33 protein-coding genes are annotated in these 40416 nt (G+C 57.8%); 12 read left to right on the top strand and 21 right to left on the bottom strand.

Going from position 1 to position 40416, the window contains the following annotated elements:
* Positions 1-165 precede the first annotated feature (165 nt).
* Entirely contained in the window at positions 166-2718 is a 2553-nt protein-coding gene (locus AFK24_RS00950; protein ID WP_065831462.1) for a PepSY domain-containing protein, read from the top strand.
* Positions 2719-2792: 74 nt separating this feature from the next.
* Here the strand turns inward: AFK24_RS00950 and AFK24_RS00945 are convergent, their stop codons facing one another.
* The 11 genes from AFK24_RS00945 to AFK24_RS00895 form a co-directional block, all read right to left on the bottom strand.
* On the bottom strand, positions 2793-3767 hold the full coding sequence (locus tag AFK24_RS00945) for a peptide ABC transporter ATP-binding protein (RefSeq protein WP_065831461.1): 975 nt from the start codon (positions 3765-3767) through the stop codon (positions 2793-2795).
* Entirely contained in the window at positions 3767-4735 is a 969-nt protein-coding gene (locus AFK24_RS00940) for an ABC transporter ATP-binding protein (RefSeq protein WP_020293116.1), read from the bottom strand. Before AFK24_RS00940 ends, AFK24_RS00945 begins: the two co-directional genes overlap by 1 nt.
* Before the next feature lie 10 nt (positions 4736-4745).
* Entirely contained in the window at positions 4746-5657 is a 912-nt protein-coding gene (locus tag AFK24_RS00935; protein ID WP_020293117.1) for an ABC transporter permease subunit, read from the bottom strand.
* A 10-nt stretch (positions 5658-5667) separates the two neighbouring features.
* On the bottom strand, positions 5668-6678 hold the full coding sequence (locus AFK24_RS00930) for an ABC transporter permease subunit (RefSeq protein WP_065831460.1): 1011 nt from the start codon (positions 6676-6678) through the stop codon (positions 5668-5670).
* 74 nt (positions 6679-6752) lie between these two features.
* Positions 6753-8348 (bottom strand): ABC transporter substrate-binding protein, encoded by a 1596-nt coding sequence (locus tag AFK24_RS00925; protein WP_065831459.1) that lies wholly within the window; start codon positions 8346-8348, stop codon positions 6753-6755.
* 74 nt (positions 8349-8422) lie between these two features.
* On the bottom strand, positions 8423-9802 hold the full coding sequence (locus AFK24_RS00920) for an OprD family porin (RefSeq protein WP_065831458.1): 1380 nt from the start codon (positions 9800-9802) through the stop codon (positions 8423-8425).
* Positions 9803-9964: 162 nt separating this feature from the next.
* Entirely contained in the window at positions 9965-11560 is a 1596-nt protein-coding gene (locus AFK24_RS00915; protein WP_065831457.1) for an ABC transporter substrate-binding protein, read from the bottom strand.
* A 323-nt stretch (positions 11561-11883) separates the two neighbouring features.
* Positions 11884-13512 (bottom strand): ABC transporter substrate-binding protein, encoded by a 1629-nt coding sequence (locus AFK24_RS00910; RefSeq protein WP_065831456.1) that lies wholly within the window; start codon positions 13510-13512, stop codon positions 11884-11886.
* 284 nt (positions 13513-13796) lie between these two features.
* Complete coding sequence (locus AFK24_RS00905; RefSeq protein WP_065831455.1) at positions 13797-15398, bottom strand: ABC transporter substrate-binding protein; 1602 nt, start codon at positions 15396-15398, stop codon at positions 13797-13799.
* Positions 15399-15519: 121 nt separating this feature from the next.
* Entirely contained in the window at positions 15520-17046 is a 1527-nt protein-coding gene (locus AFK24_RS00900) for an HET-C-related protein (protein WP_065831454.1), read from the bottom strand.
* Positions 17047-17270: 224 nt separating this feature from the next.
* Positions 17271-17984 (bottom strand): SIMPL domain-containing protein, encoded by a 714-nt coding sequence (locus AFK24_RS00895; protein ID WP_065831453.1) that lies wholly within the window; start codon positions 17982-17984, stop codon positions 17271-17273.
* A gap of 262 nt (positions 17985-18246) precedes the next feature.
* Here AFK24_RS00895 and AFK24_RS00890 point away from each other — a divergent pair, with 262 nt between their 5' ends.
* The 7 genes from AFK24_RS00890 (at position 18247) to garD (ending at position 27093) form a co-directional block, all read left to right on the top strand.
* Positions 18247-19509 carry an ATP-binding protein gene (locus AFK24_RS00890; protein WP_065831452.1) on the top strand — a complete coding sequence of 421 codons (1263 nt, stop codon included), beginning with the start codon at positions 18247-18249 and terminating at the stop codon, positions 19507-19509.
* Positions 19502-20062, top strand: a complete 561-nt coding sequence (locus AFK24_RS00885) for a response regulator transcription factor (protein ID WP_020293127.1) — start codon at positions 19502-19504, stop codon at positions 20060-20062. The genes AFK24_RS00890 and AFK24_RS00885 overlap by 8 nt, the downstream gene beginning before the upstream one ends.
* A gap of 90 nt (positions 20063-20152) precedes the next feature.
* Positions 20153-21889, top strand: coding sequence for an ABC transporter ATP-binding protein/permease (locus tag AFK24_RS00880; protein WP_065831451.1), 1737 nt, complete (start codon positions 20153-20155; stop codon positions 21887-21889).
* A 93-nt stretch (positions 21890-21982) separates the two neighbouring features.
* Positions 21983-22732 carry a FadR/GntR family transcriptional regulator gene (locus AFK24_RS00875; protein WP_020293129.1) on the top strand — a complete coding sequence of 250 codons (750 nt, stop codon included), beginning with the start codon at positions 21983-21985 and terminating at the stop codon, positions 22730-22732.
* Between the two features lie 302 nt (positions 22733-23034).
* The gene (gene kdgD / locus AFK24_RS00870; protein WP_065831450.1) at positions 23035-23946 is read left to right on the top strand and encodes a 5-dehydro-4-deoxyglucarate dehydratase; all 912 of its coding nucleotides are present in this window, start codon (positions 23035-23037) and stop codon (positions 23944-23946) included.
* Positions 23947-24155: 209 nt separating this feature from the next.
* Entirely contained in the window at positions 24156-25529 is a 1374-nt protein-coding gene (locus AFK24_RS00865) for an MFS transporter (protein WP_065831449.1), read from the top strand.
* A 10-nt stretch (positions 25530-25539) separates the two neighbouring features.
* Positions 25540-27093 carry a galactarate dehydratase gene (gene garD / locus AFK24_RS00860; protein ID WP_065831448.1) on the top strand — a complete coding sequence of 518 codons (1554 nt, stop codon included), beginning with the start codon at positions 25540-25542 and terminating at the stop codon, positions 27091-27093.
* 116 nt (positions 27094-27209) lie between these two features.
* Here the strand turns inward: garD and AFK24_RS00855 are convergent, their stop codons facing one another.
* Together AFK24_RS00855 and AFK24_RS00850 are read right to left on the bottom strand one after the other, a co-directional pair.
* Positions 27210-28193 carry a ketopantoate reductase family protein gene (locus AFK24_RS00855; protein ID WP_065831447.1) on the bottom strand — a complete coding sequence of 328 codons (984 nt, stop codon included), beginning with the start codon at positions 28191-28193 and terminating at the stop codon, positions 27210-27212.
* Between the two features lie 110 nt (positions 28194-28303).
* The gene (locus AFK24_RS00850; protein WP_065831446.1) at positions 28304-28945 is read right to left on the bottom strand and encodes a Yip1 family protein; all 642 of its coding nucleotides are present in this window, start codon (positions 28943-28945) and stop codon (positions 28304-28306) included.
* A 262-nt stretch (positions 28946-29207) separates the two neighbouring features.
* Between AFK24_RS00850 and AFK24_RS00845 the strand changes: the two genes are divergently transcribed.
* Positions 29208-30431: a zinc-dependent alcohol dehydrogenase gene (locus AFK24_RS00845; RefSeq protein ID WP_065831445.1), complete on the top strand. Its 1224-nt coding sequence runs from the start codon at positions 29208-29210 to the stop codon at positions 30429-30431.
* Between the two features lie 60 nt (positions 30432-30491).
* On the opposite strand, the gene AFK24_RS00840 is transcribed toward AFK24_RS00845, so the two are convergent.
* From AFK24_RS00840 to AFK24_RS00830, 3 genes are read right to left on the bottom strand one after another with little or no spacing between them, the layout of a single operon-like run.
* Positions 30492-31262 carry an alpha/beta hydrolase family protein gene (locus AFK24_RS00840; protein ID WP_065831444.1) on the bottom strand — a complete coding sequence of 257 codons (771 nt, stop codon included), beginning with the start codon at positions 31260-31262 and terminating at the stop codon, positions 30492-30494.
* On the bottom strand, positions 31246-32370 hold the full coding sequence (locus AFK24_RS00835; RefSeq protein ID WP_065831443.1) for a DUF3182 family protein: 1125 nt from the start codon (positions 32368-32370) through the stop codon (positions 31246-31248). The genes AFK24_RS00840 and AFK24_RS00835 overlap by 17 nt, the downstream gene beginning before the upstream one ends.
* Positions 32371-32410: 40 nt before the next feature.
* Positions 32411-32788 (bottom strand): Rho termination factor N-terminal domain-containing protein, encoded by a 378-nt coding sequence (locus tag AFK24_RS00830; protein ID WP_065831442.1) that lies wholly within the window; start codon positions 32786-32788, stop codon positions 32411-32413.
* A 369-nt stretch (positions 32789-33157) separates the two neighbouring features.
* Between AFK24_RS00830 and AFK24_RS00825 the strand changes: the two genes are divergently transcribed.
* Positions 33158-33634, top strand: coding sequence for a hemerythrin domain-containing protein (locus AFK24_RS00825; protein WP_065831441.1), 477 nt, complete (start codon positions 33158-33160; stop codon positions 33632-33634).
* Between the two features lie 143 nt (positions 33635-33777).
* On the opposite strand, the gene AFK24_RS00820 is transcribed toward AFK24_RS00825, so the two are convergent.
* The 3 genes from AFK24_RS00820 to AFK24_RS00810 form a co-directional block, all read right to left on the bottom strand.
* On the bottom strand, positions 33778-34155 hold the full coding sequence (locus tag AFK24_RS00820; protein ID WP_065831440.1) for a low affinity iron permease family protein: 378 nt from the start codon (positions 34153-34155) through the stop codon (positions 33778-33780).
* Between the two features lie 835 nt (positions 34156-34990).
* Positions 34991-35188: a hypothetical protein gene (locus AFK24_RS00815; protein WP_065831439.1), complete on the bottom strand. Its 198-nt coding sequence runs from the start codon at positions 35186-35188 to the stop codon at positions 34991-34993.
* A 172-nt stretch (positions 35189-35360) separates the two neighbouring features.
* Positions 35361-36380, bottom strand: a complete 1020-nt coding sequence (locus tag AFK24_RS00810) for an alpha/beta hydrolase (protein WP_065831438.1) — start codon at positions 36378-36380, stop codon at positions 35361-35363.
* 199 nt (positions 36381-36579) lie between these two features.
* On the opposite strand from AFK24_RS00810, the gene AFK24_RS00805 reads away from it, so the two are divergent.
* Positions 36580-37416, top strand: coding sequence for a DUF1206 domain-containing protein (locus AFK24_RS00805; RefSeq protein ID WP_065831437.1), 837 nt, complete (start codon positions 36580-36582; stop codon positions 37414-37416).
* A 12-nt stretch (positions 37417-37428) separates the two neighbouring features.
* Here AFK24_RS00805 and AFK24_RS00800 read toward each other — a convergent pair whose 3' ends face one another.
* Complete coding sequence (locus AFK24_RS00800) at positions 37429-38979, bottom strand: sensor domain-containing diguanylate cyclase (protein ID WP_065831436.1); 1551 nt, start codon at positions 38977-38979, stop codon at positions 37429-37431.
* Positions 38980-39305: 326 nt separating this feature from the next.
* Entirely contained in the window at positions 39306-39491 is a 186-nt protein-coding gene (locus AFK24_RS00795) for a hypothetical protein (protein ID WP_065831435.1), read from the bottom strand.
* Here AFK24_RS00795 and AFK24_RS00790 point away from each other — a divergent pair.
* The gene (locus AFK24_RS00790; protein ID WP_065831434.1) at positions 39490-40323 is read left to right on the top strand and encodes an inositol monophosphatase family protein; all 834 of its coding nucleotides are present in this window, start codon (positions 39490-39492) and stop codon (positions 40321-40323) included. The genes AFK24_RS00795 and AFK24_RS00790 overlap by 2 nt on opposite strands.
* Positions 40324-40416: the final 93 nt, after the last annotated feature.

Below are 40416 nucleotides of genomic sequence, written 5' to 3'. Positions count from 1 at the left end.
CAAGTCCCCTCCTACCGGATTTGCATTTCTGCTCCTTCGGGGGGACACCGGATTTGTATTTGATGCGCGGTCGGGGATTGGGTGGCAGTTAGCAAATGAGAACGTCTTCCGTTTGGCGCATACTGCGCGGCGCGACGGATGAATGAGAACGAGGTAGCACGGGTGTTGAAGAAAGTCCTGTTTCAAGTCCATTGGTTTTTCGGAATCACGGCCGGTCTGGTGCTGGCCCTGATGGGAATCACCGGGGCGATCTATTCCTTCGAGGATGAAATCCTTGAATGGACCAGTCCCGATGCCTTATACGTCGAACAGCGTGGCGAGCAGTTGCCGCCGGTTGAGCTGGTGCGCAAGCTTGAGTCCACCACCGGGCTGATCGTCGCGATCCTGCGGGTTGAAACCGTCGGCAATAAAGCCGCGCAAGTGTATTTCACCCCGGCACCGGGCGAGCGACGTGGGCCGATGCGCAACTTCGATCCGTACACCGGCGACCTCAAGCCTGACGCCACTGGCGCGGGCTTCTTCGATTTCGTCCTCAAGCTGCACCGCTTTCTCGCGCTGGGCGAATACGGCAAGCAAGTCACTGCCGCCTGCACGCTGATTCTGGTGTTTTTCTGCTTGTCCGGCCTTTACCTGCGCTGGCCGCGCAAAGCCCTGAACTGGCGGGTCTGGTTGACCCTGGACTGGGCGAAGAAAGGTCGCAGCTTCAACTGGGACCTGCACTCGGTGTTCGGCACCTGGTGCCTGGTGTTTTACCTGTTGTTCGCGATCACCGGCCTGACTTGGTCCTATGACTGGGTAAAAGACGGCATGACCCGCTTGCTCGGCGACGCGCCTGCGGGCGAGCAGCGCAAAGGTGGCGGCGGTGGCGGTGGCCGTCCGGGTGGTAAAGGCGCGCCACAAGGCCCGTTGCCGACCGTCGATTATGTTGCGGTGTGGAACAGCATCAAGACCGCGGCCGGCCCGGATCTGGCGGGCTACAACATTCGCCTGCCAAACGTCGCAGGCCAGCAGGCGACGATTTTCTATCTGCTCAAGGACTCGCCGCACCCGCGTGCGCTGAACACCATCACCCTTGATCCGGCCAACGGCAAGGTCAGCGAAGTTTCCCGTTACGCGGAAAAAAGCCTCGGCGGCCAATTGCTGATCAGCAACTATGCGCTGCACGTCGGCAGTTACTTCGGCATCGTCGGGCGGATCATCATGACCGCTGCGGCGCTGATGATGCCGCTGTTCTTTATTACCGGCTGGCTGCTGTATCTGGATCGCCGGCGCAAGAAGAAAGAAGTGCGTAATGCGCGCGGTGCTGTTTCAGCCGCTCCGGCTGCCACTGACGCGCCTGCGTGGTTGATCGGCTTTGCCAGCCAGAGCGGCTTTGCCGAACAACTGGCCTGGCAGACTGCGGGCCAATTGCAGGCCGCAGGCATGCCGGTCAAGGTGCAGCGTTTGGCGGATGTGACTGAACGGGATTTGAGCCAGAGCCAGAATGCTTTGTTTGTGGTCAGCACGTTTGGTGATGGCGAAGCGCCGGACAGCGCGCGGGGTTTCGAGCGCAAGTTGCTCGGCAGTCAATTGGCGCTGGGCAATCTGAATTACGCGGTGCTTGGCCTGGGCGACCGGCAATATCAGCACTTCTGCGCATTTGCCCGCCGTTTGCATGACTGGCTCGCCGAGCGCGGCGGCAACACGCTGTTCGCTTCGGTTGAAGTGGACAGCGCCGATCCCGCAGCCCTGCAGCAATGGCAGCAGCAGTTGGGCAACCTGACCGGCAGCACGCCGTCCACGTTGTGGCAGGCGCCCAGCTATGACAACTGGACACTCTGCCAGCGCGAACACCTCAACCCTGGCAGCACCGGCTCGAAAGTATTCTTGCTGGGCCTGACGCCACCGCCTTCGCTGACGTGGACAGCGGGCGATCTGGTGGAAATCCTGCCGCGCAACAGTCAGGCGGCGATCCAGCAATTTCTCGCCGGTCTGGGTATCGCGGGCGATACGTCGGTCAAGGTCGGCGGTCTGGACGAAAGCATCGAGATTGCCCTGGCGAGTCGCCAATTGCCGCAACATCGTGCGCATTTGGTGGGGCTGCACGCTCAGGCGTTGATTGATGCCTTGGTGCCACTGGCCATGCGCGAATATTCCATTGCCTCGATTGCGCAAGACGGCGTGCTGGAATTGATCGTGCGTCAGGAGCTGCATCCGGATGGCAGCCTTGGTTTGGGTTCCGGCTGGCTGACCGAACATGTCGCGCTGGGTGAAGCTGTCAGCCTGCGGGTACGGCGTAACAGCAGCTTCCATCTGCCGGACGAGCCGTGCCCGGTGATTTTGCTGGGTAACGGCACTGGCCTGGCGGGGCTGCGCAGCTTGCTCAAAGGGCGCATTGCCCAAGGGCAGACGCGCAACTGGCTGCTGTTTGGCGAGCGCAATGCAGCGCATGACTTCCATTGCGGGGATCAGTTGCAAGCGTGGCTGGTATCCGGCGAGCTGACACGCCTGGATCTGGCGTTCTCCCGGGATCAGGCCGAGAAAGTCTATGTGCAGGATCGCTTGCTTGAGGCAGCGGATGAATTGCGTCTTTGGCTGGCGGACGGTGCGGCGATTTATATCTGCGGCAGCCTGGAAGGCATGGCGGCGGGCGTCGATGCGGCGTTGATCGAGATCCTCGGCGCGCAAGCGGTGGGGGATTTGATCGAGCAGGGGCGTTACAGGAGGGATGTTTACTAATAGGGAAATCCGTAGGAGCGGCTTTAGCCGCGAGAAAGCTCTCCCGGCTAAAGCCGGTCCTACGGGCTAGTGGTTTACGCCGCCACAAACTGCTCGGCGTAATGGCAGGCAACCTGGCGGTTATCTACCAGGCGCAAGGCCGGTTCGTCGGTGGCGCACAGCTCGGTCGCATACGGGCAGCGCTTGTGGAAGGCGCAGCCGGTGGGCGGGTTGAGTGGGTTGGGCAGCTCGCCGATGATCTTGATCTTGGGTTTCAGCGGATCAGGATGAATCGTCGGAGTCGCCGACAGCAGCGCCTGGGTGTACGGGTGCAGCGGCCGGTTGTAGATCTCTTCTTTCGGGCCCATTTCCGCAGGGCGGCCCAGATACATCACCAAAACCGTGTCGGCAACGTGACGCACCACTGACAGGTTGTGGGAGATGAACACGTAGGCCGTGTTGAATTCCTGCTGCAGATCCATGAACAGGTTCAGCACCTGCGCCTGAATCGACACGTCGAGCGCCGACGTCGGTTCGTCCGCCACCAATACTTTTGGCTGCAACATCATCGCCCGAGCCAGGGCGATACGCTGACGCTGACCACCGGAGAACATGTGCGGGTAGCGATGGTAATGCTCAGGGCGCAAGCCGACCTGAGCCATCATTGCCTGCACTTTGTCGCGACGCTCCTTGGCGGACAGATTGGTGTTGATCAGCAACGGCTCGCCCAGCTGATCGCCGATCTTCTGCCGAGGGTTCAACGACGCATACGGGCTTTGGAAAACCATCTGCACGTCTTTGCGCAATTGCTTGCGTTGTTCTTTGGTCGCGCCGGTGACTTCGTTGCCGGCGATTTTCAGTGAGCCGGATGAAGGCTCTTCAATCAGCGTCAGGGCGCGGGCCAGGGTCGACTTGCCGCAGCCGGATTCGCCGACCACAGCCAGCGTCTTGCCGGCCTCCAGCTCGAACGAAACGCCGTTGAGGGCGCGCACCAGCGCGTGACCCTTGAACAGGCCGCGGGACACTTCGTAGTGACGGGTAAGGTCACGGGCGGTTAAGACGACGCTCATTACGCCACCTCCTGATTCAGGGGATAGAAGCAACGGGCCAGGCTATGGGCTTTCGGGTCCAGGCCAGGGCGTTGGGTCCGGCAGTTGTCCTGCACATACGGGCAGCGCGGCGACAGCAGGCAGCCTTGCGGACGGTCGTAACGGCCGGGAACCATGCCTGGCAGAGTCGCCAGACGTTCGGCGCCCATGCTGTGTTCCGGAATCGCCGCCAGCAGTGCTTCGCTGTACGGATGCGCCGGTACATCGAACAAGCCGGGAACGTTGCCGACTTCCACCGCTTGACCGGCGTACATCACGCAGACGCGCTGGGCGGTTTCGGCGACGACTGCCAGGTCGTGGGTAATCAGCACCAGGGCCATGTCCTGCTCTTTTTGCAGGCTCAGCAACAGGTCCATGATCTGCGCCTGAATCGTCACGTCCAACGCAGTGGTCGGTTCGTCAGCGATCAGCAGTTTTGGTTCGCCGGCAATCGCCATGGCAATCGCCACGCGCTGGCTCATGCCGCCGGACAGTTGGTGCGGGTAGGCATTCAGGCGCGCGGCGGCACCGGGAATTTCCACCTTTTCCAGCAGTTCAAGGGCCCGCTGACGTGCGGCCTTGCCCGACATGTTCAAGTGTTGACGCAGAACTTCTTCGATCTGGAAACCCACGGTATAGCTGGGGTTCAGAGCGGTCATCGGGTCTTGGAACACCATCGCCATGTCTTTGCCGATGATCTTGCGACGCTGGCGTGAATTGAGCTGCAGCAGCTCCTTGCCGTCGAAGTTCAGGGAGTCGGCAGTGACCACGCCGGGGTGATCGATCAGGCCCATCAGCGCCATCATGGTCACGGATTTACCCGAACCCGATTCGCCAACAATGGCCAGGACTTCGCCTTTCTCGACGCTGATGGACAGGCCGTCGACAACCGGCACCGCCGTTGCGTCGCCGAAGCGGACGTTGAGATTCTTGATTTCTAGAAGTGACATACGAATCTCCTCAGGCGGCATTTTTGAGTTTCGGGTCCAGCGCATCGCGCAGTCCGTCGCCCATCAGGTTGATTGCCAGCACGCTGAGCAAAATGGTCAGGCCGGGCAGGCTTACCACCCACCAGGCGCGTTCGATGTAGTCCCGGGCCGAAGCGAGCATGGTGCCCCACTCAGGTGTCGGCGGTTGTACGCCCAGACCGAGGAAGCCCAGCGCCGCGGCATCGAGAATCGCCGAGGAGAAACTCAAGGTCGCCTGCACGATCAGCGGCGCCATGCAGTTGGGCAGCACGGTGATGAACATCAGGCGTGGCAGGGTTGCGCCAGCCAGACGTGCAGCGGTCACGTAGTCGCGATTCAGCTCGCCCATCACCGCCGCGCGGGTCAGACGAACATAAGAAGGCAGCGAGACGATGGCGATAGCGATCACGGTGTTGATCAGGCCAGGGCCGAGGATCGCGACGATGGCCACAGCCAGCAGCAGCGAGGGCAGGGCAAGCATGATGTCCATCAGGCGCATGATCGACGGGCCGAGAATGCGTGGGAAGAAACCCGCCAGCAGGCCCATGAAGATGCCCGGAATCAACGACATCACAACCGATGACAAACCGATCAGCAGCGACAGGCGCGAACCCTGGATCAGACGCGAAAGCAGATCGCGACCCAGTTCGTCGGTGCCCAGCAGGAACTGCCATTGGCCACCTTCGAGCCAGACCGGCGGGGTCAGCAGGAAGTCGCGGTATTGCTCGCTTGGATCATGGGGCGCGACCCACGGCGCGAACAGTGCGCAGAACACAATCAGGATCATGAACATCAGGCCGGCAACGGCGCCTTTGTTCTTGGCGAACGCTTGCCAGAATTCTTTGTACGGTGAGGGGTAGAGCAGGCTTTGATCGACTGCTACCGCTGGAGTAGTGGTGGTCATAGGAATGATCTCAGCGCTGGTGACGAATGCGTGGGTTGGCAAAGCCGTAGAGGATGTCCACCACGAAGTTGACCAGGATCACCAGGCAGGCGATCAACAGGATGCCGTTCTGCACGACGGGATAGTCCCGCGCGCCGATGGCTTCGATCAGCCACTTGCCGATACCCGGCCAGGAGAAGATCGTTTCGGTCAGTACCGCACCGGCCAGCAATGTGCCGACTTGCAGGCCGAACACCGTCAGCACCGGAATCAGCGCGTTACGCAGACCGTGCACGAATACCACGCGAGCGGGCGACAGGCCTTTGGCGCGAGCCGTACGCACGTAGTCTTCACGCAGCACTTCGAGCATCGAGGAGCGGGTCATCCGGGCAATAACGGCCAGCGGAATGGTCCCCAGCACGATGGCCGGCAGAATCAGGTGATGCAAGGCGTCGAGGAACGAGCCTTCTTCATCGCTGAGCAAGGTGTCGATCAGCATGAAGCCGGTTCTTGGCGGGATGTCATACAGCAGGTCGATACGCCCGGAAACCGGGGTCCAGCCTAAAGTGACCGAGAAGAACATGATCAGGATCAGGCCCCACCAGAAGATCGGCATCGAGTATCCCGCCAGGGAGATACCCATCACCCCATGGTCGAACAGGGACCCTCGTTTCAATGCCGCGATGACCCCGGCCAGCAAGCCGAGAATGCCCGCGAAGATCAAAGCCGCCAGCGACAGTTCCAGAGTTGCCGGGAACAGTGCGGTGAACTCGCTCCAGACGCTGGTCCGTGTACGCAACGATTCGCCGAGATCGCCTTGAGCGAGCTTGCCGACGTAATCGATGTATTGCGCATAAAGCGGCTTGTTGAGGCCAAGACGTTCCATGGCTTGGGCGTGCATTTCCGGATCGACCCGGCGTTCACCCATCATGACTTCGACCGGGTCGCCAGGAATCAGGCGAATCAGGGCGAAGGTCAGCAAGGTGATGCCGAAGAAGGTGGGTATCAGCAACCCCACTCGGCGGGCAATAAAACTAAACATCTTCTCGTGTACCTCATCGGCCGGTTAGGCGTGTTCCGGCGGGTCTCGGGTTATGAGCCCGCCGGATTATTCTTCTACTTCACCCGGGTAGTGGCGAAGTTGTTATTGGTCAGCGGGCTGATTTGGTAGCCTTCGACGTTCTTGCGCATTGCAGTAAACAGTTTCGGGTACGCCAGGCTTATCCATGGCAGGTCCTTGCGAGCGATTTGCTGCGCTTGCTCGTACAAGGCGGCGCGTTCTGCCGGATCGGTCTTCTCCCGAGCCTTGGAAATCGCTTCCTCAAATGCCTTGTTGCACCAGCGCGCGTAATTTTCACCATTACTGGCCGCAGCGCAACTCAGGTTTGGCGTCAGGAAGTTATCCGGGTCGCCGTTGTCGCCGGCCCAGCCTGCAAACACCATGTCATGTTCGCCGCCCTTGGCGCGTTTGAGCATCTCGCCCCATTCCAGCACCCGCAGATTGAGCTTGATCCCGACTTTCGCCAGATCCGCCTGCATCATTTGCGCGCCCAGGGCCGGGTTCGGGTTGGTCACCGCACCGCCATTGCGCAGGAACAGGCTGAATTCGTAGCCTTCCGGTACGCCTGCTTCTTTGAGCAATGCCCGTGCCTTTTCCAGATCATGCGGTGGATTCTGGATATCAGTGGCATAACCCAACAGTGTAGGCGGGTAAGGGTTTACGCCTTCAGTGGCCTTGCCCTCGCCAAACAGCGCCTTGATGTACGCCTTTTTATCGAAGGCCATATTGATCGCTTCACGCACCCGCACATCACTGAGGTATTTATGTGTGGTGTTGATCGCGATGTAACTGGTCATCATGGCTTCCATCTCGTCAATCTTGAGATTGGGGTCAGCCTTGATGCTGGCGATGTCGTCCGGCTTTGGATAAAGCGCGACCTGGCATTCGTTCGCCTTGAGCTTTTGCAGACGGACATTGCTGTCCAGCGTAATGGCGAAAATCAGCGCCTCGCTGGGCACCACACCCTTCCAGTAATCAGGGTTGGCTTTATATCGGACTTGGGCGTCCTTGGCATAGCGGGTCAGGATGAACGGCCCGGTGCCAATGGGCTTGCTGTTCAGTTCGGCGGTCTTGCCGGCCTTGAGCAACTGGTCGGCGTATTCGGCCGAATAAATCGAGGTGAACGGCATGGCCAGGTCGCGCAGGAATGGCGATTCCGGGCGTGCCAAGGTGAACCTGACGGTGTGGTCGTCGAGTTTCTCGATGTTTTTCAGCAGGTCATTGAAGCCCATGCTTTCAAAATACGGGAAGCCGGTGAGGGATTTTGCGTGCCATGGATGTTTGGGGTCCAGCTGGCGCTGAAAGCTCCACAACACATCGTCGGCGTTCATTTCCCGGGTCGGCTTGAAGTAATCGGTGGTCTGGAACTTGACGCCCTTGCGCAGGTGAAAGGTGTACGTCAGACCGTCTTCACTGATGTCCCAGCTTTCAGCCAGATTCGGTTCGGTGTCCGTGGTGCCGGGCTTGAACGCGACCAGTTTGTCGAAGAGGGTTTCTGCCGTGGCATCGGCGGTAACCGCTGTCGTGTACTGAACGATATCAAAGCCTTCGGGGCTGGCTTCGGTGCAGACCACCAGAGGTTTTGCCGAGACGCCGACCGCGACGCTGAACAGTGCCAGGGCAATCGAGTTGCGTAGTGATAACAGTTTCAATAGGAACCCTCCATTAAGGTAACGCCTGTGAGCCGGGCATGCGCTGGGCGCCCGCCCGGCCTTGTCGATGTTGCTTACAGGATGTTGAACGGAATGGTGGTGACCAGACGGAACTCGTTCAGGCTGCCATCCGCCTGGAATTCACTGGCGCGGTGCGTGGTGTAGGTCGCACGTACAGCGGTGGCCTTGAGCGGGCCGTCTTGTACGGTATACGAAGTGCCTACGCCATATTCGTAGTGTTTTTCGCCGTCCATGCTCTTCACGTCATAGGCAGTACCTTTGTAATGCGTACCGTCGATGCCCCAGCCGCGCGCCTGGTAAACGTTGAACTTCAGCCCCGGCACGCCGTATTCGGCCATGTTTAGCACGTAGCCGATCTGCAGGGATTTCTCGTTAGGGCCGTTGAAGTCCGAGAGCAGGGAGTTGGCCAGGAAGATGGCGTTGGTTTCGTGGGCATAGTCGAAGTATTCGTCGCCTTCGACTTCCTGATACGCGAGCGTCAGGCTGTGGGCCTGGTGAGTCGCGGTAAACGACAGGCTGTAAGTGTCGTTGTCGATAGGGCCGAGCTTGCGCTGGCCGGCATCCTTGGTCTTGTAGTAGTTCAGGTTGGTGCTCAGGCCCAGTACATCGGTGTCACCCAGTTCGTGGGTGAAGGCGAAGTAGTATTGATGCCAGAAGTCTTCGACGTTCGAGGCGTAGAAGCTGGTGGTCAGGCTCTCGAACGGCTTGTAGTCAACGCCGGCCATGTCGATGCGATCGGCAAAGGCAGTGGTGCTGGCGTATTCGGAGCGGAATTTGGTCAGGCTCTGTTCGGTACGCGGCGAAACGCGGTCGAAGCTACCGGCCTGGAACGACAGGTTGTTGAACTCGTCGCTCTTGAGGGCGAAACCGTTGAAACTCGATGGCAGCGCGCGGTTGCCGATGTAGGCGATCACAGGCGTGTTCACCGACTGGCGGCCGCCGGTCAGGGTGGTGTTGGAGATCCGCGCCTTGACGTTGGCCAGGCCCATCTTGCTCCACTGACCCACGGCGTCGCCGTCGTTTTCGGTCAAGGTACGGTTCGAACCGCCAGCCATGTCCTTGCGGTCACGGTCCAGGGCGATGGCGTTGTACAGCGCCATTTCCGTGCTGAAACCGACGGTGCCCTGAGTGAAGCCCGAGGTGTAGTCGACGATGGTGCCTTGCACCCAGTTGATCCGGCGCGAGGTTGGCGTCGGCGTGTCACCGCCCTTGCGGTACGAGAAGCTGGTGTCGCGACGGGCCAGCTCGTTGGCGTACCAGTTGCGCGTGGTTCCGGTCAGGTGCTGGTCTTCGAAAAAGCCGTTGGCTTCTCCCTGTGCGCTTTTCGAGCTCAGCTCGGTGGGCACGAATGCCTGGCTGGTTGGCTCTGCCTGGACCATTGCGCTCAAGGTGGCGATGGACAAGGCGAATGCAGCTGTGTTGACTTTCTTCACGGTAACGCTCCCTTTACTGCTCTTATTAACGCCAGTTTTTTTGGTCTGGCTTGAAGGCGCCGGACTTGTGGCCCGGCTTTTTTTATCGAAAACATGAATCTCTGGAACAGCGGAGCGCGCCGCCTGCGATAAAGGCAGCGAGCTCCAGATGGATCAACGTGGTTATTCGGCGATGCTGACGCCGGAGAAGTTGTTGCGACCGAACGGACTGACGTGGAAACCCTGAACTTCAGCGCGCAATGGCTGATTGACCGTTGAGTGCGCAATCGGCGTGATCGGCACTTGCTGCTTCAGGTACTGCTGGGCCTGTTTGTACAGGTCGATGCGCTGGGTCTTGTCGGCGGTCGCAACGGCGGCCTTGACCAGGGCGTCGTATTTCTCGTCGCACCACATCGAGTAATTGTTGCCGCCAATCGATGCGCAGCTGTACAGCGTGCCGAGCCAGTTATCCGGGTCACCGTTGTCGCCGGTCCAGCCAATCAGCGAGATATCGTGTTCGCCGTTCTTGGTGCGCTTGAGGTATTCGCCCCATTCATAGCTGACGATCTTGACCTTGATGCCGACCTTGGCCCAATCGGCTTGGAGCATTTCAGCCATCAGCTTGGCGTTCGGGTTGTACGGACGCTGTACCGGCATGGCCCAGAGGGTCAGCTCGGTGCCTTCCTTGACGCCTGCGGCGCGCAGCAGCTCTTTGGCTTTTTCCGGGTTGTAGCCCGCGTCCTTGATGGTGTCGTCGTAAGACCATTGGGTCGGCGGCATGGCATTGACGGCCAGCTGGCCCGCGCCCTGGTAAACGGCGTTGATGATGGCCTGTTTGTTCACGGCCATATCCAGCGCCTGACGCACTTGCAGGTTGCCCAACGGCTCATGGCGCACGTTGTAGGAGATATAACCGAGGTTGAAACCAGCCTGTTCGATGACCTTCAGTTGCTTGTCTTCCTTGAGCGCCTGAACGTCGGCCGGACGCGGGTTGAGCGTCACCTGACATTCATTCTTCTTGAGCTTTTGCAGGCGCACCGAAGCGTCGGTATTGATTGCGAAAATCAACTGGTCGATCTTGACCCGGCTCGGATCCCAGAACTCTTTGTTGCCCTTGTAGCGGATCTGCGAATCTTTCTGATAACGCTGAAATACGAACGGACCAGTACCGATTGGCTGCTGGTTGATATCGCGCATATTGCCGGCGGCGAGCAGTTGATCGGCGTATTCGGCGGACAGAATCGACGCGAAGTTCATCGCCACGTTCTGGATAAAAGCGGCATCGACCTTGTTGAGCGTGAAGACCACGGTCAGCGGATCGGTTTTCTCGACTGACTTGATGTTCTTGTTCAGGCCCATGCTGCTGAAGTACGGAAATTCGGTCGGGTAAGCAACGCGAAATGGATGATCCGGCTTGAGCATGCGGTTGAAGGTGAACAGTACGTCGTCCGCATTGAAATCACGGCTCGGTTTGAAAGCGGTATTGCTATGGAACTTCACCCCTTCGCGCAGGTGAAAGGTGTAGACCAGACCGTCTTGCGAGACGTCCCACTTGGTCGCCAGCGCCGGAACCACGCCGGTGCCGCCTTGTTCGAATTCGGTGAGCCGGTTGTAGATCGGCTCGGCTGCATCGTTGTCTGTGCCCGAAGTGTATTGGGCAATGTCAAAACCGGCGGGGCTGCCTTCAGAGCAGAACACCAGGCTGCTGGCGGCCTGGGCGAACGGCGCGCTGGCCAGGCCAAGCCCGAACACTGACGCCATGACGATATTTTTATTCATGATGCTCCTTATCCTTCAACGAGTGAGCAACGAACGCGGGACGAACTTAATTCGTCCATCGTTAATCGCTGACAAAAGGAAAACTCCAATCCGGAAATCTTCCTGATTGTTTTTATAGGGGTGATGGCAATTACTGCCGGCGTCGAAGGTATGTCGGTCAGCCAATACAGTAAATGGAAATTATGCCGACGCAGTTCGTAGGAATGAGTCGTCTATAAAGTAGGAAATTTCCATATGGAAACAAATTGCCACTTGTCGAATAACTTTCTGCTTGCGGCTAACATATGTAATCGCGCCACAGTAGTGGCGCAATTACATCATTGTTACTTGCCGCTAACGCTTACGCCGTAGAAGGAGTTCAGACCAAACGGGCTGATCTTGAAGTCCTGAACGGAGGTACGCATTGGCTGGTAAACCGTCGAGTGCGCGATAGGCGTCATCGGTACGGCTTCCTTGAGGAGGTGTTGCGCCTGTTTGTACAGTTCGGTGCGCTTGGCCTGATCCGGTGTTTCCTTGGCCTGGTGGATCAAGGTATCGAACGGCTTGTCACACCATTTGGCAAAGTTGTTGCCGTTGACGGCATCACAGCCAAACAGGGTGCCGAGCCAGTTGTCCGGGTCACCGTTGTCGCCGCTCCAGCCAATCAGCATGGCGCCGTTTTCGCCGGCCTTGGCGCGCTTGATGTACTCGCCCCATTCATAGCTGACGATCTTGGCGTTGATACCGATCTTCTTCCAGTCGGACTGGAGCATTTCGGCCATCAACTTGGCGTTCGGGTTGTAAGGACGCTGAACCGGCATCGCCCACAGGGTGATTTCGGTGCCTTCCTTGACGCCCGCCTGCTTGAGCAGTGCCTTGGCTTTTTCGACATCAAACGGAGCATCTTTGATGGTGGTGTCGTACGACCATTGGGTCGGCGGCATGGCGTTGACGGCCAGTTGGCCTGCGCCCTGATACACGGCATCGATGATGCCCTGCTTGTTCACGGCCATGTCCAGCGCCTGGCGAACTTCCTTGATGGCCAGAGGGTTCGGTTTGTCGTCGCCCTTGATCTTGTCCATCGTGTTGTAGGCGATGTAACCCAGGTTGAAGCCTGCCTGATCCGGCATCTTCAGGTCTTTGTCAGCCTTGAGCGGCGCAAGGTCGGCTGGACGTGGGTAAGCAGTGATCTGGCATTCGCCTTTCTTCAGCTTTTGCGCACGTACCGAAGCGTCGGTGGTGATAGCGAAGATCAGGTTGTCGATCTTCACGTCTTCAGGCTTCCAGTAATCCTTGTTGCCGGTGTAGCGGATATTGGAGTCTTTCTGGTAGCTCTTGAATACGAACGGACCAGTGCCGATTGGCTTCTGGTTGATGTCCGCAGCCTTGCCTTCCTTGAGCAATTGCGCAGCGTATTCAGCGGACTGAATAGAGGCAAAGCTCATCGCCATGTTCTGGATGAACGCGGCATCCACGGTTTTCAGGACAAACTTGACCGTGAGATCGTCGACTTTTTCGATCTTGGCAATGTTGGTATCCATGGCCATGTCGGTGAAGTACGGGAATTCGGTCGGGTACGCTTTGCGGAACGGCATATCCTTGTCGATCATGCGATTGAACGTGAACAGCACGTCATCGGCATTGAACGTGCGGGTAGGCTTGAAGTACGGCGTGGTGTGGAACTTGACGCCTTCACGCAAGTGGAAGGTGTAGGTCAGCACGTCGGGAGAGATATCCCAGCTGGTTGCCAGACCTGGCACAACTGCGGTACCGCCACGTTCGAACTGGCTCAAACGGTTGAAAATGGTTTCTGCCGCTGCGTCGAAGTCAGTACCAGTGGTGTACTGGCCAGGGTCGAAACCGGCCGGGCTGCCTTCGGAGCAGAACACAAGGTTCGATGCTGCCTGGGCGAAAGGAGCTGCAGCGAGCAAACCTGCGCTGAGTAGAAACGGAATGACCGCTTGTTTGAGCATGGTGGCCTCAGTTGTTGTCATTTTTTAAGAGAGGGTATGACCTTGTGAGTCAGACCTGAATGATAGTTATGCAGGGGCCATACCCAAAGCAAGATCCTGACGTCAAAGAAGACACAATGTGTGGCACGAGCGTACACGAATGTCGCAAAAGTATAATTATTGGCGCATTTGATCGTTTGCGCGTTGCAATCTGGAATGTTTTCCGCACCAACTGCGCGCAACCGAACGTGGTGAATGCACCCGGTTAGCGCGCGAGTGTTACCAATATTTTGGATTGGTCCGCCTTATTGGCTCAGGCTGACCCCATAAAAAGGCGTCAGGCCAAAGGGGCTCAATTTGAAGTCCTGGACTTCCTTGCGCATCGGCTGGAAGACCTTGGAGTTGGCAATCGGCGTGATCGGTACCTGGGCCTTGAGAATGTGCTGGGCCTGCTGGTAAAGCTTGATTCGCTCGTCGCGATTGGTGGTCAACTTGGCCTGTTGCACCAGTTTGTCGTAGGCCGGATCACACCATTTGGCGTAGTTGCTGCCTTTTACCGCTGCACAGCTGTACAACACGCCGAGCCAGTTGTCCGGGTCGCCATTGTCACCGGTCCAGCCGTAGATCATCACGTCGTGCTCGCCCGCCTTGGCGCGCTTGATGTATTCGCCCCATTCATAACTGACGATGTTGGCCTTGATGCCGATCTTCGACCAGTCGGCCTGAATCATCTGCGCCGACATGCGCGCATTGGGGTTCGACGCGCGCTGGACGGTCATGGCCCACAAATTGATCTGGGTGCCTGGCGCGACGCCGGCTTCCTTGAGCAGCTGTTTGGCCTTGGTCGGGTCGTACGGCGCATCTTTAACGGTTGGGTCGTAGCTCCACTGGCCCGGCGGGATGGCGTTCTCGGCCAGCTGGCCGGCGCTCTGGTAAACCGCCTTGATGATCGCCGGCTTGTCGATGGCCATGTCTAGCGCCTGACGCACCTTGAGTTGATCCAGTGGCGCGTGGGTTACGTTATAGGCGAGGAAACCCAGGTTGAAACCCGGTTGGCTCAACACCTTGAGGTTAGGGTCTTTCTGCATCAGTTCGATGTCCTGCGGACGCGGGTAACCGCTGACCTGGCATTCGCCGGCCTTGAGCTTTTGCAGCCGCACGGCGGCGTCGCTGTTGATTGAGAAAATCAGGTGATCGAGTTTGACGTCCTCGGGTTTCCAGTACGCCGTGTTGGCGTCGTAGCGAATCTGCGTGTCCTTCTGATAGCGCTTGAACACGAACGGGCCGGTGCCAATCGGCTTCTGATTGATCTCTTCGGCCTTGCCCTGCTTGAGCAACTGGTCGGCGTATTCGGCGGACTGGATCGAGGCAAAGCTCATCGCCAGGTTCTGCACGAAAGCGGCGTCAATGTTGTTCAGGTTGAACGTGACGGTCTGGTCGTCGACCTTTGTCACGCTCTTGATGGTTTTGTTCATGTCCATGTCGGTGAAGTAGGGCGACTCGGACGGGTAAGCCTTGCGAAACGGCTGGTTGGCATCCAGCAGCCGATTGAAGGTGAACAGTACGTCGTCGGCGTTGAAATCCCGGCTTGGCTTGAAGTAATCGGTGGTGTGGAACTTCACGCCGGGGCGCAGGTGAAAGGTGTAAGTCAGGCCGTCGCTGGAAACATCCCAGCGGGTCGCCAGCCCCGGCTCGACTTCGGTGCCGCCGCGCTTGAATTGCGTCAGGCGATTGAACACCGTTTCGGCAGACGCGTCGAAATCGGTGCCGCTGGTGTACTGGCTCGGGTCGAAGCCGGCCGGGCTGGCTTCGGAGCAATACACAAGGGTGCTGGCGGCTTGGGCAAAGGGCGCGCAAGCCAGCAGCGCGGTAGTCAGCAACAGCGGTTTGAAGAGCGTCGGTGTCATGGAGTCCTCGCGAAGTGCGGCAATAGCCGTGCCTGAATATCGACAAACGATAGGCATCGGATAGTGCCGCACCGCGCGGGTTCCCACAAACATCTTGATCTGGCGCTGTTGCCGGGCGTTGCTACTTGCCTGTGATCAGGTTCCACACATCCTTGGCTGAATTGATGTCAAATTTATTCAGGAAAGTGCTGCTTTCGTTTTTGAAACGGTCAAGCGCCTTGCTGGCGCTTTTCTGCACATCTCTACTGATGTTATCCAGCTCGCTTTTGCTGGTTGCGCGTTTCACAAGTCCGGGGTTGTTTTTCGCCCATTCGCGCACCAGTGCATCCTGCCAGTCACTGTCCATGGGATGGGTAAAGTACTGCGCGGCTGCTTGTGTCGGGTCTTGAGCCCCGATTTTTTGCTCCCATTGCCCGAGCATTGCCTGCGCCACGTGCAGCACGGCTTTCTGCGCCAGCTGCCCGGCGAGGAAGTGCAGCGGATGTTCGGCATGGTCCTTGGCGAGTTGGGAGTGGGATGGGTTTGTCGAGCCGTTGGTGTTTGGATCTTCGCCCAAGGTGGTTTGCGCGTCGTCAACGCTGTTGCCGAACAGTGTGGTCAGGCCTTGCATGGCGGTGCCGACAGCGTTGCCAACGATCCTGCCCGGCGTACCGATGACATTGAAGATTTGTTCGACTTTGCTGGCAAACGACAGACCGGCCCACGTATCGCGAGCGCTCAAAAATGCCTCATGGGCGTCATACCATTTCGGGTCGGGATGTTCGCTGAGCAGGATCTGGATAATCTGGTCGCGCTCGTAGCGCACGCCGGGTCTGGTGACTTCGAACGGTTTGTCATCTGTGGAAAACAGGATCTTGCCCAGCGGTGCTGCCAGACTGCCGATGATATCGCTGCCGCCAAAGGTGCCGGTCACCAGGGGCAAACCATGCTTGCAGTCGGCCTTGGAGGTCCATGGCAGCACGTCGCTATAACCCATCTTTCTCAGGCTGAGTTCGACAAAGTTGGAGTGGGCGAAGAAGTCTTCCAGAACATGCAGCGCGGAACCGAAGGCCCGCAGGCCATCGGCGGATTGCGGACCCGCCTGGCGCGCAAGGTTCAGCTCGGCGGTCATGAACGCCTTGCAACGCTGCAAGTAGCGCTTCATCGACGTTTCAGGGTCGACTTGCAGTGACGCGTCATCCGGCGCGACCCAGTCTTCGAAATCCGCGTCGATGCTTTTCGGGTCAGTGGGTTTGTCGTTAGTGGGTTTGGGATTGTCGAGGTGTTCGCTGGGCCGGTAAACGCCAAGTCTTTCGGGCGTCACGATAAATTGCTGGCGATCAGTTGCCATCAGTCCGGTAAATTCCCGGACCGCCAGCACATCGACGATCTTGCTCAAGGCCTCTCGGGACAACACGTCCGGGAAGTTTTTCGGGGTGCCGACAGCGCGGACCAGTTTCGGGTCGAGCAGTTGGGAGTAATCCCTGAGCCAGTTGCCGTAATAAATGGCGCGGATCTGAAACGCGGTGAGATCGAGCTTGCCAAGCACTCCTTCGATTGCACCGTGGGTGGCTGTTACAGGATCGCCTTTGCCTGCTTCGAAGCGCAGCGCCACGGGCAGGGGTTCGACGGCTGTGTCGTTATCAATAAGTGTTTGCGAAGGATTCATCCGTGATTCCTTTAGAGTGAGCGCAAGCGTGCAGCCGCAGTCGACTGTCAGCGACCTGCGCGTAAAAATGAATGTGGGTGTAACGGGGTGTGAGTTTACGGCCTGAGAAAAATGGCGGAATCAGACAGGTCGGCAATGCATGTAGGGGAAAGGAACGCAGGTGTAGCGAGGTGTCGGCGGGACGTACAGGAAATGGCGGCAACCGTAATTGCCGCCAGGATCAATCAGGGAATGGCGACTTCGATCACGCCGTCGGCGGTGACCGTTACCTGGCTGGTGCCGGCTTCGACATCCGGGGTCGGCGCGCCGTCAGAGCGGGCGGCTTTCATCATCATGACCGGCGCGCGCAAGTACGGCTGCGGGAAGCCCGAAGTATTGAACGTCAGGTTGACCACTTTATAACCCGTGCCGCCCAGCGCTTCGGTCAGCAGTTGCGCGCGCGCCCGGAACGCCGTCACGGCATCCTTGAGCAACACATCTTCGCTGGCTTTGCGGGTTGGCTTGGCAATGGAGAAATCCATACCGCCCATTTTCATGTCACCGAGCATCTCGCCGGTGAGCTTGGACAGTGCCGCGAAATCGGCGCTTTCCAGACGCAGCTCGGCACGTTCACGCCAGCCGGTGATCTTCTGCCCTTTGTCGTCATAGACCGGATAACTGCTGCGATTGCCCTGGCGGATTGTCACGCCGTTGACCTGCCGCGCTTGCGCGAGGGCCTTGTTCAGGGTTTCGGTGATTTCAGCAGCGAGTTTGGCCGGATCGGTGTTCTGCGCCTCGCTATAGAGCGTGACGTTCATCAAGTCGCGAGCGACTTCCTGGTCCACTTCGGCACGCACGGAAATCTGGTTGTAACGGAGGTCTTCAGCCATGGCTGAAACGCTGGACAGGGCAGCAACGCCGAGGGCGAGGAGGGCGGCAGTTGGACGAAGGCTGAACATGGAAACTTCCTTTTATGGAGGTGTGGTCGAGCTGAGACGCAAAGCTATCAGACTGTGAAACCGGGGGCAGGTTCCGATCCGAAAACCATCGTTGGAGCGAGGCTTGCCCGCGAAGGCGTCAATCAAGCCAAAGGAAATGACGACTGGAATCAAGCTTCGCGGGCAAGCCTCGCTCCAACAAACATGCCTCACTTTTCGCAGTTTTCACCTGTGGCTGGTTATACTCGCTCCGATTCGCCTGGAGCACTCATCAGGAGAGCTCATGCTCGCCCCCGTTCAATTGCTGTCCGCTACTCGCCAGAACCTCTGGCGTCTGACTCTTATCCGCATGCTGGTGCTGGCCGCGCAGGCTGGATCGGTGGGTATTGCCTACCTGTTTCACTTGTTGCCGCTTCCCTGGATGCAACTGGCGATTACCCTCGGCTTTTCCATGGTCTGGTGTCTCCTGACCGCCGTTCGGCTGCGCACTTCGCTGCCGGTCACCGAACTGGAATATGCCGTGCAGCTGGCCTTCGACCTGCTGATTCATAGCGCGCTGCTGTACTACTCCGGCGGCTCGACCAACCCGTTCGTTTCTTATTACCTGGTGCCGCTGACCATTGCTGCGGTCACGCTGCCATGGCGCTTTTCGCTGATTCTGTCTGGCATTGCGCTGGCCGCCTATACCTTGCTGCTGGTGCAGTTCTATCCGTTGGACACGTTGCCCATTGCGCGGGAGAACCTGCAGATTTACGGCATGTGGCTGAGTTTCGCCCTGGCGGCTGCGGTGATCACGTTCTTCGCTGCGAAAATGGCCGAAGAGCTGCGCCGCCAGGAGCAACTGCGTGCCGAGCGCCGTGAAGAAGGCCTGCGTGACCAGCAATTGCTCGCTGTGGCGACCCAGGCGGCTGGCGCGGCGCATGAATTGGGCACGCCGTTGTCGACCATGAGCGTGCTGCTTAAAGAGATGCGCCAGGATCATCACGATCCGGCGTTGCAGGACGATCTTGCCGTGCTGCAAGAGCAGGTCAAGCAATGCAAGCTGACCTTGCAGCAACTGGTTCGCGCTTCCGAGGCCAATCGGCGTCTGGCGGTGGAAAAGCAGGCGGTGACGCACTGGCTGGATGAAGCCCTTAATCGCTGGCACCTGATGCGCCCGGAAGCCAGTTATCGTTTTGTGTTGCTGGGCACCGATACAGCGCCCATGCTTGCGCCGCCGCCGGACTTGACCCAAGCGTTGCTTAACCTGCTGAACAACGCCGCCGATGCCTGCCCGGAAGGGCTGGAAGTCAGTCTGGGCTGGGACTTCGAGGAAATCTGCATCAGTATTCGCGACCACGGCGCAGGGGTGCCGCTGGCCATTGCCGAACAAATCGGCAAACCTTTCTTTACCACCAAGGGCAAAGGCTTCGGCCTGGGCCTTTTCCTGAGCAAAGCCAGCGTGACCCGTGCGGGCGGCTCGGTAAAACTCTACAGTCATGAAGAAGGCGGCACGCTCACTGAGCTGCGTCTGCCCCGTGATGCCCGAGGAGACTTAAATGAGTGACGAAATCCAGGTTGAAGGCGAAGAGCTGCCGCATCTGTTGCTGGTTGACGATGATGCGACCTTTACCCGAGTGATGGCGCGAGCCATGAGCCGTCGCGGCTTTCGCGTGAGCACCGCAGGTTCCGCCGAAGAAGGCCTGGCCCTGGCGCAGGCGGACATTCCCGAGTTTGCCGCGCTGGACTTGAAGATGGACGGTGATTCCGGCCTGGTCCTGCTGCCCAAGCTGCTGGAACTCGACCCGGACATGCGCGTGGTGATCCTCACCGGTTATTCGAGCATCGCCACCGCCGTCGAGGCGATCAAGCGCGGCGCGTGCAATTACCTGTGCAAACCGGCAGATGCCGACGACGTGCTGGCCTCGCTGCTCTCCCAGCATTCCGATCTGGATACCCTGGTGCCGGAAAACCCGATGTCGGTGGACCGTTTGCAGTGGGAACACATTCAGCGTGTCCTGACCGAGCATGAAGGCAATATTTCGGCCACGGCCCGAGCGCTGGGCATGCATCGACGCACCTTGCAGCGCAAGTTGCAGAAGCGGCCGGTGCGTCGCTGAGTCAAAGCACAACCCCATTCAAGGATGATCGTGTCGAGCGTTCAGGTTTATCCCGGACGCTGAACTTCAATTGAAGCCGAGACATCACCCATGAGTCGCAATGCCGAATATTCAACGGTCAATGACAGCGTTGAAGGAGCTTTTTTTTCGCGAGTATGGAAGCTCACGACCCCTTATTGGCGCAGTGAAGAAAAGGGCCTGGCCTGGACTCTGCTGATTGCCGTGATTGCCCTTTCACTGTTCAGCGTGGCCATTTCGGTGGTGATCAACAGCTGGTATCGCGACTTCTATAACGCGCTGGAAAAGAAAGACCTGGAAGCCTTCACCCAGCAGATTCTGTACTTCTGCGGGATTGCTGCGGTGGGCATTCTGAGTGCGGTTTACCGGCTTTATCTCACGCAAATGCTGACCATTCGCTGGCGGCGCTGGCTGACCGAGCAGCATTTCGCCAAATGGCTCAGCCACAAGAACTACTACCAACTGGAGCAGGGCGGTTATACCGACAACCCTGACCAACGCCTGTCCCAGGATCTGGATCAGTTCACCACCAGCACCTTGTCGCTGGGTTTGGGGCTGATGCGTACGGTGGTCAGTCTGGTTTCGTTTTCCATCATCCTGTGGGGCGTTTCCGGCAGCATCGAATTGTTCGGCATCACCATCCCCGGCTATATGTTCTGGGCGGCCTTGTTGTATGCGGTAGTGGGCAGCTGGCTGACGCACCTGATCGGGCGGCGTCTGATCCTGCTCAGCAACCAGCAGGAACGCTACGAAGCCGACCTGCGTTTCGCCCTGGTTCGGGTGCGGGAAAATGCCGAAAGCATTGCGCTGTCCAACGGCGAGCCCAACGAGAATGAGCGCCTGAGTTCACGATTCGGCATGGTCTGGGGGAATTTCTGGACGATCATGAAGGTGCAAAAGCGCCTGACGTTCTTTACGGCCGGTTATTCCCAGATCGCCATCATCTTCGCCTTTGTCGTCGCCGCGCCGCGTTACTTCGCAGGCAAGATCGAGCTGGGCGGCCTGATGCAGATCAACTCGGCATTCGGCAACGTGCAGGAGAACTTCAGCTGGTTTATCGACGCGTACACTACGTTGGCGTCATGGCGCGCGACCTGTGATCGTTTGCTGAGTTTCCGTCAGGCCATGGCTCACAATGAACAACGCGAGCCGGCCTTCGATATCCGTCGCGACGGCGATGCCTTGAGCTTGAAAGGCCTGGGCTTGCAGCTCGGTGCGGGTCGGCAATTGCTGAGCAATGCCAATCTGAGTATCGCAGCGGGTGAGCACGTCATGCTCAGCGGGCGGTCCGGCAGCGGCAAAAGCACGTTGCTGCGGGCGTTGGGTGGTTTGTGGAATGATGGCCATGGCCAGTTGGTCGTGCCGGCTGAACGCTATCTGTTCTTGCCGCAGAAGCCTTATCTGCCCATCGGTACCTTGCGCGACGCGTTAAGTTATCCACAGGCCAGCGACGTTTACCCTGCCGAGCGCTTTGCCGAGATTCTGCAAACCTGCCGCTTGAACCATCTGATTCCGCGTCTGGATGAAAGCAATCACTGGCAACGCATGTTGTCACCGGGTGAGCAGCAGCGCGTGGCGTTTGCCAGGGCATTGTTGTTCGCGCCGCGCTGGTTGTATCTGGATGAGGCGACTTCGGCCATGGATGAAGAGGACGAGGCTGCGCTGTATCAGGCGCTGATCGATGAATTGCCGGGCGTAACCCTGTTAAGCATTGGCCATCGCAGCAGTCTCAAGCGTTTTCATCGTCGGCACCTGCGCATTGAGGGCGGGCAACTGCTCGAACAGCCGCATCCTGAAGCGGTTGTATAGATATGTTGCAGGTCGAGTCGTTTTTACGCATGTGATCGTACAACGCCGTGAGCTATCATTGTTCCCTTAACTGCCCTGAGATTGATGTTGGATATGGAAAATCAAAGCGCTCCGCCTCGCGCCCGCAGAAAGCACCGCAGCCTGGCGCAAGAGCTGGTCACTGAATTGTCTGAGCGAATTCGCAGCGGACAGCTCAAGCGTGGGGATAAGTTGCCTACCGAGTCGGCGATCATGGAAGAGCAGGGCGTCAGCCGCACGGTGGTGCGCGAAGCGATTTCGCGCCTGCAGGCGTCGGGTCTGGTCGAAACCCGGCATGGCATCGGCACCTTTGTGCTCGATACGCCGAGCCCGAGCGGTTTCCGTATCGACCCGGCCACTATTGTCACGTTGCGTGATGTACTGGCGATTCTCGAATTGCGGATCAGCCTGGAAGTGGAATCTGCCGGTCTGGCCGCGCAGCGTCGTACGGACGAGCAGTTGCTGGCTATGCGCAACGCGCTGGATGCATTGAACGAAAGCGCGGCACATGCCAGTGATGCCGTGGCGTCGGACTTCCAGTTCCACCTGCAAATCGCGCTGTCCACGGGTAACCGTTATTTCACCGACATCATGACCCACCTGGGTACCAGCATCATTCCGCGTACCCGCTTGAACTCGGCACGTCTGGCCCATGACGATCAACAGCACTACATGAATCGCCTCAGCCGGGAACACGAGGAGATTTACGACGCAATCGCCCGCCAGGACTCGGACGCCGCTCGCGCCGCCATGCGCCTGCACCTGACCAACAGCCGCGAACGTTTGCGCCACGCCCATGAAGAGGCTGAATCGCAGCGGGCTTGAGAAGACAAGGCGCCATGACGTAGGACCGGCTTCAGCCGGGAGCACGCTCTCCCGGCTGAAGCCGGTCCTACGAATTCTGTACCAGCCGTTCACGCATCCGAAGACGTCGTACGACTTTCGTTCTATACCAAAACCCGGCAAGGCCCATTCCTGCGGGCTTCATCCTGCCGCCATTGACCGCTGAAGCAAATATCTCCAAATGCCTGTTGAGTCATTTTATTTTCAGTTGTACGATGACTTACGACATCAGCGCAGGACTGATGATCCATTCACTTTTTTTTGCTTCTCAGGGTGTTCGAATAATGAATCCACAAGAACTGAAGTCCATCCTTTCCCACGGTCTGCTGTCCTTCCCGGTTACCGATTTCAATGCTCAGGGCGACTTCAATCGCGCTGGCTACATCAAACGTCTTGAGTGGTTGGCCCCTTACGGCGCCAGCGCTTTGTTCGCTGCCGGCGGTACAGGTGAGTTCTTCTCCCTGGCAGCCAGCGAATACTCCGAAGTGATCAAGACTGCGGTCGATACCTGCGCTACCAGCGTGCCGATTCTTGCCGGTGTCGGCGGTTCTACCCGCCAGGCTATCGAATACGCGCAAGAAGCCGAGCGTCTGGGTGCCAAGGGGCTGTTGCTGCTGCCGCACTACCTGACTGAAGCCAGCCAGGACGGCGTTGCCGCTCACGTTGAAGCTGTGTGCAAATCGGTCAAGATCGGCGTTATCGTCTACAACCGTAACGTTTGCCGCCTGACCGCTCCGCTGCTGGAGCAACTGGCCGAGCGTTGCCCGAATCTGATCGGTTACAAAGATGGCCTGGGCGATATCGAACTGATGGTTTCGATCCGCCGTCGCCTCGGCGATCGCTTCTCGTACCTGGGCGGTTTGCCGACCGCTGAAGTCTATGCCGCTGCCTACAAGGCGCTGGGCGTGCCGGTTTACTCGTCTGCGGTATTCAACTTCGTACCGAAACTGGCGATGGACTTCTACCACGCTATCGCCAAGGACGATCACGTTGCTGTTGGCAAAATGATCGACGATTTCTTCCTGCCATACCTGGACATTCGTAACCGTAAATCCGGTTATGCCGTGAGCATCGTCAAGGCTGGCGCCAAAATCGCCGGCTATGACGCAGGTCCGGTGCGGACCCCACTGACTGACCTGACTGGCGAAGAGTACGAAATGCTCGCAGCCCTGATGGACAAGCAGGGTAAGCAGTAACAAATCCACAGGTAACTAACCGCTGAGCGATCAGCGGTTTTTTGCCCTTGGGTGTTTGCCAGCAGCATGGATCGTAAGGACGCGTTTGTACTGTAGGTAGGACGATTCGCCAAGTGCGATATCGCCTAAGGGGCCGGCAGGCGTTAGCAACACGTAAAAAAAAACAGTTTCACCCGCGTAAAAAAAATAATTAGTGGGAGTTCACACACATGCTAAAAACCAAGCCGACTCACGTCCGCTATTTGATCCTGCTCATGCTGTTCCTGGTGACCACGATCAACTACGCCGACCGAGCCACCATCGCTATCGCCGGTTCCAGTCTGCAAAAAAGCCTCGGAATCGACGCCGTAACACTCGGTTTTATCTTCTCTGCGTTTGGCTGGGCTTATGTGGCCGGTCAGATCCCTGGTGGTTGGCTGCTCGACCGCTTCGGTTCGAAGAAAGTCTACGCCCTGAGTATTTTCACCTGGTCGTTGTTCACCGTGCTGCAAGGCTATGTCGGTGAGTTCGGTGTTTCTACCGCCATCGTTCTGCTGTTCCTGCTGCGTTTCATGGTGGGTCTGGCCGAAGCGCCATCCTTCCCTGGTAACGCCCGCATTGTGGCGGCCTGGTTCCCGACCGCTGAACGTGGCACGGCATCCGCCATCTTCAACTCCGCGCAATACTTTGCCACTGTGCTGTTCGCACCGCTGATGGGCTGGATCGTCTACACCTACGGCTGGCAGCATGTGTTCATCGTGATGGGTTCGATCGGCATCGTGTTCTCGATGATCTGGATGAAAGTCATCTACAGCCCGCGCGAACACCCGCGTATCAACAAGGAAGAGTTTGATCACATCGCCAACAACGGCGGCATGGTCGACATGGATCAGGACAAGGTCAAAGGCAGCAAATCGGGTCCGAAATGGGACTACATTCGTCAGCTCCTGACCAACCGCATGATGCTCGGCATCTACCTGAGCCAATACTGCATTAACGGCATCACCTACTTCTTCCTGACCTGGTTCCCGGTGTATCTGGTTCAGGAACGCGGCATGACCATTCTCAAGGCCGGCATCATCGCGTCCTTGCCGGCGATCTGCGGCTTTATCGGTGGCGTGTTGGGCGGGATCATTTCCGACTACCTGCTGCGCAAGGGCCATTCGCTGACCTTCGCCCGCAAGGCGCCGATCATTGGTGGCCTGCTGCTGTCGACTTCCATCGTCGCGTGCAACTATGTCGACATCGAATGGATGGTCGTGGGCTTCATGGCGCTGGCGTTCTTCGGTAAAGGTGTGGGCGCATTGGGCTGGGCGGTCATGTCCGATGCCTCGCCGAAACAGATTGCCGGTTTGAGCGGCGGCCTGTTCAACATGTTCGGCAACATTGCATCGATCACTACCCCAATCGTGATTGGCTACATCATCAGCTCCACTGGCTCGTTCAAATGGGCTCTGGTGTTCGTGGGTGCCAACGCTGTGGTGGCGGTGTTCAGCTACATCTTCATCGTGGGTGAGATCAAACGCGTTGAATTGAAAGAGCCTCCAACCAAGGGGCCACTGATTGGCGAAAACGCCAGCGACCTTTCTCAAGCTAAATCCTGAGGAAACCGTGATGAACCTGATTCAACATGCCGATTCGCCACGTTACATCCGGCTCCATGAGCTGGACAACGTGGTCGTGGTGGTCAACGACCAGGGTGTGCCAGCCGGCACTGAGTTCGACAATGGCCTGGTGACCATCGACAACGTACCGCAGAGCCACAAGGTCAACACTGTCGATATCGCCGAGGGCGAGCCGATTATCCGTTACGGGCATACCATTGGTTATGCCTTGCAGCCGATTCCACGGGGCAGTTGGGTCAGGGAAGATCAGCTGCGCATGCCTTCAGCGCCTGCGCTGGACAGCTTGCCGATGTCTGACGCGGTGCCGCAAAAGCAGGCGCCGCTGGAAGGTTTCACCTTTGAGGGTTATCGCAACGCCGACGGCACCGTCGGCACGCGTAACATTCTCGGCATCACTACCACCGTGCAGTGCGTGACCGGTGTGCTGGACCATGCGGTCAAGCGCATCCGTGACGAGTTGCTGCCCAAATACCCGAACGTCGATGACGTGGTGGCCCTGACGCACAGCTACGGCTGCGGCGTCGCCATTACGGCCACCGACGCGTACATCCCGATTCGTACCGTCCGTAATCTGGCGCGCAACCCGAACCTGGGCGGCGAAGCGTTGGTCATCAGCCTGGGCTGCGAGAAATTGCAGGCCGGACAGGTGATGCACGAAGGCGACAGCTCGGTGGATCTCACTGATCCATGGCTGTATCGCCTGCAGGATTCCAGTCACGGCTTCAACGAAATGATCGAGCAGATCATGGAACTGGCCGAAACCCGCCTGAAGAAACTCGACCAGCGCCGTCGCGAAACAGTGCCGGCCTCCGAGTTGATTCTGGGTATGCAGTGCGGCGGCAGCGATGCGTTTTCCGGCATTACCGCCAACCCAGCCTTGGGTTACGCCTCGGACCTGCTGCTGCGCGCCGGTGCGACGGTGATGTTTTCTGAAGTCACCGAAGTCCGTGACGCGATCTATTTGCTCACCGCCCGCGCCGAGTCGCAGGAAGTGGCCGAAGAACTGGTTCGCGAAATGGACTGGTACGACCGCTATCTGGCCAAGGGCGAAGCGGATCGCAGCGCCAACACCACGCCGGGCAACAAGAAGGGCGGGCTGTCGAATATTGTCGAGAAATCCCTGGGATCGATCGTCAAATCCGGCAGCAGCGCGATCAACGGGGTGCTTGGCCCTGGCGAGCGTTTCAAGCGCAAAGGGCTGATTTTCTGTGCAACGCCGGCGAGCGATTTCGTCTGCGGCACCTTGCAACTGGCGGCCGGGATGAACCTGCACGTGTTCACCACCGGGCGCGGCACGCCTTACGGTCTGGCCATGGCGCCGGTGGTCAAGGTTTCGACCCGTACTGAGCTCGCTCAGCGCTGGCCGGACCTGATCGATATCGACGCAGGACGCATCGCTACAGGCCGCGCCAGCATCGAAGACCTCGGTTGGGAGCTGTTCCACTTCTATCTGGACGTGGCCAGCGGCAAGAAGAAAACCTGGACCGAGCATTATCGTTTGCACAACGACATTACCCTGTTCAACCCCGCGCCGATTACCTGATCGGGTGCAATTCTGTTGGAGCGAGGCTTGCCCGCGAAGAGGACGGTACGTTCACCCCGTTCCGAAACCTGAACAAAGCCTTCGCGGGCAAGCCTCGCTCCAACGGACCTGAGTTCCTACGCCACCTTTCCCGCACAAAAATGCGCCAGGGTCAAAATGCTGCGGGTGATGGGCATTGGCACGTTGGCGCGTTCGGCCAGTTCCAGCACTGCATCGCCTATCGCGGCCAGCTCCAGCGGCAAGCCTTTTTCGAAGTCTTGCAGCATCGAAGTACGCACCGCACCCATGCTTGCGCCAAAGCGAATAAACGTCTCACGGTCCATGCTCACGCTGGCGTCATAGGTCGTGGCGACCAGCATCGCCTCCTGAAACATGCCCATTGCCAGCTCACGCATAGGCGGCAGGCCGTAGATCTGTCCCAAGGTCGCGCCCGTGATCACCGACACCGGATTGGACGTCAGGTTGGCGATGATTTTCGTCCACAGCTGATCGCGCAAACGATCCGTGCCTTGCGCCTCGATACCGGACGCTTCAATCAGCGCCCGCACGCGTTCGAGACGCGGTGTCAGTTTGTTATCCAGTTCGCCGAAAATAATTCGATAAGGGTCGTCGGCTTTGACCACGCCGGGGCTCGGACATTGAGCGGTGACGAACACCACGCAGCCGATGATCTGGTTCAGATCGAGCGCATCGGACAACAGCCCGCCAGGGTCAACGGCTTCGATCCGTTCGCCATCGAAGCGTCCGCCTTCGCCATGGAAGTACCACCACGGCACGCCATTCACCACGGGCACGATGATGGTCTGCGGGCCGATCAGAGGCCGGATTTGCGGGAGCATCCTGCTCAGCGAATGCGCCTTGGCGCAGAGAAATACCAAGTCCTGTTCGCCCAGGGCGATTGCGTCGTTGCTGGCATTGACCCGCACGTGATGCTCGCCGTGCACATCGCTCAAGTGAATGCCGTCACGCTGCAGAATGCTCAGGGTTTCGCCCCGAGCGAAGACATTGATCGCCCGGCCACTCAGGGCCATGCGGGCGGCCAGCGTGCAGCCGATAGCACCCGCACCGGCGACACAAATGCGCAGGGAAGAAGAATTCATGACAACTCCGACTGGAAAATACGTCCCGAAAGTGCTCCGGGATGTGTTCAGTATTTACCGGTCGGCAGTTGTCGCACAGCAGTTTTTACCGCCTGGCAGGGCCGCGCTATTCAGACGGTTCCCGACACCAGCCATGTCGACAGCATTGCCACATCCCGCAGGTATTCCGGAGTGAGTTGGTTGTACCAGAGCAGAATCATCTCGACCAGCGACGTCACTAGCACCAGAAGGCCTATGCCCCATGCCGCTGCGGCATAAAGAAACCCCTTGCCTTCATCCAGGCGCATGAAGGTCGTGATGCCGACGAACAACAGGTACGTCGAATACAGGCCAGCCAGGCCCAGCACGGCGATTGCCAGCCAGCGACTTGGATACAGGCCTGCCAACCCGGCAAGCATAAGCGGCGTAGCGGTATAGGCCGCGAAACCGATGCATTGATTGAGCGTCGGCCGCGCCTCGAACGTACGAGACATCCAGCGGATGAACGCACCCATGATGATCGTGCCGACCAGAATGGTCAGGTAGAGCATCACGCACAGCTGCAGCGCGCTGCTCGCGGTCAGGCGAACGTTTTCACCTTCCGCCAGGCTCCAACCCACTTGCGTCGTGCCGATGTACAGGCTGATCGCGGGTATCAACGCCAACAGCAGCAGATGCAGCAAATAGTGTCGCGGGTGCTGTTCTTCGTCCTGGCGAATGTCCCGCCATGCATGTTCGGGGTGAGTGAACAATTTAATGAAGTGTGCAGTCATGGCAAATCCCTCTTGCTCTAAGCAGCCTCCAGATTACGGCTTGCAGCCGTGTCAACTCCTTAGAGGTTAGTTGGCTGAAGGGTTCAGTGCAAAAAGCTGAACGGTGCATGAAATAACGCTGCTGCGCTGCGGGATGTAACGGTGCGGCCGCTGGTCAACTTATTGCGCCGAGGCCTGAACTTTAGTTATTCGAACGGTCTCCCTTTATTCAAGTACTTCAATTGATGATTATCAAAACGAATCACTTGTTCAGGAGAACTCCATGCGCGCACTTACCTATCACGGGGCCCATGATGTCCGGGTCGAAACTGTTCCCGATCCAGTCATTCAGGATGCGGACGACATCATTCTGAAAGTCACCGCAACGGCTATTTGTGGCTCGGATTTACACCTGTATCGCGGCAAGATTCCGGCCACCGAGCACGGCGATATTTTTGGGCATGAGTTCATGGGGGTTGTCGAGGAAGTCGGTTCTCAAGTAACAGCGGTCCAGCCGGGCGACCGCGTGGTAATCCCGTTTGTAATCGCCTGCGGCAGCTGCTTCTTCTGCCAGCTGGATCAATTCGCCGCCTGCGAAACCACCAATACCGGACGCGGCGCGATTCTGAATAAAAAGTCGATTCCACCTGGCGCTGCGCTGTTTGGCTTCAGTCACCTGTACGGCGGGATTCCGGGCGGTCAGGCCGAATATGTCCGGGTACCCAAGGGCAATACCGGGCCGTTCAAAGTGCCGGGCACGCTGTCTGACGAAAAGGTGCTGTTCCTCTCCGACATTCTGCCCACCGCCTGGCAAGCGGTGCTCAACGCCGGCATTGGCAAAGGCTCAAGCGTCGCGATTTATGGTGCCGGGCCGGTCGGGCTGCTCAGCGCGGCGTGTGCGAGGATGCTGGGTGCGGAGAAAATCTTCATGGTCGATCACCACCCGTATCGCCTCGCATATGCGCAGGCCACGTATGGCGTTATCCCGATCAACTTCGACGATGACGATGATCCGGCCGATACCATCATTCGCCAGACCGTCGGCATGCGCGGCGTTGACGGCGTGATCGATGCGGTAGGTTTCGAGGCCAAGGGCAGCACCACGGAAACCATCCTCGCTACCCTCAAGCTCGAAGGCAGCAGCGGCAAGGCGTTGCGCCAGTGCATCGCTGCGGTTCGTCGCGGCGGTACGGTGAGCGTGCCGGGTGTCTACGCAGGTTTCATCCACGGCTTCATGTTCGGCGATGCCTTCGACAAAGGCCTGACCTTCAAGATGGGCCAGACTCACGTGCAGCGCTATCTGCCGGAGCTGCTGGAACACATCGAGAGCGGCGCGCTGAATCCCGAAGCGATCATCACCCACCGGATGTCGCTGGAAGAGGCGGCTGCGGGTTATAAGATCTTCGACAAGAAAGAGGAGGATTGCCGCAAGGTGATTCTCACGCCTGGTTTCGACAGCCGTGTCGGTGAGCCGGAAGGTGTCGAAGGCGTGTTGTCTGTCAGCTAGGCCGCTTAAGTCGAAGGCCTTCGCTGAAGGCCTTCGTGACTGAAACCGGGTCGAAATACCTCAGGAATATTTCGACGAATGATGCGGGTAATCCACAAGACGTGCGCCGATTACCATTTCGCTGATCCAGTTGGTCAGCATCGAACTGTACATGCTCTGGCTGATATCACTGCTCAGCGCGTGGTCGGCGCCGTCCACCAGCCGATAGGTCAACGAGTGTGCCAGTTCGAACGCCCCGCGATAACTCATCAACGTAGCATGGGGCACGTAATCATCCTGTTCTGATTCGATGAGCAGCACATCCCCCTTGAACTCCTTGCACGCCGCCAACGCGCGATTGTCCGCTGCGGTCACGGCCGAGCGGCGGTAGTGGGCAAGCTTGTCCCGATCCAACTCTTGCTTGGGCATCTCCCAGTCGGCATCCCAATACAGCGCCGGCACCCGCAAGGCCAGCCATTTGACCGGGCGCATGCCGCTGAGGATCGTCGCCAGATACCCGCCATAACTGCTGCCGATCACGGCGATGGCGGTGTCGTCCACGGCCGGATGACTGACCAGCCTGTCATAAGCGGCGACTAAATCTTCCAGGCTGTCTTCACGAGACACGCGCGCGCGCATTTCATGGGTGCGCTCATGGCCGCGCAAATCGAATGTCAGGCATACGCAGCCCAGGCCGGTAATGTTTTTCGCCCGCGCCAGGTCGCGCTGTTGGCTACCGCCCCAGCCGTGGACGAACAGGATGCCAGGGATTTTCGCGCTAGGGGTCAGGATTGTTCCCGAGATCGACTGGTTATCTACGGCAATTTCAATGCTTTCACTGCTGACACTCATAAGGTTGAACCTGTGTGAATTTGGTAATGAATCCCACGTCCGGGTCGTCGCCCTCGTAAAGCACATTGGCCCCTGCCACAACCTTGGTAGGGCCGTAGATCTCGTGGGTCGAGGCGCAAATCGCCTGTAACTCGGGATCGGCAGCGAATGCCAGCAAAGCCTCGACTTCCGCCGCACTGGCACCGCCGATGCGCCAGGATTGCTCAAGTACGCCAGAGCAGCGCTTGCCTTGGGCGTTGGTGCCTTGGGCTATGTCGTAATTGCGCCGGGAAGCGATCAAGTCCGGAAAACACTCAAAGGCCGCCTGCTCATAACGCATCGCCTGAGTGATGGCTTGCCTGACGGATTCGTCGAGGGGTTGCCTGAGCAGCGTCTGATAATCGCCGCGCACGACCCACAGCTTTGAGCCGCCATAAACCGTTTCGCCCTGATTGTCCTGAGTCAGGCATTGGGTGCCGTGATAACTGGCGGTGATGCCGGCAATGCTGACCTGACCGACACTCAAGGTCACGACATCGGTCAGGTCTTCTTCCAGCACCAGCCCCCAGGTTTCGACTTCTTCCATGTCCTGCTGCGCGATGGCCTGGTCGAGCTCGGTTTCATCGTGCGCGACGATTTGTCCACGACCCGCCGTAGCCAGAACCGGTTTGATGCGCACCGGTCCATTGGCCAGAATCAGCCGCCCGGCGCGATCCGCGTCCTGTTGATTGAACACGGTATAACCGGCCAGCACCGCGTCTGCGGTTTGCTCGTCAAACTGCTCGGACCAGCCGGGTGGTTTGGCAGTGGCGTTGGGTATAAGCGGATGGGAGATGGCTTTGGTGGCCATGAACGGTTGCGAGATCAGCCCGCCGAACAGGTCGTTGGCGTCATCGATGTGCAGCGCGCTGTGTTCCTGCTTGCCGATCAGCGTATCGGAAGGAACGTAATAAAGGCCAGGTTGAGTATGGATGGCACTGTCATACAGGCCTTCAAATTGCGTTCCGAGCAACCCTGCGAGTTTTTCCGCGAGAGCCTGATGCACGACGACTTCGTGTGTTGCGAGCTTTTTATGGGTGGACAAGAGAACTACGGCAGCTTTTTTTATGCTCGTTCCGGATCCGCTCATTGATCAACTCCCATGGACGCGATGGCTTGCCAACACTGCGCTACGACACTTTTTTCAGCGCAGAGATCAGCTCCTGTTTGCTCATGCTGGACCGACCCGCGATGTTCAGGCCGCGTGCGCGTTGCATCAGGTCAACCTTGGTTTGTGACTCCAGCGGTTCGTTGCTGCGTGGCGCACCGTGTCGAGTTGCGACGGCGCGCTTGGCGGAACTCTTGCGAGCGCTGGCCTTGGCTGCTGAAGATTTCTTCTCCCCCGAGCCGTCTTTGCGCTCCCCGCCGCCCGATTGCTTGTTAACGGTAGCCCACGCCCGGGCTTCTGCTTCGCTTTTGGACACACCTTTAGCTTCGTAGCCTTCTTCTATGTGTTCAGCCTTGCGCTTCTGTTTGTCGGTGTACTTGTCTTTATTCGCCGTAGCCATCTGGGTATCTCCTGCCGGTCTGGAACATCACCAGTGAGTAGAAATAAACCTCCGGTTACACTTTTGAACGATAGGCAACAGGCGGAGTTCCACGCTTCGGATAAGCGGTGAAGCGTTGGATGTTGAGCGGGCTATATCACTTTCTAACACGACGCAAAATGCCGGATCGCGACGCGTTATTCATGCATTTTGCATGGACGGAAACTGTCAGTTATTTACTAATTAGTTGATTTTATTAGTGTTTTTAATTATCGGATTTTGGGCATGAAAGCTGCTCTGTTAGTTACTACACGATTTAAGTGTTGAGGCGGCACCAGCAACTAAAAAATCAAGGCGACGCATACAGTCGCCATCTTGCGGAGATACCTGATGAACGCTATCGAACTGTTGGAACAAGACCATGTGCGCGTCAAAGACATCCTCACTCAGCTGAGCGAGTCCACCGATCGCGCGATCAAGAAACGTACCGATTTGCTGGCCAAGCTGGAAATGGAACTCACCATCCATACCCAGCTTGAGGAAGAAATCCTGTATCCCGCTTTCAAGGAAGCCGGGAGCAAGGAGCAGGACATCATGTATTACGAAGCCAAGGAAGAACATCGCACTGTGGACTCCCTGGTCCTGCCGGATCTGAAGATTACCGATCCAGGTACGCCGGAATTCTCTGGTCGAGTGAAGGTCGTCAAGGAGCTGCTTGAGCATCACATCGAGGAAGAAGAGACCGAGATGTTCCCGCAGTGCAAGGAATTGCTCGGCAAAGAGCGTCTGGAAGAAATCGGCGCGCAGATGGAAACCTTGAAAGCCGAGCTGAAAAAACAGCTGTCGGCGGTTAGCAAAGCAGCATGACCTCGTTTTGCTAATCCGGTCCCACGGATGATCGTATTTACCCGTGGGGCCGAATTCATTCGCGAAGATTTGCCAGGCCCCGCAGATGTGTTGCTTGCAACGACGTCTTCCCGGATAAATCCGGTCCCACGGGATTGAGCAATTTATTCTGCTTTCGCCGGATCGTCCAATGTTTCACCTTCCCCCAATGCCTTGTATTCCTTACGCAGCGCCTTGAGTTCTTTCTGGTCCAGATTGTCCAGGCTCAACAGCGCGTTTTGAGCGTCCTTGGTCACGCGCAATAACTCATCGATCTTGATGTGCAGCACGTCGTTGTCACGGTTTTGCGTGTTTTGAATCAGGAACACCATCAGAAAGGTAATGATCGTCGTCGAGGTATTGATGATCAGCTGCCACGTATCGTTGTAGTGAAAATACGGCCCGCTCAAGCCCCACAATCCTATCAGCACGATTGCCGCCATGAATGTCCTGGCGCTGCCGGCCCATTTAGAAAGGCCTTGGGAGAACTTCGAAAATTTCATTTCTGGGACCATTAGTTGAAGTGATGAACTAAAGACCACGGAAATATCGCGAAATTTCTACTTACAAATTAAATTAAATTTAGAAAGTCTCACATTCCGAAATAGCGGGCCGAGCCGCCTGATTCGCGGGCAAGCCTCGCTCCAACGAATCACTGAATCTGTAGGAGCCGAGCTTGCTCGCGAAGAACGATAACGCGGTCCGTCTGGGCCACCGAGCCGCCTGATTCGCGCGCAAGCCTCGCGCCAACGAATCACTGAATCTGTAGGAGCCGAGCTTGCTCGCGAAGAACGATAACGCGGTGGATCTGCGCCACCGGGGCGGCTGATTCGCGGGCAAGCCTCGCTCCAACGAATCACTGAATCTGTACGAGCCGAGCTTGCTCGCGAAGAGCGATAACGCGGTATGTCTGGGCCACCGAGGCGGCTGATTCGCGGGCAAGCCTCGCTCCAACGAATCACTGAATCTGTAGGCGCCGAGCTTGCTCGCGAAGAGCGATAACGCGATATGTCTGGGCCACCGAGGCGGCTGATTCGCGGGCAAGCCTCGCGCCAACGAATCACTGAATCTGTAGGAGCCGAGCTTGCTCGCGAAGAGCGATAACGCGGTATGTCTGGGCCACCGAGGCGGCTGATTCGCGGGCAAGTCGGAACGCCGCCCGCTCGCTCCAACGATCCGACAAATCCCAGACAAAAAAAGACCCGCTACACGGCGGGCCAATGGGATTCAACAGGAGTGATTGCAGGTTAGGGGCGCAAACGTGAAAGGCGCGTGAAATGGATGTCGCAGAAACGCGAAGCCCGGCAATCGCCGGGCTTGATACAACGTCGAGCATGCTCAGCGAGCTTGGGCAGACGCCTGTCTTGCCGATTTGCCCTGAGCTTTCGCTGGAAAGGTATGCGGTGCGTTGAGTCTCGAAGCCATTCGGTCAGCAAACTCCTTGGCTTCAATCAAACTTCGACATTTGACCGGGTAGTTGTCCAGCTTCACGATCCAATTGGCCCCGTGAGTACCTTCTTCAATTTGGATAAGCATCGGTAAGCATCTCCATTAATAAGTCGGTGAACACCATGCCGCGCGTCAGCGGCGAGAAATCAGCGAGAAAATCCTGCGCCGATTGGGGTGGATGAGCCAGCGAAAAATTGCCTAACCGATGAAACGCCGCAACCTTTTCGGGGTCGCGGCGTTTTTTGTGGCTGAGGCTCTGTCAGTTCAGATGCGCTTTAAGTTCGGCACCGGCCTGACGCATGGCGGCTTTCACTTCCGGAATCTGATGCAGCGGGTTGAGCAGACCGTAATCGTGAACCATGCCGTTGTAACGCACCGCAGTCACATCGACCCCGGCGGCGTCGAGTTTGCGGGCATAGGCCTCGCCTTCATCGCGCAGCACATCGGCGCCGGCAGTCTGGATCAGCGCGGGCGGCAGGCCGCGCAGTTGGTCGGTGCTGGCCTGCAATGGCGAGGCATGGATTTGCGCACGTTCGCTGGCGTTGGTGGTGTAGCTGTCCCAGAACCACTGCATCATGCCTTTGGTCAGGAAGTGACCCTCGGCGAATTCGTTATACGAGCCGGTATCGAACTTCGCATCGGTCACCGGCCACAGCAACAGCTGGAAGCGCAATTTCGGGGTGTTCTGTTCCTTGGCCATCAAGCTGACCACCGCTGCCATGTTGCCGCCGACGCTGTTACCGGCCACTGCCAGGCGAGAGCCGTCGACGCCGATTTCCTTGCCATGCTCGGCAACCCATTTGGTAGCAGCGTAAGCCTGGTTGATCGCAGTCGGGTAGTGCGCTTCTGGGGACGGCGTGTAGTTGACGTAAACCGCCACGGCGCCGGAATTCACCACCAGGTCACGAATAAGGCGTTCGTGAGTCGGGTAGTCGCCCAACACCCAGCCGCCACCGTGGAAGAACATGAACACCGGCAAGTCGCCTTTGACGTTGGCGGGGCGCACGATTTTCAAACCGATGGATTCGCCCGCCACTTTGATGGAGCGGTCACTGACTTGAACTCCGGAAAGATCAACCTTCACCGACTGTTGCGCTCCGGTCAGCACTGCACGCGCGTCTTTCGGGCTCAGCTGCTCAAGAGGTTTGCCGCCACCTGCTGCCAGGGCGTTGAGAAACCCCTGGGTCTGGTGTTCGACATAAGTGCTTTCAGCGGCGAAGGCAGTGTTGATGGACAGGGCAAGTACGGTCAGGGAAGCGGCTTTCTGGATGAAGTTCATGATGATAGTCCTTGATGATCAGTGAGCAATGGTTGGGCTGTTTCAGCACCATGGACATAGATTAGTGTTCATCAAGAAAGTGATAAAGCGGCTGGTTAGCGTTTTACTGTCAACCTGAGAGAGACAGTTGCGCACGTCGCTGCAACGAACCACTCGTTGTCCTTGTCTATGCCATATCTTCTCGTTGTGGATTTTCGACATGTCGCCCAATCGTGGCCTTGTATTACTCGCTCGCGGTGGCTACGCCGCACGTGGTTTGGTGTACCTCATCATCGGTGCTTTCGCTTTGCTGGCTGCTCTGGGTTCCGGGCAGCCGACTGACAGCCACAGCAGCCTGGAAAAAGTGCTCAGCCAGCCGTTTGGGCATGTGTTGGTGGGCATCGTCGTGGTCGGGTTGATCGCCTTTGCCGCCTGGCGTCTGTTGCAGGCGACCCGCGATGTGGACCATCACGGCACGGGTTTCAAAGGCATCGCCATTCGAGCAGGCCTGCTGGCGGGTGCCGTCAGCAATGCGTTGCTGGCGTTCTTTGCCTTGAGCCTGCTGATCAGCGGCTTGAAAAGTTCCGGTGGCTCCCAAGGCGGCAAGACCGAAGACTTTCTGGCGACACTGCTGTCATGGGATCACTCGAACCTGCTGATTTATCTCGCAGCGCTGGTGCCGTTGGTGGTGGGGATCATTCACATCGTCAAAGGCTGGAAAGCGACCTTCGAGAAGTATTTCGAAGCCGACGAACAGGTCATGCGTTACGTGCGGCCCATTTCCCGTTTCGGCCTGATCGCGCGTGGCGTCGCTTTTATCGAGATCGCCGCGCTGCTGGCGATCAGCGGTTCCAGTTATGAGGCGATGCACCCACCGGGCATGAAGGACGCCATGAAAGGCCTGCAAAGCCTGCCGATGGGCTGGCTGGTACTGTCTGTGGTCGCAGTCGGCTTGATGGCGTTTGCCGTTTACAGCTTTGCCGAGGCGAGGTGGCGCAAGATCAACATGGACGTGCCGGATGCTCCCCATGCACTCAAAAAGCATGTCGGTCGGTGAAGGCTGAGATGTTCAAACGTGGAGGAGGGGCTCAGTCTCGAACACCTTTGTCTGATTACGGCCCGTTCGTTTGGCGTGATAGAGCGCTGTATCGGCCTTACCGATGATGTCAGCAATGGCCTCCTCGCCCGTGGGAATAAGCGTGTGGCAACCGAGGCTGATGGTCAGTTTGCCGAGAGGGTTGGCGCTGTGAGTGATATTCAGGTCCGCGACACGGTTGCGAATCAACTCGGCAATAACCCATGCGCCCGCGGCATCGGTACCAGGCAGCAGTACGGCAAATTCCTCGCCTCCGAATCTGACGGCCAGATCCGAAGGTCGCTGGCTGCTCTGCTGCACGGTCTCGGCCACTTGCGCCAGACAACGATCACCCGCAATGTGCCCGTAGGCATCGTTAAAGCTTTTGAAAAAATCGATATCCATCATGATCAGGCTGACAGGCTGTCGTTGGCGTGCTCCGCGTTTCAATTCCGTTTTGAACGTCGTTTCAAACAACCTGCGATTGGCGAGACCGGTCAGAGTGTCATGGGTCGCCAGAAGCTCCAGAGCGCTCTGCGCCTTGCGCAGATCCGCCTCCACCCGTATGACATTTTTAACTTGCACTATTACCAGAAAACCAAAAAGACATATCACTACAATAACGCCGCCCGTGATCAGACTGGTGCGATAAGCAGTGTTGTACCATTCATGAAGAATGGCATCCTCTGAACTGGCAGCGGCCACAACCAGCGGATACTTGGCCAGCCATTTGTAACCCACGATTCTGACTTGCCCATCGAGGGTGGATTTGATCAACGCAGTATTCGACAGGGGATTGGCGTTATGCTCGCGAAATATTTCTCCCTCAGCGATTGATACGCCAACGAGATGGCTAGTCCAGGGCCGTCTGGTGAGCAATGTTCCGTCGGCCAAAGCAAGCAACATGGCTCCATTGGCATCGATATTGAAACCTTTGAAGAAGTCATCGAAGTACGTCATGTTGAGCGCCGCAAGTACCACGCCACCAAACTCTCCCTGGGCATTATTGATCCTTCGCGATATCGGAATGATCCATTCGCCGTTTTCGCGGCTGCGAATGGGCGCGCCAATATGCGGTGACAAATCGGGATTACTTTCATGGTATTTAAAATAGGCGCGATCAGCGACAGTCGTCTCGGTAGGCATCTGCGCAAATGAACTGATCAACCAGTTACCATGGGCGTCAAAGACGAACAGACCATGCAGTTGGCTCAGCGCTTGAACCTGGCTGAGCAGCAGGTCGTGAAGACGTATTTTTTGTGGCGACTCGTGGCCGTAGGCTTGCAGCCAGCCGAGCAGATTCTGCAGAGCGAAATCCGCCTCATCGAAGGTGTCTTGGGCTTGTTGCGCCATCGCTCGTGCAATATTGGATGAAGATATCTCAGCCTGCTGCAATTCATGCCGTTTGGCCTCGACCAGATGCAGTGCAAGTAAGCCAAGCAAGGCAATGCAGACGAATCCGATGAAGAGAATCGTGAGCACTATCAGCGGAAGACGTTTTAAGCGGTCCTCAGGTACCGCAACTTCATGGGTCACTACGGGCATATGGATTCTCAAATAGAGAGTTATTAATGGATGAGAACCATGTCCTTATGGAAAGTAAGTCTATCGAGTTACGGCTTGAGTAGCAATTGGCCATTTATTCGGTTTTTCCAAAAAAATGGCGCTGGTTGTTTGGCACTTTAGACAGGCGTTGCGTTGATGTACCTCCCGGTCGCAATGGTTCTCTTTACATATAAAACCTTGATTAACTTACAGGTGTCAGGTTGATAGTTGATTCAAGGAAGTGTTTCTGTAATGCGTGAGCGTGAGTGGATGCGCCGTAAGTAACGTTGAAATATTTTGGGTCAGGTCTTTGTGATATTTCGTCATCACGTCACCGCCGATTTCGCGTCAAGCGCGATGGCAGTGCCAGTCTTCCGTTTTTCGAGGGTCGACTTCAGATTTATGCGCTGCCAGAATGGCTCCCCTTTCAATACGTCCTGTCCGCTGTTTTCCACCAAGAATTCTCCTTCATTTGAATTCGACATGGCCAAGACCGACCAGGAGCGACCCATGCAGCGTCATCCTTCAATAGATGCTCCATTGAGCCCCGAAGCCTTGCAGGCCCGGTATGAATGCGCCCGAGACCTGGCGATGGAAGCTGCGCGTCGTGCCCTTGGCCCTTACAAGGAACGGGAAAGTTTAATCGTCAATCACAAGGGCGATCAGACGCAGGATCTGGTGAGTATCGTCGATCAGGAGACCGAGGCCTTTATCAAGAAACGGCTGGCCGAATGCTTCCCGGACGACGGTTTTCTCGGCGAAGAAACCGGCGGCGCCACGCTTGATGCGCGCTGTATCTGGGTCGTCGATCCCATCGATGGCACCCGATGTTTCGTCAACGGCCTGCACGCCTGGTGCGTATCCATTGGCCTGCTGGTTGACGGCGAACCCATGGTCGGCGCAGTTGCTGACGCCATCCATGACGAGCTGTTTCATGCCTGTTCGGGGCAGGGCGCCTGGCTAAACGGGCAGCGCCTGAGCGTCAACAGCGCACCCGATATCCGCCACGGCGTGATGGGCGTCGGCACATCCCTGCGGCGCGGCAAAGAGCACTTCATTCCGTTCATTACCCAGTTGCTGGAACAAGGTGGCACCTTCATCCGCAATGGTTCGGGGGCGCTGATGGTGGCGTACGTCGCCGCAGGGCGATTGATCGGTTACTACGAAACCCACATCAACAGCTGGGATTGCCTGGCCGGACTGGTGCTGGTCAAAGAGGCCGGCGGCCTGCAAAACGACTTCCTGCGTAACCAGGGTCTGACCCAAGGCAACCCGCTACTGGTCTCCAGCCCGCAGGTTTATCGGCAAGTGGCGCAGATGATCGGATCCTCGCTGGACGAGTAAAGTGCGCAACCGGTTTTGTTAGAGCGAGGCTTGCTCGCGAATCTGGCACCTCGGTGGGCTTGACCTACCGGGCGGATGCGAAACCGGTAGGAG

It is taken from the genome of Pseudomonas syringae, from assembly GCF_001698815.1.
Taxonomy (GTDB): Bacteria; Pseudomonadota; Gammaproteobacteria; order Pseudomonadales; family Pseudomonadaceae; genus Aquipseudomonas; species Aquipseudomonas syringae_A.
The sequence above is the reverse complement of the archived record's forward strand: the minus strand, read 5'-3'. Positions and strand labels throughout refer to the sequence as shown.

What these genes read in the sequence shown, in the direction of transcription:
- AFK24_RS00805 (WP_065831437.1), top strand. Translation starts at nt 36,580, where the DNA reads ATGTCGCCCAATCGTGGCCTTGTATTACTCGCTCGCGGTGGCTACGCC.
- AFK24_RS00850 (WP_065831446.1), bottom strand. Translation starts at nt 28,945, where the DNA reads ATGACTGCACACTTCATTAAATTGTTCACTCACCCCGAACATGCATGG.
- AFK24_RS00890 (WP_065831452.1), top strand. Translation starts at nt 18,247, where the DNA reads ATGCTCGCCCCCGTTCAATTGCTGTCCGCTACTCGCCAGAACCTCTGG.
- AFK24_RS00905 (WP_065831455.1), bottom strand. Translation starts at nt 15,398, where the DNA reads ATGACACCGACGCTCTTCAAACCGCTGTTGCTGACTACCGCGCTGCTG.
- AFK24_RS00830 (WP_065831442.1), bottom strand. Translation starts at nt 32,788, where the DNA reads ATGGCTACGGCGAATAAAGACAAGTACACCGACAAACAGAAGCGCAAG.
- AFK24_RS00790 (WP_065831434.1), top strand. Translation starts at nt 39,490, where the DNA reads ATGCAGCGTCATCCTTCAATAGATGCTCCATTGAGCCCCGAAGCCTTG.
- AFK24_RS00815 (WP_065831439.1), bottom strand. Translation starts at nt 35,188, where the DNA reads ATGCTTATCCAAATTGAAGAAGGTACTCACGGGGCCAATTGGATCGTG.
- AFK24_RS00825 (WP_065831441.1), top strand. Translation starts at nt 33,158, where the DNA reads ATGAACGCTATCGAACTGTTGGAACAAGACCATGTGCGCGTCAAAGAC.
- AFK24_RS00885 (WP_020293127.1), top strand. Translation starts at nt 19,502, where the DNA reads ATGAGTGACGAAATCCAGGTTGAAGGCGAAGAGCTGCCGCATCTGTTG.
- AFK24_RS00865 (WP_065831449.1), top strand. Translation starts at nt 24,156, where the DNA reads ATGCTAAAAACCAAGCCGACTCACGTCCGCTATTTGATCCTGCTCATG.
- AFK24_RS00930 (WP_065831460.1), bottom strand. Translation starts at nt 6,678, where the DNA reads ATGTTTAGTTTTATTGCCCGCCGAGTGGGGTTGCTGATACCCACCTTC.
- AFK24_RS00800 (WP_065831436.1), bottom strand. Translation starts at nt 38,979, where the DNA reads ATGCCCGTAGTGACCCATGAAGTTGCGGTACCTGAGGACCGCTTAAAA.
- AFK24_RS00820 (WP_065831440.1), bottom strand. Translation starts at nt 34,155, where the DNA reads ATGAAATTTTCGAAGTTCTCCCAAGGCCTTTCTAAATGGGCCGGCAGC.
- kdgD (WP_065831450.1), top strand. Translation starts at nt 23,035, where the DNA reads ATGAATCCACAAGAACTGAAGTCCATCCTTTCCCACGGTCTGCTGTCC.
- AFK24_RS00895 (WP_065831453.1), bottom strand. Translation starts at nt 17,984, where the DNA reads ATGTTCAGCCTTCGTCCAACTGCCGCCCTCCTCGCCCTCGGCGTTGCT.
- AFK24_RS00880 (WP_065831451.1), top strand. Translation starts at nt 20,153, where the DNA reads ATGAGTCGCAATGCCGAATATTCAACGGTCAATGACAGCGTTGAAGGA.
- AFK24_RS00940 (WP_020293116.1), bottom strand. Translation starts at nt 4,735, where the DNA reads ATGTCACTTCTAGAAATCAAGAATCTCAACGTCCGCTTCGGCGACGCA.
- AFK24_RS00845 (WP_065831445.1), top strand. Translation starts at nt 29,208, where the DNA reads ATGCGCGCACTTACCTATCACGGGGCCCATGATGTCCGGGTCGAAACT.
- AFK24_RS00945 (WP_065831461.1), bottom strand. Translation starts at nt 3,767, where the DNA reads ATGAGCGTCGTCTTAACCGCCCGTGACCTTACCCGTCACTACGAAGTG.
- AFK24_RS00835 (WP_065831443.1), bottom strand. Translation starts at nt 32,370, where the DNA reads ATGAGCGGATCCGGAACGAGCATAAAAAAAGCTGCCGTAGTTCTCTTG.
- AFK24_RS00855 (WP_065831447.1), bottom strand. Translation starts at nt 28,193, where the DNA reads ATGAATTCTTCTTCCCTGCGCATTTGTGTCGCCGGTGCGGGTGCTATC.
- AFK24_RS00900 (WP_065831454.1), bottom strand. Translation starts at nt 17,046, where the DNA reads ATGAATCCTTCGCAAACACTTATTGATAACGACACAGCCGTCGAACCC.
- AFK24_RS00910 (WP_065831456.1), bottom strand. Translation starts at nt 13,512, where the DNA reads ATGCTCAAACAAGCGGTCATTCCGTTTCTACTCAGCGCAGGTTTGCTC.
- garD (WP_065831448.1), top strand. Translation starts at nt 25,540, where the DNA reads ATGAACCTGATTCAACATGCCGATTCGCCACGTTACATCCGGCTCCAT.
- AFK24_RS00810 (WP_065831438.1), bottom strand. Translation starts at nt 36,380, where the DNA reads ATGAACTTCATCCAGAAAGCCGCTTCCCTGACCGTACTTGCCCTGTCC.
- AFK24_RS00840 (WP_065831444.1), bottom strand. Translation starts at nt 31,262, where the DNA reads ATGAGTGTCAGCAGTGAAAGCATTGAAATTGCCGTAGATAACCAGTCG.
- AFK24_RS00875 (WP_020293129.1), top strand. Translation starts at nt 21,983, where the DNA reads ATGGAAAATCAAAGCGCTCCGCCTCGCGCCCGCAGAAAGCACCGCAGC.
- AFK24_RS00795 (WP_065831435.1), bottom strand. Translation starts at nt 39,491, where the DNA reads ATGGGTCGCTCCTGGTCGGTCTTGGCCATGTCGAATTCAAATGAAGGA.
- AFK24_RS00935 (WP_020293117.1), bottom strand. Translation starts at nt 5,657, where the DNA reads ATGACCACCACTACTCCAGCGGTAGCAGTCGATCAAAGCCTGCTCTAC.
- AFK24_RS00915 (WP_065831457.1), bottom strand. Translation starts at nt 11,560, where the DNA reads ATGAATAAAAATATCGTCATGGCGTCAGTGTTCGGGCTTGGCCTGGCC.